This is a genomic window from Streptomyces sp. NPDC058045, from assembly GCF_042885635.1.
Classification (GTDB): Bacteria; Actinomycetota; Actinomycetes; order Streptomycetales; family Streptomycetaceae; genus Streptomyces.
Genome location: NZ_JBHVRR010000034.1, coordinates 1 through 49,791, shown reverse-complemented (window position 1 = coordinate 49,791; position 49,791 = coordinate 1). Strand labels below are relative to the sequence as shown.

Genomic DNA, 49,791 nt, shown 5'->3' with positions numbered 1-49,791 from the left:
GACGTCAGCAGGCGCCGCTAGCTCAGTTGGTTAGAGCAGCTGACTCTTAATCAGCGGGTCCGGGGTTCGAGTCCCTGGCGGCGCACCGGACGGTCGAAGGCCCCTCGCGAAAGCGGGGGGCCTTCGGCCTGTGGCGACGACCCCAGCCCCGGCGGCCCGGCTGGGGGTCCGGGGGTTATCCCCCGGGAGAACGCAGCATCAGCGGGTCCGGGGTTCGAGTCCCTGGCGGCGCACCGGACGGTCAAAGGCCCCTCGCGAAAGCGGGGGGCCTTCGGCGTGTGGCGACATACCCCTCTCGGGGGCCCAGGACGGCCACTCTCGTTGGCTCAGCCCGAGGTGGCGATGTGGACGGTCCAGTCGCCGGCGCGGGTGCGGCCCTCGGCGGTGATGTCGATGCGTACCCGGCCCTCGCGCACCGTGAAGCGCTCGCCCTCGCGGAGTGGGGCGTCGGCCAGTGGCGGATACACCGAGGTCTCCCGGCAGGCCGAGGTCCGCGGGTGGGTGTCGAGTACCTCGACGGGGCCGCCGCCGGAGACGGTGGTGCTGCGTACCCGGTACACCAGCAGGCCCTCGGTGCAGGTGGTGCTGTCGTTGCCGGCGGCGCCGCGGGCTTCGACGGCTACGGCGCCGGAGCGGCCGGTACGGATGACGGCGAGTTTGGTGCCGCGGCCCGTACCGAAGACGCGGTGGGAGACGGCGGCGGTCGCGGCGGGGGCGGCGGAGAGCGGCTCCAGGGTGAGCCGGGTGTGGCCCTCGCCCTCCACGCACACCACCTGCCGCGGATCCAGCCACCCCAGCTTCCACTTGTGCCAGCCGAAGAGGTCCGGCGCCAGCCCGAACTGGCTGCCCATGACGTCCCAGTCCCCGACATAGGTGTCCCAGTCGCCCTTGCCGTCCGCCGGCCGGTGGTAGAGGTCCGGCAGGTCGAAGACATGGCCGGTCTCGTGCGCGAGGACGTTGCGGTCCGGGGGGTGTTGCTCGAAGACGGTGACGATACGGCGCAGCGGTGCGCCGTCGGCCTCCACCGGCTGGTCGAGGTTGACCACCTTGGTGGCGTCGGAGTCCACTCCCGGGGCGTCCGGATCGGCGATGAAGTACACCACGTCGTACTTGGCGAAGTCGGTGCGGGGATCGGCGGCGGTGACCGCGTCCCGCAGATAGGCGGCGCGGCGGCCGGCGTCCCAGTCGCGGCGGATGCCGTAGGCGGTGGACGGCTTGGGCATCCGGACCCACTGCTTCTGGGGGTGCGGGCGCAGGGTGAAGCGGCCGTAGGAGGCGCGCTGGTAGAAGCGGGTGGTGGCGGGGAAGTGGTCGGCGGCCAGCTCGCGGGGCGTGGTCAGGGGGCGGGAGTCCGGGAAGGACAGGAAGACGAGGACCGCGTCGAGGGAGCGGCGGGGCTTGGGGTAGGCCGCGTTCCAGGTGTCCAGGCCCTCGGAGTGGTGGGCCTCGGTGCGTTGCAGGGCGCAGCCTTCGGGTCCGGTGGCGGCTCGGGCGGGGCCCGCGACGAGGGAGGTGGCGGTGAGTGCGGTGAGCGCGGTGAGGGCGGCGCCCGCGTTGCGCAGCCGGAGGCGTCGGCGGTCGTCGGGGCTTCTCGCGCCGCGGCGGCGGTGCGGGCTCGGCCGTCTCGGCACAGGTACCTCCTGCCGACTGCGGAGCGGTAAGGGGGACGTGACCGCACCGGCGGCGGGGCCGCGGCGGTCTCCGTGATCGCGGAGATCGAGGGGATCACCGGGAGCACCGCACCCAGACTGATGGCGTTTGTCATACTTTGCCCTGTTGATCTCCCCCGGCCGAGTGAGCGGTTGCGACAACGGTGCGACACTCCGGCACTCACGGACCGTCACTTCCGGTCGGGGCTCGGCGAGTACGTGTTCAGGAGCGCGCAGAAACGATCCCGCTAGGGGGTCGAGGCGAAAGCTCCGTCAGATGGAGGCTGGCTCGGCTCTCGGGGCGGGCTCTATGATCGGCAGACTTCCTGCGCGGACCTACGGTGACCGGCCCCTGTGGCCTGCGGAACCGCCGGTCGCCATCGGACGGGACCGGCCCGGGCCCGGTACAGGCCCCACGGCCACGAGAGCACGGCGGGAGCGAACGGTGAGCGGAGCTTGTGAGGGACCTGGACCGGGGGTCGGCCCCGGTCGCCAGGCCCCCCTGGCCGAGCCCCCCGTCACCGAGCGTCACGCCGAGCCCACCGCCGCCCGCTCCCCCGTACACGCCGCCTCCGCCGCGCAAGCCGTGGACCCGCGGACGTATCGGGCCGCGTTCGCCGCCGCGCCCGTCGCGCTGGCCGTGGTGGACCGCGAGGGGCTGCTGGTCACCGCCAACGAGGCCTTCGACACGCTCCTCGGCACCCGCCCCGGCGACCGCTCAGGACAGCCCGCCGCCGAACTCGTCGACCTGGGCTCCGACAGCCGCACCTGGCACGCCTACCGCGAGATGCTCCGCGGCCGGCAGGCCCGACTGCGCTGCACCCGCCGCCTCAAGCACCCCGACGGGCACTCCCTCTGGGCTCAGGTCACGGTCACCCCGCTCGGGCCCGGCGGCGGTCCCGGGGTGGTGCTGCTCTCGGTCAGCGACATCAGCCTGCGGCGGGAACTCCAGTCCCGGCTGCGCCACCTCCAGATGCACGACCCGCTCACCGGGCTGCCCAACCGCACCCTCTTCTTCGAGCGCCTCACCGCAGCCCTGGAGACCGCGGCCCACGAGGACGGCGGCACCGGCCGGGTCGGGCTCTGCTATCTGGACGTGGACGGCTTCAAGGCGGTCAACGACAGCCTGGGGCACCGGGTGGGCGACCGGCTGCTGGCCGCCGTCGCCGAGCGGCTCACCCGCTGCGCCGAGAACACCGCGGGCGAGCGCCCCGGACCGCTGGTGGCCCGGCTCGGCGGGGACGAGTTCGCGCTGCTGCTGGAGGACTCCACCGGCACCGAACAGGCCGCGGGCCTCGCCGAATCGGTCCTGCGGGCGCTGCGGGAGCCATTCGAGCTGGGCGGGCGGCGGCTCGCGGTGTCCGCCTCGATCGGGGTGGTGGAGCGGCGGGCGGCGGGCAGTACCGCGACTGGTCTGATGCAGGCCGCGGACACCACGCTGTACTGGGCGAAGGCCGACGGCCGGTCCCGCTGGACGCTCTTCGACCCGGAGCGCAACGCACACCGGATGACCCGCCAGGCCCTCTCCACCACGCTGCGGCCGGCGGTGGAGCGCGATGAGTTCGTGCTGGAGTACCAGCCGCTGGTGGGGCTGGCGGACGGGGTGCTGCACGGGGTGGAGGCGCTGGTGCGGTGGGCGCATCCGCAGTTCGGTCTGCTGGCGCCGAACCGTTTCGTTTCGCTCGCGGAGGAGGACGGCTCCATCGTCCAGTTGGGCCGCTGGGTGCTGCGTACCGCGTGCCGGCAGGCCCGGCGCTGGCAGGTGGACCACCCGGAGGCCGATCCGCCCTATGTCAGTGTGAACGTGGCGGTGCGGCAGGTGTGGGACTCGGATCTGGTGGCGGATGTCGCGGAGATCCTCGCCGAGACGTCGCTGCCGCCGGGGCTGCTCCAGTTGGAGCTGACCGAGTCCGCGGTGATGGGCTCCGCGGGCCGCCCCCTCCAGTCGCTCCAGGCGCTCAGCGCGATGGGGGTGCGGATCGCCATCGACGACTTCGGCACCGGCTACTCCAATCTCGCCTACCTCAGCCGCCTCCCGGTGCACGCCCTCAAGCTGGACGGCTCCTTCGTCCACGGCTTCCGCTACGAGGACGGGGCGCACCCCAATCCGGCGGACGAGACGATCGTGGAGGCCCTGGTGCAGCTCGCCCACAAGCTGGGGCTGACGGTGACCGCGGAGTGTGTGGAGACCGCGGGGCAGGCGGCGCGGCTGCGGCGGATCGGCTGCGACACCGGGCAGGGCTGGCTCTACTCGCGCCCCGTGCCGCCGTCCGGTATCGACGCGCTGCTGAGCCGCCCCGCCCCGTGAGCGGTCAGACGGTGGGCAGCCGGTAGGCGTCGGCGATCAACTCGTAGGAGCGGACGCGGAGTTCGCCGCTGTGGGCGTTGGCGGTGAGCATCAGCTCGTCGGCGCCGGTGCGCTTCTGCAACTCGTCCAGGCCGGTCCGTACCGCGTCCGGGGTGCCGTGGATGACGTTGGCGTTCCAGCTCTCCACGAACTCCCGCTCGGCGGCGCTGAATGGGTGGGCCTCGGCCTCCTCGGGGGTCGGCACCAGGCCGGGGCGGCCGGTGCGCAGCCGGACCATGTTGAGCGCGGCGGCCAGCACCTGCCGCCGGGCCTCCCGCTCCTCGTCGGCGGCGAGCGCGGCCACCCCGATCAGCGCGTACGGGGCGTCCAGTACGGCGGAGGGGCGGAAGGACTCGCGGTAGAGGTCGAGCGCGGGCACCGTGTTGCGGGCGGAGAAGTGGTGTGCGAAGGCGAAGGGCAGCCCGAGGACCCCGGCGAGGCGGGCGCTGAACCCGGAGGAGCCCAGGAGCCACAGCGGGGGCCGGGCCGGTGACTGCACCCCGCCGGGCGCGGAGCCCTGCACCGGCCCGGGCACCGCGTGGATCCGGGCGTAGGGGTGGCCGTCGGGGAAGTCGTCGTCGAGGAAGCGCGTCAGCTCGGCCAGGAGCTGTGGGAACTCGTCGGCGCCCTCGTGCAGATTATCGGTACGGCGCAGGGCGGCGGCGGTGGCGCCGTCGGTGCCGGGGGCGCGGCCGAGGCCCAGGTCGATACGGCCGGGCGCCAGCGCCTCCAGGGTGCCGAACTGCTCGGCGATGACCAGCGGGGCGTGGTTGGGCAGCATGACGCCGCCGGAGCCGAGGCGGATGCGTTCGGTGTGGGCGGTGAGGTGGGCGAGGATCACCGCCGGGGAGGTGGAGGCGACACCGGGCATCGAGTGGTGCTCGGCGACCCAGTAGCGGTGGAAGCCGCGGCTCTCGGCCAGCCGGGCCAGCTCCACCCCGGTACGCAAGGCCCGGCTCGCGGTGCTGCCCGCGCCGACGGTGACCAGGTCCAGCACGGAGAGCGGGACCGGGGCCTCGCCCTGTGCGGTGCCGCGGATCTGTGCGGCGCCCTCGCCGTGCCTGTCGTCGGTCGCGTCCACCGGAATGCCTCCTGCCGGGTGTTCGGATGTACTGCGGGGACGCGTGGGTACGCGGCCCCGGACACCGTAACGGGAGGCTGTCTCCGGTTATTCCGTGGCTATTCCCTGGCCTGGACGATCGGCTCGCGGGTGAAGAGCGCGCCAAGGGAGGGCGCGTTGACGCGGCGGCCGGCCAGCCGCAGGCCCTCCCAAGCGGTGACCTGGTTCGCGGTGAGCACCGTCTTGCCCAACTCCCGTTCCAGCAGGGGCAGATGGGCCACCGTGTGCAGTGCGGTGTCCGGCAGCAGCAGCACCTCCGCCTCCGGTACGTCCGCGGCCCGCGCCAGTTCCAGCACCTCGGTCGCGCCCCAGGTGCCGACCTCCGCGGCGGTACGGGCACCCCCGGCGTGCAGCGACACCACCTCGAAACCGGCCGCCGCGAGGAACTCCCCGAAGAGCGCGGCCACCTCCTCCGGATAGGTCGCCGCCACCGCCACCCGCCGCGCCCCCTCCGCGGCGAGCGCGTGCGCGAAGGCGAAGGACGTACTGGAGGCGGGCATCCCCGCGGTCCTGGCCAGGGCCCGCACCTGCTCATGCGCCCCGTCCCAGCCGTGTACGAAGCCGCCGCTGGTGCAGGCCCAGACCGCGGCCTCGGCGCCGGTGAGCCGCAGTTCCTGCACCCCGGCGGCGAGGCGCTCGGCGGAGCCCATCTCCCGCAGGGTGCCGACCCGCTGGGCGTCCTCCCCGATGTCGGTGTGGACGACGGCGAGCCGCACATCGCTGCCGAGCAACTGCTCCATGCGCGGGTAGTCGTCCTCCGCCGAGTGGCCGGGATAGAGGAATCCCAGTGCGGTCACGTCCAGCCTCCTTCTGCGGGTGGTCCCTCGGGCAGCGGCGGCATGTCCAGTTGCCGGGCACCCGGGCGGGCACCGGGGTCGAGCAGCGCCTGGTACGGCCCCACCGCACGGGTACCCAGGCGACGCAGCGCGGCCCACATCGTCACCTGATTCGCGGACAGCACCGGCATCCGCAGCTCCGCCTCCAACTGCGGGATGGCGTCATAGGTGGCGAGGTTGGTGCAACTGATCACCAGCGCGTCGGCCGCGGTACCGGCGGCCCGCCGCGCCATGTCCACCACATCCCGGTAGGACACCTTCCAGATGTGCCGGGTCAGACCCAGGTCCGCCCCGCCCACGACCTGCACCCCGGCCTCGCCCAGATACTCCTCCAGCGCCCCGGTCACCGAGCGGGTATAGGGGGTGACCAGGGCGATCCGTCGGGCGCCGATCTCCTCCAGCGCCTCGATCATCGCCCCGGAGGTGGTCAGCGAGGGCAGCTCGCCGGCCCGGGTCATCGCCTCGCACATGGCGCGCTCACCGGCGGTACCACCGACGAAACTGCCCGAGGAGCAGGCATAGGCGATGACCTCTGGCTCGGCGGCGCTCAGCGCGCGTACCGCCTCACCGAGGGTCTCGTGCTCGCTGACCACCCGCGCCAGGTCCAGGCTCACCTCGACCGGCACATACGGGGTGCGGGTGAGATAGAGGGAGACCCCCTCGGGCACCCAGCGCCACAGTTCGCGGTCGAGCGCGAAGTCAAAAGGGGCGACGATCCCCACACCTCGCTGCGGCTGGGGACCACCCAGAAAAGAGACGTCCATAGCAAGCCCCGATTTCGGTCAAACAGGAAAGGAGGAGGCTCCGGCCACCGAAGGAATCGGGGAAGGCCGGGGAGTGGGGAGGACTGGATGCCGGCACGCGCCGGGACGTCGGGATGGGAACGCGCGGGCCCAAGGGAGGCACGTCCGCGAAGGCCGACCCGCCCTGGGAAATGGGTCCGTGCTGTCGAAGGTAGATTCCACCGCGACCGTGGTCAATCCATCTCTGGCCACCGCTTTTACCGATATCAGCCCCCAAACAGGAACACCGTGCGGGCACCGCCATCGAACCCCGTCCACCCCACCGCCAACTCCCTTCCGCGGAGGCGCCGTTGGAGCGGATTCCGATCCGGGCGGCACGTACGGGACCCGGACCACCTCACCGGAGATTTCCCGGCGCCCGACCGGGTGCCGCGGGCCTCGTACCGGCGGGCCGGCGCCGCGTACACCCCGCGCCCGCCCCCACCTCCGCGCGATGAGCCGCGCCCGAGCGCCCGGCAGGGACGGGACGCACACCGCAGGACACTCGGCATAAAGCACCAGCAAAGGACGCAACAAAGCACCGCATAACGGGTCACACAACAGGTCGCAGAATGGGCCGCATAACGGGCCATATAAAGGACACACCGCCTGAAAACAGCGGGCGGAACTTCGGCCGGAATTCAGGGGCATGGTTTGCGGTGGCGCGGGTAGCCGCGCCTCCATGGCTCGACGACAGGTGAACAACTCAGACATAGCCAGACGCGCCAGGTTCAGCCGCAGGTCGCTGCTGGGCGGTGTCACCGCGCTGGGCGGGGCCGGACTCATCGGCGCGACCAGCGCCTGCAGTCGGGTATCCGTCGAAGACGGCCACGACGGCGGGCACCTTCTTGAGCGACTGCGTGCCCAGAAGACCGTGCGACTGGGAATCGCCGGCGAACAGCCCTACGGATACATCGGGACGGACGGCAAGATCACCGGGTCCGCACCTGTTATCGCGGAACATATCTTCAAACGGCTCGGGGTGCCGAACGTCCAGCCCGCCCCGACGGAATTCAGCTCACTGATCCTGGGCCTCAACTCCCAGCAGTTCGACATGGTCGCCGCGGGTATGTACATCAATCCGGACCGGTGCGACCAGGTAATTTTCGCGGACCCCGAATACCAGATGCTGGACGCCTTCATCGTCCGCAAAGGGAATCCACTGGGCCTGCACACCTACGCGGACATCGCCAAGAAGAACGCCCGCATGGCCACCGGCACCGGTTACGCGGAGATCGACTACGCGAAGGCGGCAGGCGTCAAGCGGATCACCACGCTGCCCGACCAGTTGGCCGGTCTGCTCGCGGTCGAACAGGGCCGGGTGGACGTCTTCGTCGGCACCGCGGTGACGGTACGCAATGTGATCCGGCAGACCAAAAGCACCAAGGTCGAGGGCACCGCCGAGGTCACCCCCCATGTCCGCAACCAGAAGACCAAGAAGATGGAGCCCGTCATCGACGTCGGCGCCTTCGCATTCCGCAGCTCGGAGACGAATCTGCGCGACGCTTTCAACCGCGAGCTCCACAAGATGAAGAGCAGCGGTGAACTCCTCCGCATCATGCGGCCGTTCGGCTTCACGAAGGAACAGATGACGAACATAACGGCCAAGGAGAAGTGCCAGCCATGAGCGAGATAAATTCGCACCTCTGGGAACTTCTCTTCAGAGGCCTCTGGGTCACCGTCCAGCTCACCATCTACAGCGCGGCCCTGGGAGCCTTCGTCGCCCTCGTCGTGGGCATAGCCCGCTCCCACCGGCTCCGAACCGTCCGCTTCATATCCGGCCTGTATTTCGAGGTGTTCCGCGGAACGTCCGCGCTGATCCTCATGCTGTGGGTGTTCTTCGTCCTGCCCCTGGCGTTCGGCTGGCAGCTGGTCCCCATGTGGGCGGCGGTCCTGACCCTCGGCCTCACCTACGGGGCGTACGGCTCCGAGGTGGTCCGCGGCGCCATGGCCGCGGTCGCCCCCGCCCAGCGCGAGGCCGGTATCGCGCTCAGCTTCTCGCCCGCCCAGCAGCTACGGAAGATCGTGCTGCCGCAGGCCTGGCCCGAGATGGTGCCGCCCTTCAACAACCTGCTGATCGAGCTGCTCAAGGGGACCGCGCTGGTCTCCATCCTCGGTGTCGGCGACACGAGTTTCGCGGCGTCCCTGGTGCGCAATGCCACCGGCCAGAGCGCCCCGGTGTACACGGTGATTCTGGTGATGTATTTCGTCGTCGCCTTCGTCATCACCCGTGTGATGCGACTCGTGGAACGCCGGGCGAAAGCCGGAATCGGCCAGCGCCCCGCGACGGGCGGCAGCTCGTCGGAGAAATCAGGCCTACGTCACAGAAGTGACCCGGCTGTGGAGATCAACAGCACCGGGGGTGCAGCGTGAAGTGGGACTGGTCGGCAGTCGCCGACTTTATGCCGGACTTCTGGAAGGGTGTCCTGGTCACCCTTCAGGCCCTCGTCCTGGGCGCGCTCATAGCCTTCGCGCTCGGACTTGTCTGGGCGCTCGCACAGCGGTCGAAGTTCGCCGCCGTACGGTGGCCGGTGACGGCGATCACCGAATTCATCCGGAACACTCCGCTGCTGGTGCAGTTGTTCTTCCTGTTCTATGTGCTCCCCGAATGGCATGTGACGCTCTCGCCGCTCGCCACGGGCGTGGTGGGGCTCGGACTGCACTACTCCACGTACACGGCCGAGGTCTACCGGGCCGGAATCGACGGAGTTCCCGTCGGGCAGTGGGAGGCCGCCACCGCGCTGAGCCTGCCGAAAACCCGCACCTGGACCGCGGTGATCCTTCCGCAGGCCATCCGCCGCGTGGTGCCCGCCCTCGGCAACTACGTCATCTCGATGCTGAAGGACTCACCGCTGATCGCCACCATCGGCGTCCTGGAAATGCTGGGCCAGGCCCGCCAGTTCGGCTCCCGGACCTTCCAGTTGACCGAGCCGTACACGGTGATCGGTATCGCCTTCATCGTCATCGCCTACATCGCCTCTCTCTCCCTTCGATCCCTGGAGCGCCGCCTTGTCCGCTGAGAAGACACCTGCCGCGGGAGCCACCGCCCGGGAAACGCCCGACGGCGAGATCATCCGCTTCGACAACGTCACCAAGCGCTTCGGCAGCAACACCGTGCTGGACTCCCTGGACTTCTCGGTCGACGCGGGAAAGCATGTGACGCTCATCGGTGCTTCCGGTTCCGGAAAGACCACGATCCTCAGACTTCTGATGACGCTGCTCAAGCCCGACGAGGGCACCATCAAAGTGGGCGGGGACTATCTCACCCACGAGCAGAAGAACGGAAAGCTGGTCCCGGCCGGCGAGAAGCACACCCGGGACGTCCGCAAGAACATCGGCATGGTGTTCCAGCAGTTCAATCTCTTCCCGAACATGAATGTGCTCCGCAACATCACCGAGGCGCCCGTCTCGGTACTCGGCCTGCCCAAGGACGAGGCGGAGCACCGGGCCCGCGAACTGCTGGAGATGGTGGGCCTGGGCGACCGCTGCGACGCCTACCCAACGCAGCTCTCCGGGGGCCAGCAGCAGCGGGTGGCCATCGCCCGCGCCCTGGCCATGCGCCCGCAGGTGCTGCTGCTCGACGAGGTGACCTCCGCCCTCGACCCGGAGCTGGTGGCCGGGGTGCTGGACGTACTGCGGGACATCGCGCACACCACGGACATCACCATGCTCTGCGTCACCCATGAGATGAACTTCGCGCGGGACATCTCCGACCAGGTGCTGATGTTCGACTCCGGCCGGGTCATCGAGTCCGGTACGCCGGAGAAGATATTCACCGAGCCGGAACACGAGCGCACCCGGGAATTCCTCAGCGCGGTGCTCTGACACCGGGACGACCCTGGCGGGGAGGGGGGCCGGATCGCCGGTCCGCCCCTCCCCGGCAGGAGGCCGAGGCCGTGGTGCCGAGCACCGGCTGGAGGCGGGTATGATTTCCGGGTCAGCAGGCGCCGCTAGCTCAGTTGGTTAGAGCAGCTGACTCTTAATCAGCGGGTCCGGGGTTCGAGTCCCTGGCGGCGCACAGACACACAGGAAGGCCCTCGTTTCGGCGAGGGCCTTCCTGCTGTGTGCGTGGTGGTGCGGGTCAGAAGGCGGTGGGGTGTTCCGGTTCGCCGGGCGGCGGGAACTCGCCGAGGGCCGCGAGGTGCCGGCGGCGGAGGAGGGCCGCGGCGTCCGGTTCGTAGTCGATACGGGACGGGTGGACCGAGAAGACCTCCAGGCCCACCGGCCGGACGCCCTCCGCGACGCGGGTGGTGAGCGCCCTCCCCAGCGCCTCCACGTCGGCGGGGAACCGCGATCGCACCCTGGCCGCCGCCACCGCCGCCTCGGCCGTCTCCCGCAGGAAGGCCTGGTGGTCGTCGACCGCGAGCAGCGCCCGCGCGGTGTCCGCCACCCGCCACACCACCAGCAGCACCACCCGCACCGCGAGGCCCTCCGCGTCCACCGCGGGCATCGGTTCGCTGCGCCAGTGCCGCAGCCGTACGTCGGCCCGGCGCCGCAGCAGCAGCGGGTTCACCCAGAGCAGGCCGGTGGCGCGGACGGTGCCGCGGTAGCGGCCGAAGAGGGTCAGCACCCAGGCCCGGCCCGACCGCCCCCGGGCCAGACCGCCGAAGCCCAGCAGCGCCACCGCACCCGCCCCGGCCAGCGTCAACGTCACCGGCAGCCCGAGACCCACCGCCGGACGCGGCACCAGACCCAGCAGCCAGAGCGCCGGAAGCGGCAGCAGCCCGGCCCACCACAGCGCCGCCCCACACCCCGCCACCCCGGCAAGTCCCGCCACCGCACCCACCGCGCCGGGCACCACCCGCGCCGCCCGCTCCTCGATCCCCGGGTCGACCTCGATGCCGAAGCGGGCGGCGGGGTAGGCAGGGGTGCGGGGCAGTTCGCCGGTGCCGCGGCGGCGCCCGACCACGGCGGGGCCGGTCGACGGGTAGCCCACGGGGTCGTCGCGGAAGAGCAGGTGGACCGGGATCTCGGTGGTGGTCTCGCCGTGGATGAGCCGAGTCTGGCGGGGACCGGTGGGCGGTCCTGCGTCCGGTACCGGTTCGGGCCCCGGAGACTGCGGTGTGGTGGTGGTCATCCGTACCTCCCCGTCCTCCGGGCGGCGCGGCGCGGGTGGGGTGCGCACTGCCTGCGGCCCGGGCGGCTGCATGATCGCCAGTTTTGCAACCCGCCACGCTTTCCGCATTCTGACGATCCAAACGAAGGAACCACCGCGGCGGCCGCCCACGGCCCGGGGCCCGCGACCGGGGCACCCTCCGCCATCGGGTACAGTTCTCCAGGTCAGCAGGCGCCGCTAGCTCAGTTGGTTAGAGCAGCTGACTCTTAATCAGCGGGTCCGGGGTTCGAGTCCCTGGCGGCGCACAGACACATCGAAGGCCCCTCGTGAGAACGGGGGGCCTTCGGCGTGTGGCGACATCCCCCAGCCCCGGCGGCCCGGCTGGGGGTCCGGGGGTTATCCCCCGGGGGAACGCAGCATCAGCGGGTCCGGGGTTCGAGTCCCTGGCGGCGCACAGACACAACGAAGGCCCCTCGCGGAAGCGGGGGGCCTTCGGCGTGTGCGGTGCGGGTCACCGTTCAGGTCGGTGGACGCCCGTCAGGTAGGCGGTGGCTACGACGGGGCGGTGGCAGGTGGTGGGGGCGGGGGTGGGGCAGGTGATGAGGTGGAGTTCGGCTCGGCCGGGGTGGCGTGGGTGGGTGGCGGTGGTGGGACCCCGGCGGTCGGCGGCGCGTACCTCTTCGACGGTGTAGGTGGCGACGGCTCCGGCGGTGTCGGTGACTCGTACCGTGCGGCCTGCGCGGAGTTCGGCGAGCCGGGACAGGGCGGGGGTGCCCGGGGAGGTGAGGAGGGTGACTCCGGCGGCGCCCGGTCGGGCACCGGTCCGGTCCCAGCGGACGGCGGCGGTGCCGGTACGGGCGGACGGGCCGGGGGCGGCGTTCGGATCGGGGGCGGCGGCGACCTGGGTGTGGATGCCGAGCGCGTCCACGTCCAGGGCGCGCGGGGCCCCGCCCGCGACCGGCGGATGTGCCGGCGGCAGGGCCGGGCGGGGGCGGCCCGCGGCGGCGATGTCCCCGGTGACCGGCACCGACGTACCGGGCTGCCCGTCCAGGCCCCCGCTCCCCCACGCCCAGGTCCCGATCAGGAGCCCCGCGCCCAGCACGCCCACCAGCAGCCGGCGGCGTACGGCGCCGGGTGCGGCGGCGAGGGTGCCCGGGTCCGAGGCGGGCGGGGCGGGCCGGTGTTCCCGGGGTCCGGCGGTGAGGGTGGGGACGGCCGCGGTGCCGGTCTCGGCGGTGGTCATCGCGCCACCCGGTCCCGGCGGCCGCGCCGTCGTCCCCGTACGCCGCGGATGGTGAACAGGACGCCCACGACGGCGGCCAGCACCAGGCCGGTCACGGCCTGCGGCATTCCGGGGCCGGTGCGCGGGGCGTCCCGGTCGGAGTCGCCGCGGGACTGCCCGATCATCTCGGCGCGTGCGGTGGCGGACGTGCCGTGGCGGGCAGCGGGTGCGGCCACCGTGGTCTGCGGGTGGGCCGGGAGGCCGCCCGCGGCCGCCGCCGCGGAAGGGGCCGCGGCCAGGACGGCGGCCGCCCCTGCTGTACGGAGCGCGAACACTGATCTACGCATGGTGAACCTCCTGCTCCTCGAAGGCTCCGCGCTACCCGGCGGTACCGCATCCGGGCCCGCGCGAGTGCCGTACAAGTGCCGTACGCGTGCCGCACAAGCGCAGTACGAGTGCCGTGTCCCGGGGGGTGCGTTCTGACTGGTGGACGTGGGAATGCCCCGGTTCGGCGTGTGCATAGCATGGGGTCCCATGGCCCACGCACGGCAGGAGTCCGGCCCCATGACAGAGCGCAAGCCCATCGAGTCCTGGCTGACCGACATGGACGGGGTGCTGATGCACGAGGGGATCCCGGTGCCCGGGGCGGACTCGTTCATCAAGAAGCTCCGGGACTCCGGGCGGCCGTTCCTGGTCCTCACCAACAACTCGATCTACACCGCACGCGATCTGCACGCCCGGCTGAACCGGATCGGTCTCGATGTGCCGGTGGCGAACATCTGGACCTCGGCGCTGGCCACCGCGAAGTTCCTGGACACCCAGCACCCCGGCGGCACCGCCTATGTCATCGGCGAGGCCGGTCTGACCACCGCGCTGCACGACGCCGGGTACGTACTGACCGACACCGACCCGGACTTCGTCATCCTCGGTGAGACCAGGACGTACTCCTTCGAGGCGCTGACCAAGGCGATCCGGCTGATCAACGACGGTGCCCGTTTCATCGCCACCAACCCGGACAACACCGGCCCCTCCCCCGAGGGCGCGCTGCCCGCGACCGGTTCGGTGGCCGCGCTGATCACCAAGGCCACCGGGAAGGAGCCGTACTTCGTGGGGAAGCCCAATCCGCTGATGATGCGGACCGGGCTCAATGTGATAGGCGCACACTCCGAGAGCTCCGCGATGATCGGGGACCGGATGGACACCGATGTGCTCGCCGGTCTCGAAGCGGGGATGGAGACCTTCCTGGTACTCACCGGGCTGACCGTCGAGAGCGACATCCACCGCTACCCCTTCCGGCCGACCCGGGTGGTGGACTCCATCGCGGATCTGGTGGACCTCATCTGACGCCCCCTTGTCCCGGCACCGACACGGCGCCAACTGGCCACCGGGGCCAGGTAGTTCAGGGGTACGGGCGGCGCAGGCGGCGGGCGAGGAGGAGCAGGGACGCGCCGGCCGCCACCAGCAGCCCGGCCACTGCGGCGAACCCGGCGAGCCGAGCCCCGGTGAGCCCCCGTCCACCTCCCGTCCCGGCCAGTTCCGCGGGCAACTCCCCACGTGGCAGGGGCTGTTCGGGCCGGGCCGACTCCGGGGGGACGGGGTGGGCCTCGGCGGCGGGCGGTGCGGCCCCGTCGGCGTCGGGTGCGACTTCGAAGGTGTAGGGCGCGGATTCGCCGACCCACTCGCCGTCGCGGCCGCCGCCGGTGCGCCGTACCACTGCGACGGTGGCGCGGACGTGGTCGGGACCGGCGCCGGGCGTCAGGGTGAGCCGGACCCGCACCCGTACCGTGCGGCCCGGTGCCACGGTGAAGCCGGGGAAGTCCGGGGTCTCGCCGAGGACAGCCACAGTCTCGTGCCGGTCGGTGCCGTGCGGGTGGACCGGGTGCCAGCGGCTGCCGCGGTCGAACTCCAGCCGCACCTGGGCGGGTTGGACCTTCCGGTCCGCGTCGACGAGGACCAGGACCGGATACAGGGCGCGACAGGTGCCGCGGGCCCGGCCGGACAGTTCCACGGTCCACTCCTGCGGGGCGCCGCCGGGCCGGTATGCGGCGGGCCCGCCGAGGATCCGTGCCGCCACCGGGAACTCCCGCCCCTCGCCCCGGACGCACCCCGCGGCGCCCGGCGGGTGGCCCGGGGGTGCCGCGGCGGCGAGGCAGCAGAGGGCGGCGGCCACGGCTGCGGCCGGTACCGCGGGGTGCGGCGGGAGGTGGCCGGTGCCTCGGGTCCGTGGTTGTCGCATGGCGGGCGCCTCCGTCGCTCCCGGTACCGCGTCCCGGTCCTGGTACCTGTGCCGATACCTGCCGTTACCTGTCCTGGTACCTGTTCTGAACCGCGGTCCCTGCCTGCCCCGCCTCTGCGAGCACACCGCACCACCGCCCCCGGCACGACCGCCGGCCGCCGATCGGCCGCTGTCCTTCCCTCTCCGGTGGGCGCCGCGGGTGCCGTTCAGTGGCCGAAGAGGGGGGCGAGGGGGAGGTGGGCGGCGCCTTCGGCGACGGTTTGCGGGCCGCCGGGGGCCAGGGTGGTGGGGACCGGGGTGCGGCGGCCGGTGCGGGCGGCGTGGGCGGCGAGCACTTCGGCAACGCCGTGGAGGAAGGGTGCGGGGTGGGCGGTGATGGTGCGGCCGCCGAGGAGGACACGGTCGACACCGAGGAGGGCGACCAGGTTGGCGGCGCCCTCACCGAGGACGCGGGCCGCCTCGGGCAGGGCGCCGCGGGCGACGGCGGCCCGGCAGAGGGCCTCGATACAGCCGCGGTTGCCGCAGTCGCAGTCCGGGCCGTCGAGTTGGATGACCTGGTGGCCGAACTCGCCCGCGCCGGTGCGCGGTCCGCGGTACACACGGCCGTCCAGGACGAGTCCGGCGCCGAGTCCGGTACCGAGGTGGAGATAGGCGAAGGAGGGGTGCGGGTCCTGGTCGGGGCGGAGGGCCTGTCCGAGGGCGGCCGCGTCGGTGTCCTTGTCGACGGCGACGGGCAGGCCGAGCCGCCGCCGCAGGGCCGCCCGCAGCGGGAAGCCGTCCCACTGCGGGTGGCCGGTGACCCGGTACAGTACGCCGCGCCGGTGGTCGAGCGGCCCGGGCACGGCCACCCCCACCCCGAGCAGCGCCGTCTCCCCCTCCACCCGCAGCGCGTCGACCGCCGCGCAGGCCCCGGTGAGTACGTCCTCCGCGGCGGCCCCGAGATCCAGCGGGGCCTGGTGGACGGCGACCGCGGTGCCGGTCAAGTCGGTGCGGACGGCGGTGAGTTGGTCGCGGTCGAGGTGGAGGCCGATGGCGTGGGCGGCGTGCGGGACGAGGCGGAGGGCGGTGGCGGGCTTGCCGCCGGTGGAGGCCCGGCGGCCGGCGTCGGCGGCGAACCCCTCGGCCCGCAACCGGGCGGCGATCTTGCTGACGGCCTGCGGGGTGAGCCCGGTGCGCTCCGCCAGCTCGGGCCGGCTGAGACCGGAAGGGCCCGCGGTCCGCAGCAGGTCGAGCACCAGGGCCGCGTTGTGCCCGCGCAGGGCGGAGATATTGCCACCGCGGCCGGTCAGGAGGGCGGTACTCCTGGCGGTCGCGGGGTTCTCGACGGCCCCGGCGGTCCCCGTGCTCCCGATGGGGGCGGCTCCGGGCGGGCCGCCGCCGGTTGTCGTGCCTCGTCCGCTGTCCTCGTCCACGGGTCCATTGTCCGGCTCCCGCTTGCACTTCGGCAACAGCGTTGTTTAAGTGGCCGTATGACCTCTGGTACCAGCTCCCCGCTCCGCGTCGGCCTGATCGGCTACGGCCTGGCGGGTTCCGTTTTCCATGGCCCGCTGATCACCGCCACCGAGGGGCTGGTCCTGGACACCGTGGTCACCTCCGATCCGGAGCGGCAGGCGCAGGCCCGCGCCGAGTTCCCCGGGGTGCGCTGCGCGGCCGGGGCCGGGGAGCTGTGGGCGCGGGCCGGGGAACTCGACCTGGTGGTGATCGCCTCCCCGAACCGCACCCATGTGGCGCTGGCCGAGACCGCGCTGCGGGCCGGGCTGCCGGTGGTGGTGGACAAGCCGCTCGCGGGCACCGCGGCCGAGGCACGGCACCTGGCGGCGCTGGCCGAGCAGCAGGGCGTACTGCTCTCCGTCTTCCAGAACCGCCGCTGGGACAACGACTTCCGTACCCTCCAACACCTCGTCGCACAGGGCGAGTTGGGCGAGGTGCAGCGCTTCGAGTCGCGTTTCGAGCGGTGGCGGCCGCAACTCAAGGGCGGCTGGCGGGAGTCGGGCGACCCGGCGGAGATCGGCGGTCTCCTCTACGACCTGGGCAGCCATCTGGTGGACCAGGCACTGGTCCTCTTCGGCCCGGTGCAGCGGGTGTACGCGGAGAGCGACGTACGCCGTCCCGGGGCGCGGGCCGACGACGACACCTTCCTCGCCCTCACCCACACCGGCGGCGTCCGCTCCCACCTCTATATGTCCGCGACGGCAGCCCAACTCGGGCCGCGCTTCCGGGTGTTGGGCTCCACCGCGGGCTGGGTGAAGTACGGGCTCGATCCGCAGGAGGCGGCGCTGCGGGAGGGCCGCCGCCCGGCCACCGAGGCCGAATGGGGCGTGGAACCACGGGAGTTGTGGGGCACGCTGGGCGCCGGCGAGTCCCCGCTGACGGGCGGCGGGCACCCGGTGGAGACCCTGCCCGGTGACTATCCGGCGTACTACGCGGCGGTGGCGGCGGCGCTGCGCGAGGGCGGGCCGAACCCGGTGACCGCGGCGGAGGCGGCCGCCGCCCTGGACGTACTGGAGGCGGCGCGCCGCTCGGCCCGCGAGGGCGTGACCGTCAGCCTCTGAGCCGCGCCCCCGCGCCGCCGCCCCCGCGCGCCGTCTCAGGCCTGCTTCAACTCCTGCCGCTGGCGCCCGAGTCCGGCGATCTCCAGCTCCATCACATCACCGGCCCGCAGATACGGTTTCGGGTCCGGCTGCCCCATGGCGACGCCCGCCGGGGTGCCGGTGTTGATCACATCGCCGGGGTAGAGGGTCATGAACCGGCTTGCGTAGCACACCACTTCGGCCACCGGGAAGATCTGGTCGGCGGTGCTGCCGTCCTGCCGCAGCTCGCCGTTGACCCAGGTGCGCAGGGTGAGCGCCTGCGGGTCGGGGATCTCGTCGGCGGTGACCAGCCAGGGGCCCAGCGGGTTGAACGTCTCGCAGTTCTTGCCCTTGTCCCAGGTGCCGCCGCGCTCGATCTGCCACTCCCGCTCCGACACGTCGTTGGACACCGCGTACCCGGCGATATGCGCACCGGCCTCCTCCGCGGACTCCAGATAGCGGGCGGTGCGGCCGATCACGATGGCCAACTCGACCTCCCAGTCCGTCTTCACGGAACCCCGCGGCACCAGCACCGGGTCCTCGGGGCCGACGACGGTGTCCGCGGCCTTGAGGAAGACCACGGGCTCGGCCGGTGCCGCGGCGCCCGTCTCGGCCGCGTGGCCGTGGTAGTTCAGCCCGATGCACACCACCTTGCCGATCCCGGCCACCGGCGGGCCGGTGCGCAGGCCCGCCGGGTCCAGGGCGGGCAGCTCGCCGCCCGCCGCCGCGGCCCGGATCCGCTCCAGGGCCGTACCGTCGGCGAGGACGCTCCCGTCGAGGTCAGGCACGATGCCGGAGAGGTCGCGCAGGGTGCCGGCGGTGTCGAGCAGTGCGGGACGCTCGGCCCCGGCCGTACCGACTCGCAGCAGCTTCATGGTTCGTCTCCCTTGTGAGCGCGCCCAGCCGATGGGTGCGGCCATCGGAGCATCGGCCGATCGTCCAAGAAGCCCGTCCACTCTGCAAGACCCCGTTCACGTACTGGACCGCCGGGCGCCTGCCGGGGCCATCCGGGCGCGGTTCAGCAGGGCGCGTTCCGCGGTGCTCCAGGCGGTGCTGGTGACCACAGAGAGCGCGGCGGCCAGTGGCAGTACGGCCACGGTGGCGAGCGTCGCGTAGGAGAGGAAGGGCAGCAGGCGGGCGATGGCGCCCGCGCCCGCTATCTCCTCCGCCCCGGTGACGGGGGTGGCGGCGGTGTGCCGGGTGAGTACCAGGTTGGCCGTGGCGACGGCGGCGGCCAGGGCGAACAGCACCAGATAGACCAGGCCCGGCCCGCCCAGCAGTCCGCCGTGGGCGAGGGCGCCGGTCCAGCGGTCGCCGAGCGGGGCGGCGAACAGGGCATGTGCCAGCGGGGAGTTGGCGCGGCCGCCGATCTCGGTACCGGAGAAGAGACGGTAGAGCAGGAAGAACGCGGGCAGTTGCAGCAGCCCCGGCAGGCAGCCGGTGAGCGGCAACACCCCTTCCCTGGTGTGCAGTTCGAGGACGACCCGCTGGAGGCGCTCGGGGTCGCGGCGGTGCCGGGCCCGGGGTTCGGCCAACTCCGGTGCGAGGCGGGCGCGTTCGCGCTGCCCGCGGGCGGCGGCCCGGGCCAGCGGATGCAGCAGCAGCCGGACCAGCGCGGTACCCAGCACGATCGCCGCGGCGGTGGCGTTGGCGTCGAACAACGGCCCCAGCAGGTCGGCCAGTTGCCCGACCAGGGCGGCGGCTCCGCTGAGCACGGGGTCGAGGACAGAGGTGAAGACAGGGGTGAAGACAGACGCGAGAGAAGGCAAGGCAACCCCTCCGGGGTCTCATCGCGCCGCACTGGCCGGACGCCGTCAGGGCACCGGAGGACGCGGTACGCGGGAAGCGGCCACCACCCGGCACCGGCACCAGACCGGCCCGGCGGCGACACCGCGGGAGACGAGGACGGAGCGACGACACACGGGGCTTACGGCACCGACGTCACCGGTACAACTGCGCTCGGACAGCGACCAGTTGACGGATCCCGGGGAGGGTGGTGCGTTACGCGGTCGTCGGGAGGGGGCGGCCCGGGGCTCGGGGGCGGGGTCGGCCCGCGGCATCCGGGTCCCGCTGTGGCAGGAAGGCGGTACGCCGGGCACGGTCGCGCAGCGCGGTACGGACCCGGTGGGTCGGCACGGCCGGGGCACGACCCGCGGCAAGCAGCGCACAGGCGGCGAGCAGCGTGGCGGCCACGGCGGTCGCCGTCAACGCGACGGCGGTCGGAAGACTCCCGGAATCCACCAGCAGCAACTGCCCGAGAACCAGAAGCAACAAGGCCAGCGACCGCAACGGCAACCGACTCCTCACCATGCGCTTCCCCTCCCCTCAGCCCCTCCGTGCGGCCGTCACAAGCTCCGGCCAACTCCCGCCCACCACCGGACGATTGCCTTCGACCTTGCCGGTCGCCTGCGGGAAGTCATCCCCTTGGGCTGAGGCGATGCGTCATACCCCGGGGGTGCGGAGCCGTATGCGCTGGGTGGGTGCGGAGTTGTTGCGGCCTACGCTGCGGGGGTCTCCGGGCCGCCTCCGCAGGCTCAGCGGCGCCTTCACTCACGTGATCGTGCGCAGGAAGTCCCTTCCTGTCGCGGTCGTTCGTCACCGGCCAAACCCTGAGTGACCGCGCGATCACCGTGCCACGATGAGCCCCAACGCCCCCCCCCGGAGAAAGGGGTTTTGGGAAGGCTGCCGCATCGAAGGTCGCCGTTCGGAGACGCCGTTTGGCAGAGCGAGGAGAGCGATGTCCATGCCGCAGCACAGTCCCGCCGCCTACCACGATGTTCCGACCGCCATGGTCTTCGAGTCTTCGCCGAAGCGGCGACCCGGCTGACCGGTCTCTACGTCCACCTGTCCAGGACAGCCAGCACCAAGGAAGAGTGGGGCGCCTGGTGGGAGAAGGTCATGCGGCTGCGCGACGCCGAGCGCGCCGTTTCGGCGGACGACCGCGAGCAACTCATCGCCCGCATTCAGGAGTGGACCGAAGAGTGTGCGCGTATGGAGTCGGCTGGCCGTGACTGACGCGAGCAACTACGCCCTTTCGTAAAGCGAGTTGGACGAAATCTTCGAGCACGAGGTACGCGGTTCGGAGGCACGTTCAAGGACCCCGTGGCCACGTTCGGCGACGCGGAGCGGTTCGCGGCGGCGGGTTTCCAGGTCGAGATGGTGGCCCTGGCGGTACGGGCCGAGCGGAGCCGCCTGGACGCGCTGTACCCGGTTCTCACCAACTGCCGCCTCGGAACCGGGTGTTGGGTGTGGCCGGAGGATCATCAGGAGGCCTATGACGCGATACCGGGACCGTGGCGGCGGGTGGGTCCAGTGGCTGGGTGCACACCGTTTCCGGGTGACCAACCGGCTCGCCCAGGATCTGTACGTCAACGGGCGGGGTGCGGACGGGGCGCTTCTGCGGGCAGGCGGCGGTGCCGAGGCCGTGGGTACGGAGCGGGCCCGGTCGTTCTCCGGTGAGGAGGCGGAGGCCTGGTTGTCGCGGTGCCGTTCGGTGCTGGTGGACTTCGCGGTCGGCGGCCGGGGCGACGTGACCACCCGGCCCGCGCTGGGACAGGTCCTCGCCGACAGCCGCACGGTGTCCGCCCTGGCCGGGGACGACGCGCGCACCGCACACACGGCCGTGCTGCCGTTGCTAAAGACCTTGGTACGGGAATCGCTGCCCGATGCCGACAGCGCACTCCCGCACACGCTGCCGACCTCGCACGACCTGTCGCAAGGCCGGGGGCCGCCGCCGAACTCGCACGCCGTGAGGCACTCGGCCCCCGGGCAGCGTCAGGCGGAGGACACCTTGCGCCAGGGTGTCGCAGGCGCCCGAGGAGAGGTGGCTGCCTCCGCTCAGGAGATGGCGCGGGAGCGGGCCGGTCGGACGGGCCTGCCGCCGGTTGGGGCTCGCCGGTGTCCGCGGCCAAGGCGCGGACGCGGTCGACCACCGCGTCGGGCAGACCGGGCAGGGAATCCGTCGGGCCCTGGGGAGCGGTCTTCGACTCCCTCCTCGCGGGCCGCCGGCCAGGAACAGCGGTCTCGGCGCGGACGGGGCCGCTGACCGTACGACCTCCCGAGCGGGCCAAGTCCCTTGTCGTGGGGGCCAGTTCAGATGCGGGCCGACGCCGTGAGCCGGCCAGGCGGTTCGCTCACCGGCGTCTCCGGCTCAGTACGGCGGTCGCCTTGCGGTCCGTGGCGTCCGTGGCGTCCGGGGCGTCCGGTGCGTAGTGGACGCGCAGCTTTTCGCCGGTGTGTACGGTGCCGGCGATGGTGTCGGTCGCCCAGCGGTCTCTGCCTCGGGTGTCGGTGAACTTCACCGTCACGCGGGTGGCGGGGCGGTGGTTCAGCAAGGAGCCGCGGGCGCGGGTGACGACCCCGGTGGTGACGACGCCCGAGCGCCCGACGAGTTCCCGCAGGCTCGCCCTGGCGCGGGAGTGGCGGCGCAGTAGCCCGGAGACGGCGATCGCGGCGATCCCGCCGGCGAGGAACACCGCGAAGACCGCGTGCCCGCCCTCAAGGCCGTGCTCGGACTGGTAGCCGCCGAGGAGCGCGCCGGTGCCGTTGGCGATGAAGTACGAGGCCAGCGGGACGACCAGGTACCGCGGGTCGAGGCCGTCGCGGTGCGCGGAGGCGAACCCGATGAGGAACATGCCGCCGAGCAGCAGCGGGATCGGGAGGACTGCGGAGGCGACCCCGAACCACATCGGCAGCGGGCTGACCCCGGCGGCCATGGTGCTCCACATGCCCACCAGGGCGAGGAGGACGGCGACGGTCCAGCAGGTGTAGGCGGCGCCGCGGCGGTTGGCGTCCCGGTTCCACCAGCGGGAGGCCGGATCGACGAGGCTCATGGCTGCGGCTCCTCTCTGCGGGAGGCGCGGGAGGCGCGGGAGGTGTGCGTCGCCCCCGGCATCCGATCCGGGAATGCCGAGAACCCCGGTGACCGCTCCCCCGCACGCATACGCCACAGCGTGCCACCTCCACCGCCAGCGTCCGACCCCCGTGCCAGCCCCCGCGTTCCGCATCCGCGGCCCCCGCCCGGCCTCCCTTTCCGCCCGCACCCGGCAGTACCGTTTGCGTATGCGTCCCGACACCTCCGCCGCCAGTCCAACCGGCCCCGCCGGATCCGCCGAGACCGCCGCCGAGGCGGACCGGGTCGACCACATCGCCGAAGCAGAACGCCTGGAGCGCACCGCCGGGCTGTACCCCGAGGACACCGAGGAGTTGCTGCTCCAGGCCGCCGCCCATCTGGAACTCGCCGGTGCCCGCGACCGCGCCAGTTCCCTCTACGACCGGATGCTCGCCACCACGGACCCGGGCACCGCACCGCCCCTCGACCGCCCCCACCTGGTGAAGGCCCTGAAGGCGGCCAACCTGTGGGAGTACGGGCACGAGGCGGAGGCCCGTGCCGTCATGGCCGGGGTGCGCGCCGCGGCCCCGGGCGACCCGGCGCCCTGGGTGGTCGTCGCCGAGGCGCTGGAGGCGCATGACGAACTCGACGCCGCGCACGAGGTGTTCAGCGAGGCCGCGGCCCGCATCCTGGCCGAGGACGGCGCCCCGCCGCCCGCCACCGCGACGGTGCTCGCCGACCCCGCCGCGCAGTCCGTGGTCGTCGGGCGGCACCGGGTGCGCCGGATGCTGGGCACGGGGCACGACGGGTGGGACGCCCTCGCCGACGCCCTGCACACCTCCTCCGTCCCGCTGGACGAGCTGCACGACCCGAACCGGGTGTGGGCCCTGGGCTCGGACAACCCGGCCGAGTTGCGCGCCGAGATCGCCCGCCTCCGGGCCGAACTCGGCGCCTACCGCGCCGCCCTGTCCCGTCCCTTCCCGGTGGCCGTACTGCACTGGCCGGCCGGTGAGTTGACCGAACTGCTCGCCGGATACCCGGAGTTGGCCGAGGAGTATCCCTCGCACGCAGCGCATCTGGCGGGTGTGGAGACCGCGTTGCGGGAGCTGGCCGCCTCCGGCACCCGCAATCTCGGCATCGTCTCCGCCACCGTCCCCTCCTACGAGGCCTTCGCCGCCTCCGAGGCCGCCGACCCGGCCGACGCCACCCTCCTCCCCCTGTACGCCACCATCCTCGCCGCCCGCGGCCTCGCCACCGCCTGGCCGCCCGCCGCGACGGCGCCCTGCTGGTGCGGTTCCCCCAGGCCGTACGGGGAGTGCCACGGGGCGTAGCCTCGGGCGGGCAGGGCGCTCCGCCCTGCCCGCCCGGACCGGCCGGGTGCCCGGAGTCCTCTGAAGGTCCTCGTCATGGCCCGTGTCAGTGCCACCCCCATCGCCGCCGCCGGGCTCGTCGGCGGTTACGCCGTTGCCCGCTGGACCAGGAAGCGGCCGCTGGGCGGGGCCGTGCTGGCGGTGGCCGGGGCGGCGGCGGCCGAACAGTGGCGGCGGCAGGCCGGGGGCGTGGCGGCGGGCGCGCTGACCGCGGCCTATGTGGCGGCGTTCGCGGGCTCCCACCCGCTGGCGAAGAAGGTCGGCGCCTGGCCGGCGGTGTTCTCGGTGGCCGGGGCGGTCGCCGTGGCGTCCTGGGCGGTCGCGGACCGCCGGGCGTCCTGACCTCCGGCGCCGCCCGCCCCGGGCGGCTGCTGTGGATCAACGGGCCGTTCGGCGGCGGCAAGACGCACACCGCGTACGAGTTGCGGCGGCGACTGCCGGGGAGTGTGGTGTGCGATCCGGAGGAGGCCGGTTTCGGGCTGCACCGGACGCTGCCACCCGCGCTGCGCGGCGACTTCCAGGACCTGCCGGTGTGGCGGCAGGCCGTCTTCGAGTTGCTGGACCTGGCGCTCTCGCGGCACCCCGGCACGGTGATCGCCCCGATGACGGTGGTGGAACCGGCCTACTTCGCCGAGACCGTCGGCCGCCTCCGCCAATCCGGCCACGACGTACGGCACTTCGCGCTGCTCGCGGATCGGGAGACGGTGCTGCGGCGGCTGCGGGAGCGGGTCCTGGGGCGCGCGGTGCGGGTGCTGGGCGGGGAGCGGGCGGCGTTGCGGCGGGAGAGCTTCGCGGTGCGGAAGGTGGACGTCTGCCTGACGCGGCTGGGTGAGCCGGAGTTCGCCGAGCACCTGTGGACGGACGAGCTGACCGTGCCGCAGGTCGCCGACCGGATCGCCGCCTCGGCCGGCCTCACCCTGCTCCCCGACCGGGACGGCCCGCTCACCGCCTGGACCCGCCGCAAGGCCACCGGCCTGCGCCACATCCGCCTCGGCTGAGGCACCCGCCCCGTCAGCCGCCCAGTGCGCGGGAGAGGGCGTAGATGGCGAGGCCCGCGAGGGAACCGACGACGGTGCCGTTGATGCGGATGAACTGCAGGTCGCGGCCGATGTGCGCCTCGATCTTGCGGGAGGTGTGCTCGGCGTCCCACCCGGCCACCGTCTCCGTGATCAGCGAGGTGATCTCGGCCCGGTACGTCGACACCACGTACACCGCGGCGCCCTCCACCCAGCCGTCGACCTTGGCGCGGAGGCGGGCGTCGGCCGACATCCGGGCGCCCAGCGACAGCAGCGACGCCCGTACCCGCAGCCGCAGTTGGCTGCGCTCGTCCTCGGCGGCGGCCACGATCGTGGAGCGCGCCGCGGACCAGGCCGAGGCGATCAGGTCCTGCACCTCGCCGCGGGCCAGCACCTCCCGCTTGAGGCGCTCCACCCGGGCCCGGGTCTCGGTGTCGGACTTGAGGTCGCCGGCGAAGTCGGCGAGGAAGCGGTCCACCGCGCCGCGCGCCGGATGCTCCGGCATGTCCCGCATCTCGGTGACGAACCGCAGCAGCTCCCGGTAGACCCGCTCGCCGACCTTGCGGTCCACGAAGCGCGGCGTCCAGCCCGGCGCCCCGCCCTGCACCGCGTCCATCACGGAGTCACCGTGCAGCACCAGCCAGTCATGGGCGCGGCCGCAGACCAGGTCGACCAGGCGCCGGTGCCCGCCGTCCGCGACCACCTTCTCCAGCAGGGTGCCGAGGCCGGGCGCGATCTCCTGGGCGTCGGCCCGCCGGGTGATCGCCTCGCCCACCACGGCCTGCACATCGGAGTCCCGCAGCACGGTGAGCGCGCCGCGCAGGGCGGTGGCCAACTCGGCGGTGACCCGGTCCGCGTGGGCGGGCTCGGCCAGCCAGGCACCGAGCCGGGCGCCGATCCCGACGGAACGCAGCCGGGCCCGCACCACCTCCTCGGAGAGGAAGTTCTCCCCCACGAACTCCCCGAGCGAGACGCCCAACTGGTCCTTCTTGGTGGGGATGATCGCGGTGTGCGGGATGGGCAGGCCGAGGGGGCGGCGGAAGAGCGCGGTCACCGCGAACCAGTCGGCGAGCGCACCGACCATGCCCGCCTCGCAGGCCGCCGCCAGATACCCGGCCCAGACTCCGGCGCCCGAGCTCTGCGCCCACTTGGCGAGTACGTACACCGCGGCCACGAAGAGCAGCAGTCCGGTCGCGGTGAGTTTCATCCGCCGTACCCCGCGCCGCCGTTCGGCGTCCGCGGCGGCCGAACCGGGGGGCTCGGCGGGGGTGTTCGGCGGGACCGGAGCGGGGGCGGGAGCCGGGGCGCCGCCGTTCATGACGCGATCCGATGTGAATCGCGACATGCGGGTACCCGGGCCCTCCGGCCGGGAATGCTCCACTCCGGCCGGTCCGTCCGGAACATCCGCCGACTCACCTGGAAAACCAGCCGGTTCATCCGGTTGTGCACCCTTCATCCGCTCCCCCCGTCCGCAGCTTCCCTTCACATTCTCCCTTGCCGACGGACTCATGGAACGCGCCACGGGTTCCCGGCGTCTGGAGGGATGGGGGGCCTGTCCGGTTCCCTCGGCCCATGCATCATCATGGGTTCATCACAACGGAGCCTCGGGCTCCCCCTGTCCGAGGAGAAAAACACCGCATGACCGAGCGTCACGACGGGGACACGGGGGTGTCCACCGCACGGTACGGCGCCCTGCTGGCCGCGGTCGTCGCCGCGGTCGTGGCCGTGTCCACCGGGATATACCTGGTCGCCGCCGGCTCACCGGACCGTACGCAGGACAACGCCCTGGCCGGTCCCCGCAATCCGCACAACTCGGCCGCACCCGCCTCCGCCGGCACCTGGGTCGGCTCCTGGTCCGCGTCCCCCACGGGCGCCGAACCGGGCACCGAACCCCGCGGCTACGCCGGCAGCACCGTCCGCAACGTGGTGCACTCCAGCGTCGGCGGCACCGGCGCACGCATCACGCTGTCGAACCTCTACGGACAGTCACCGCTGACCATCTCGCACGCCTCCGTCGCCGTCGCCACCGGCCACAACAACCCCTCGGCGCAGCCCGGTACGCTCCGCAGCCTCACCTTCGACGGCGCCACCAGCGTCGTCATCGCCGCCGGCCAGCAGGTGATGAGCGACGCGGTACGGCTCCGCGTCCCGCACGACGCGGACCTCCTCGTCAGCAGCTACTCCCCCACCCCGTCCGGGCCGGTCACCTACCATCTGCACGCCCGTCAGATCAGCTATCTCGCCCAGGGCGACCGCACCACCGACACCACCGGCGGCGCCTACAGCGAGCGCAGCTCCTACTGGCGCTATGTGACCGCGCTCGACGTACTGAGCAACGAGTCCGAAGGCACCGTGGTCGTCATCGGGGACTCCCTCACCGACGGCATCACCTCCACCATGGGCGCCGACCGCCGCTGGACCGACCTGCTCGCCCAGCGGATGCGCGAGGAGTCCGGCGCCCCCCGCTACGGCGTCGTCAACCAGGGCATCAGCGGCAACCAGATCCTCACCGACGGCCCCGGCCGCCCCCCGGGCAACCCGAGCGGCCTCTCCCGCTTCCGGCGCGACGTACTGGACCGCACGGGCGTGCGCACCGTGGTCGTGGTCCTCGGCATCAACGACATCCTGCGCAACCCGCAGGCCGACGCGGGCAAGATCACCGGCGGGCTGCGGGAGATGACCCGGCAGGCACACGCACGCGGACTGCGGGTGGTGGGCGCGACCCTGATGCCCTTCGCGGGGCACCCCGGGTACTCGCGGTACCTGGAGGGCGTACGGCAGTCCGTGAACGGCCAGCTCCGCGGCGGAAAGGTCTTCGACGCGGTCATCGACTTCGACCGCTCCCTGCGCGACCCGTACAACCCGCGCAAACTGCGGCCCGACTTCGACTCCGGCGACCATCTGCACCCCAGCGACCGCGGCTTCCGCAGGATGGCCGACGCCGTCGACCTGACCTCCCTGAAGGGGGCGACTTCGGCGGAGCTGTGAGGCGGGCCGGGCGCGGGGGCCTGGGGCGCCGTTCCCGCCGTGCGGGTCAGTCGCCGCGGTCGCCGTGTCCGTAGCGTCCGTCGTGCGGGCCGCGGCCGTGGCCGTAGCGGTCGCCACGGCGGGCGCCGCGGTCCTCGCGGCGGTCCCCGCGGCGCTCCTCCAGGGCCGCGCGGCGATCCGCGCGGCGGTCCTCGATCGCCTCCCGGCGGGCCCGGCGGCGCTCCATCCGCTCCTGGTGGCGCGTCTCCTCCAGCCGCCGCTTCTCCTCCCGCGGCAGCTTCCGCTCCACCCCGACCCCGCCCCAGAAGGCGAAGCCGGTGATCACCACCCGCGGGGCGCCCGGATCCGGCCGCGAGCCGTCCTCGCGGTGGTCGAAGCCGCCCATGACGCCGATCCCGCGGACCACGACCTCCACCCCGGGCGGCACCTGCACATTGAGCCCGCCCATCACCGCGACGCAGTTGATCACGACCTCGCGGGTGGCGAAGTGGGCGTCGCGCAGATCGATCTCGCCGCCGCCGAAGACCGCGACCGCGTTGAACCGCGCGGGCACCGTCCAGGTCCCCCTGCGTTCGAACCCGGCCATCACGGCGACGCCCCACTCGGAGGTGGCGGTCCCGCCGATCCGCGCGGCCCAGTCGGCACCCGCGGCGGGCGCGGTGTCCGGCCGCTTCACCATCGACACCGGCGCCGGCCCCCCGGCCCCGGGCAGATCGCGGGTGAGCGGCGCCAACTCGCCGTAGGTGCGGGCCCGGTAGGCCTGGTCCAGGCGCTCGCCGAACTCCTCCAGGTCGAGCCGGCCCTCCGCCATCGCCTCCCGCAACTGCTCGGCGACCCGCTCGCGGTCGGCGTCGGAGGCCCTCAGATCCGAGGTGTCCGGGACGTCCGCTGCGTGGTCCGGAGAGCGGTCCGGAGAGCGGTCCGGGGATTCGTCGGTCATACCCGCCAGCCTACGAGTTCCCCACCGCGGATGGGGAGTTGACGGTCGGCCCCCTCTGCGGAGCCCCCGGACCGGGCCGGTGCGCACGGCGGACGCGACCGGCCCCACGAGCGGCGACCGGTACGGCCCGGAGCACCGGTACCGGCCGCGGGATTTCCACCCGGACGCACGCTCCACGCACCCCGTACCGCGTTTTGGTGCGAAAGTGTGCAAACAGGGCGCACTCCGGGAGGCGCCCGCCGCGTTACGGCGTGAACGGGTACGGCGTGAACCGGGAGCCGCGAGAGATGAGCGACGAGCCGCAGCAGCACGAGCAGCGCGCCCGCAGGTCCGGCGCCCAGGACCAGGAACGGGGCCGGGACCGGGGCCGGAAGCGGAACCGTGCGCGCCGTTCCAAGGCCGCCAAGGACCGGCCCGCGGGCGGCGGCAGCACAGCGCACCCGGCGAAGAAGTCCGGCCGGCGCCCCGCCCCCGAAGGCCCGCACCCCGCCACCGACCACGACGCCCAGGACACCCCCCGCGAGACGCGGCAGGAGGCCGGCCAGGAATCCCGTCAGGAAGCGGACGCCCGCCCCGACGCCCGCCCCCCGACCCGCCGGCAGCGGCGCCGGGCCAAGGCCGCCGCCCGCCGGGCGAAACGCCACGGCTGGCGGCGCCTCGTCCCCACCTGGCGCATGGTGGCCGGCACCTTCCTCGGCCTGGTCGTCCTCCTCGTCGGCGCCTTCTTCCTCGGCTACTTCCTCGTCGGCATCCCCGCCGCGAAGGAGTCCGCGACAGCCCAGTCCAACGTCTTCCTCTACGCGGACGGCAGCCAGCTCGCCCGCGACGGCGACATCGACCGGGAGAACATCCCGCTGCGCCGCGTCCCCCGCCCCGTGCAGCACGCCGTACTGGCCGCCGAGGACCGGGACTTCTACTCGGAGTCCGCCGTCGACCCGCAGGCCATGATCCGCGGGGCGTGGATGACGGCCACCGGCAAGGGCCGCCAGTCCGGTTCGACGATCACCCAGCAGTATGTGAAGAACTACTACCTGGAGCAGGAACAGACCCTCAAACGGAAGGTCAAGGAGTTCTTCATCGCCATCAAGGTCGACCGGGAGCAGAGCAAGGACGAGATCCTCCAGGGCTATCTCAACACCAGCTACTTCGGCCGCAACGCCTACGGCATCCAGGCCGCCGCCCAGGCCTACTACGGCGTCGACGCCAAGGACCTCGACCCCTACCAGGGCGCCTATCTCGCCGCCCTCCTCAACGCCCCCAGCTCCTACGACGTGGTCGCCCACCCGGAGAACAAGCCGCGCGCCCTGGCCCGCTGGCGCTATGTGCTGAACGGCATGGTGAAGGAAGGGTGGCTGACCCAGGCCGCCCGAGCACGCGCCGCCTTCCCCACCCCCGTCGACCCCAAGGGCCGCTCGGGCCTCTCCGGGCAGCGCGGCTACCTCGTGGAAGCCGTCCGGGAGTATCTGACCCGCAACCACATCATCGGCCGCGACCAGCACGGCTACCGCATCACCACCACCCTGCAGAAACCCCGCCAGCGGGCCCTGAAGGCCGCCGTGGACGAGCAGTTGCTGGCCAAGCTGAACAAGAAGGCCCGGCCGGTGGACCGCGCCGTGCGGGCGGGCGGCGCCGCCGTCGACCCGGCCACCGGCAAGGTCGTCGCGCTGTACGGCGGCGTCGACTACACCCGCCAGTTCGTCAACAACGCCACCCGCCGCGACTACCAGGTCGGCTCCTCCTTCAAGCCCTTCGTGCTCGCCGCCGCACTGCAGAACGGCGCCCGGGACAGCAAGGGCCACACCATCACCCCCAACACCGTCTACAACGGCGACGACCGCCGCCCCGTCCAGGGCTGGACCGGCCCCCGCTACGCCCCCGGGAACGAGGACCACCACGACTACGGCGACATCCCCCTCCGCAAGGCCACCGACCGCTCCGTCAACGCGGTCTACGCCCAACTCGCCGTGGACGTCGGCCCGGACAAGGTGAAGCAGACCGCGATCGGCCTCGGACTGCCCGCCGGCACCCCCGATCTGCGGCCGTACCCGTCGATCGCGCTGGGCACCGCCACCGCCAGCGTCCTCGACATGGCGCAGGCCTACGCCACCCTCGCCAACCACGGGCGGCACGGCACCTACACCGTCGTCGAGAAGGTCACCAAGGACGGCAAGGAGATCAAGCTGCCGGACCGGCCGGTCACCCAGGTGGTGAGCAGGGAGGCCGCCGACACCACCACCGATGTGCTGCGCGGCGTGGTCGAGGGCGGCACCGGCACCGCCGCCCAGGCCGCCGGCGTCCCCGCGGCCGGCAAGACGGGCACCGCCGAGGACGACATGGCCGCCTGGTTCGCCGGCTACACCCCCGACCTCGCCACCGTCATCGCCGTCATGGGCCAGAACCCGAAGACCGGCACCCACACCCCGCTGTACGGGGCGCTGGGGCAGGGGCGGATGAACGGCGGCGCGTATCCGGCGCAGATCTGGGCCCAGTTCACCCGCACCGCACTCCACGGCCGGCCGGTGCACGACTTCGACCTGTCGCTGCTGCCGGACTCCGAGGAGAAACCCCAGGACGAATCCTCCGGCGAGCCCTCGGGCGAACCGTCCGGCGAGCCCTCCGGCGGCACCGACCAGACGCCCGCCCCTCAGTGACCCGAGGTCGCCTTCAGACCCACCACCGCCACCAGCAGCAGGCAGACGAAGAAGATCCGGGCGGCCGTCGCCGGCTCCCCCAGCACCACCATCCCCAGCACCGCGGCCCCCGCCGCACCGATCCCGACCCACACCCCGTACGCCGTCCCGATCGGCAGCGTCCGCGCCGCGTACGACAGCAGCACCATGCTGACCACGATGCCCGCACCGGTCAGCACACTCGGCACCAGCCGGGTGAAACCGTCCGTGTACTTCATCCCGATCGACCAGCCCACCTCCAGCAGACCGGCCACCACCAGCAGAACCCACGCCACGACAGGCACCTCCGTGCACTCCGGAACGAATGACAGCGGTGCGTCGTCTTTTCCCTACATCCCGGTACGGCGCGTCTCGTCGGGCTCCCCCAACGGTAGCAACGCCCGGCCCCCAGAACACCGGGAAGGGCTGGTGATCAAGGTCACCAGCCCTTCCGCGGATACGAACTCCCCTACAGATACAGCCCCGTCGAGTCCTCCGACCCCTCGAAGCGGTCCGCGGCCACCGCGTGCAGATCACGCTCCCGCATCAGCACATACGGCACCCCGCGCACCTCCACCTGAGCCAGGTCCTCCGGGTCGAACAGCACCCGGTCCCCCGGCTCCACGGTCCGCACGTTCTGCCCCACCGCCACCACCTCGGCCCACGCCAGCCGCTTGCCGACGGCCGCCGTCGCCGGAATCAGAATGCCGCCGCCGGAGCGCCGCTCGCCCTCCGCGGAGTCCTGCCGCACCAGCACCCGGTCATGCAGCATCCGGATGGGCAGCTTGTCCTGCTGACCGCTGAGGTCACGGCTGTGGTTATCGCTGTTGGCGCTCACGCCCCAGAACCTACCTGCCCGGTACGGAGCCCATGACCACCGGCCGCTACTCGCCGTCCCGGCGGGACCGCGCCACCACCAGCCCCACCACTCCGGCCACCAGCAGCGCCGCGGGCACGATCCGCTCCAGCCGCGGCTCCCCCTCCTCCGTCACAAACTGCGAACGCACCTGCGACACCGCACGGTTCACCGCCACGTAGGCGCGCCCCAGCGTGTGGTCCACCGTCGAGACCGCCTTGGCCTTGGCGTCCCCCACGATCGTCTTCGGGTGCACCCGCACCCCGATCTCGTCCAAGGTCTGAGCCAACCGCTCACGCCGACCGACGATGTCCGCCTCGATCTGCGCAGGGGTCCTGGCATCCGCTTCCGCCACCGCGCCGCCTCCGTGGGTCTGGGTCGTGTCCGACATCCGATTGCTGCTACCGGTCGACAGTCTGTCAGCTCATCCCGCCCCGCACCCCACGAGGCCCCCCGTAGCGCTGGTTACGCTCGAACCCACCGAACCACGCGCCAGCCCCCGGCACCGCGCCGAAGACACCACGGAGAGCCACCATGAGCGAGCGACTGCAGCCCGGCGACACCGCCCCCGCCTTCACCCTCCCCGACGCCGACGGCACCCCGGTCTCCCTCGCCGACCACAAGGGCCGCAAGGTCATCGTCTACTTCTACCCGGCCGCTCTCACCCCCGGCTGCACCAAGCAGGCCTGCGACTTCACCGACAACCTGGAGGTCCTGACCGGCGCCGGCTACGACGTCATCGGCATCTCCCCCGACAAGCCGGAGAAGCTCGCCCGCTTCCGCGACAAGGAGAACCTCAAGGTCACCCTGCTCGCCGACCCCGACAAGACCGTCCTCACCGAGTACGGCGCCTTCGGCGAGAAGAAGCTCTACGGCAAGACCGTCACCGGCGTCATCCGCTCCACCGTCGTCGTCGACGAGGACGGCAAGGTCGAGCGCGCCCTCTACAACGTCAAGGCCACCGGCCATGTGGCGAAGATCATCCGGGACCTCGGCATCTGACCCCGCCGGGGGGGGGGGGGGGGGGGCCCCCCCCCCCCCCCCCCCCCCCCCCCCCCCCCCCCCCGGGCCCCCCCCCCCCCCCCCCCCCCCCACCTACCGCCCCCCCGCCCTTGGGCCTAAGACCCCCCGGCCCCGCGCAAACGCCCCCCCCCGGGGGGCCGGCGCCCCCCCCGCCCCCCCCCCCGCCTCACCCGCCGCGATCACCCTGGATGCGCCCCGAGCCCCGCCGCTCGAAACTGTGAGGAACCTCCCCCTGGACGGGACCCCGGTCTGCTCCCCGCACCACAGAGCAACCGCAGCCCGGCAGAACGTCCAGAGAAAGGATCCGCTCCATGGCGGCGAACGGCGACGAACCCGAAGCGGCCGACCCCTGGGCGCTCAAACGCCACCGGGCCCTCTTCCGCGCCGTGCAGCGACGCAAGAACCCCCCGCTGCGCCGGACCGACATCACCATCACCGACGACGCCGCCGTCCGCCGCGCGGTGAAGGCCGCCGCCCTCGGCAACGCCATGGAGTGGTTCGACTTCGGCATCTACAGCTATCTCGCCGTCACCATCGGCCATGTCTTCTTCCCATCCGGGAACGGCACCATCCAGTTGCTGTCCTCGTTCGCCACCTTCGCGGTGTCCTTCCTGGTCCGCCCGATCGGCGGCATGGTCTTCGGACCCATGGGCGACAAGATCGGCCGCAAGAAGGTCCTCGCCCTCACCATGATCCTGATGGCGATCGGCACCTTCGCCATCGGCCTCATCCCGTCCTACGCCACCATCGGCTTCTGGGCCCCCGCCCTGCTCATCTTCTTCCGCCTCGTCCAGGGCTTCTCCACCGGCGGCGAGTACGGCGGCGCCTCCACCTTCATCGCCGAGTACGCGCCCGACAAACGCCGCGGCTTCTTCGGCAGCTTCCTCGAATTCGGCACCCTCGCCGGCTACACCGGCGCCGCCGGCATGGTCCTCGTCCTCACCCTGCTCCTCGACACCCACGCCATGGAGTCCTGGGCCTGGCGGCTGCCCTTCCTCGTCGCCGGCCCCCTCGGCCTCGTCGGCCTCTACCTGCGGCTCCGCCTGGACGAGACCCCCGCCTTCCAGAACCTGGAGAACCAGGCCACCCACCCCGCCTCCGAAGGCGCCAGCGCCGTCGAGACCACCGCCAAGGGCGACCTCGCGCACATCTTCCGCAGCTACTGGCCGAGCCTCATCCTCTGCGTCTGCCTCGTCGGCGCGTACAACATCACCGACTACATGCTGCTGTCGTACATGCCGACGTACCTCACCGACGAGCTGGGTTACGACGACGCGCACGGGCTGCTGATCCTGGTGTGCACCATGGTGGTGCTGATGCTGGTGGTCAACCAGGTCGGCCGGCTCTCCGACCGCTTCGGCCGCAAGCCGCTGCTGATGACCGGGATGCTCGGCTTCTTCTTCCTCTCCATCCCGGCCTTCATGCTGCTGCACCTCGGCAGCGTGCCGGCCGTCGCCGGGGGCTGCCTGCTGCTCGGCTTCTCCCTGGTCTGCCTCCTCGGCACCATGTCCGCCGCCCTCCCCGCCCTCTTCCCCACCCAGGTCCGCTACGGCTCCCTCTCCGTCGGCTACAACCTCTCCGCGTCCCTCTTCGGCGGCACCACCCCCCTGGTCGTCACCGCCCTCATCAGCGTCACCGGGACCGACATGATGCCCGCCTACTACGCCATGGCCGCGGCCCTCGTCGGCGTCGTCTCCGTCGCCTGCATGAAGGAAACCGCCCGCCAGCCCCTCGACGGCTCCCCACCCTCCGTCGAAACCAAGGAGGAAGCCGCCCAACTGGTCGAAGCCCAGGCCCCGGAGCCCCGCTTCTGACCCGCCCTGACTCCCTGGTCTGACCTGCCCTGGCTCCCTGGCCTGGCTCCCTGGCTCCCTGTGACAGGGGTCACTTGAGAGGGGCGTGCCCTGGGGGGCGGGTGGTCGTTTACCAGTTCGAGCGTCGAACGGTGAACGAGAGGGGCGGGCCGGTGGCTGAGCGCATCGACAGGGAGACACTGGCTGACGCGGTGGCCGGGGTGGACACCTGGGCCGCGCTGCTCCGGCGGCTCGGCCTGAAGGCGAACGGTGCGTCCAGGAGACGGGTGCAGCGGGAGGTGGCCGCCCTTGGGCTGGACACCGGGCACTTCACCCGGGTCAGCCCCTGGCGGAAGTTCTCGGACGCGGACATAGCGGCGGCCGCCGCCTCCGCGTCCTCGCTGCGCGAGGTGGCGCTCGCACTCGGCGCCACCCCGGCCTCCGGCACCATGTCGCATCTGTCCCAGCGGATGGCGAAAGCCGGTCTGGACACCCGGCACTTCTCCGGAATGCAGCGCCAGGCACCCGAACTTCCGTTCACCCAGGAGGAGTTGGCCACCGCGGCGGCCGGGGCGACCAGTGTCAGATGTATGGCGCGGCGGCTCGGCATACCCGACGACGGCCGGTCCCGCGCCGCACTGCTGCGGATGGTGCGCGCACAGGGCATCGACACCTCACACTTCCGCCACCACCGCGTGCAACTGGACGAGGAAGCCCTGCGCCGAGCCGTCCCGGAGGCGGCGGGGTACGCGGAGGTGATGCGCGCGCTGGGCCTCGACGTCACCTATGCCAACCACCGCCGGGTGCAGCGGGCGGTGATACGGCTCGGGCTGGACACCGGCCACTTCACCCGCCGGTCCTGGCGACGGGCCACCGCACCGACGCCCCGCCCACCGGTCGCGGACACGGTGCTCGTGGTGCTGCCACCCGGGGCGGCCCGGCGAAACCGCGACCGACTACATCACGCACTCCAGGAACGCGGTGTGCCGTACCGGTGTGCGGAGTGCGGGAACACCGGGTCGTGGCGAGGGCGGCCGATCACCCTCCAGATCGACCACATCAGCGGCGACTGGCACGACAACCGACAGCGGAACCTCCGCTATCTCTGCCCCAACTGCCATGCGCTGACGGCGACTTGGTGCCGCCGGAAGCCTTCTCGCCAGAGCGCTTCCGCCGCCTGATCCACCGCGACGTTTTCCCTTACGAGCGCGCAGCCCGATACCATGCGAGGCACAGGCGGCCGTGGTGGAACTGGCAAGACACGTCAGGTTTAGGTCCTGGTGGGGTAACACCCGTGAGGGTTCGAGTCCCTCCGGCCGCACGGTACGAGTCGAGGGCACCCGCGCAGCAGCCGGGTGCCCTCGCCGCCTTCACCCCAGCAGTTCCCGTACCGCCGGGACCAGTGCGCGGAAGGCCTTGCCTCGGTGGCTGATGGTGTTCTTCTCGGCGGGGGTGAGTTCGGCGCAGGTGCGGGTGTCGCCGTCGGGCTGGAGGATCGGGTCGTAGCCGAAGCCGCCGGTGCCTGCGGGCATGTGGCGGAGGGTGCCGGGGAGTCGGCCCTCCACGACGTGTTCGGTGCCGTCGGGGAGGGCGAGGGCGGCGGCGCAGGCGAAGTGGGCGGTGCGGTGGCCGTCGGCGATGTCGGCGAGCTGGGCCAGGAGGAGTTCGAGGTTGGCCCGGTCGTCGCCGTGGCGGCCGGCCCAGCGGGCGGAGAAGATGCCGGGGGCGCCGCCGAGTACGTCGACGCAGAGGCCGGAGTCGTCGGCGACGGCGGGGTGGCCGGTGGCGCGGGCGAGGGCGTGGGCCTTGAGCAGGGCGTTCTCGGCGAAGGTGACGCCGGTCTCCTTGACGTCGGGGACGTCGGGGTAGGCGTCGGCGCCGACGAGTTCATGGGTGAGGCCGGCGTCGGCGAGGATGGCGCGGAGTTCGGTGATCTTTCCGGCGTTGCGGGTGGCGAGGATCAGGCGGGTCATGGGCCCAGTATCGCCAGTGCGCCGGCCGCCCCGTGGTGCGGGTGCACCGCGGGCGGCGCGGCGGTGGCGGTCGTACTCCGTCCCGGGCCAACTCCCCTTTCGGGCAAGTCTGTTCAGGACTGCTGGTCGAGGGCGGTTCGCTGGGCCGCGGCGAGTTCGGCGCAGCCGGTGGTGGCGAGGTCGAGGAGGGTGCCGAGTTCGGTGCGGTCGAAGGGTTCGGCTTCGGCGGTGCCCTGGATCTCCACGAAGCGGCCGTCGCCGGTGCAGACGACGTTCATGTCGGTGTCGGCGCGTACGTCCTCCTCGTAGCAGAGGTCGAGGAGGGGGGTGCCGGCGACGATGCCGACGGAGACGGCGGCGACGGTGTCGGTGAGGGGGGTGCGGCCGGCCTTGATGAGTTTGCGGCCGCGGGCCCAGGTGACGGCGTCGGCGAGGGCTACATAGGCGCCGGTGATGGCGGCGGTGCGGGTGCCGCCGTCGGCTTGGAGGACGTCGCAGTCGAGGACGACGGTGTTCTCGCCGAGGGCCTTGTAGTCGACGACGGCGCGCAGGGAGCGGCCGATGAGGCGGGAGATCTCGTGGGTGCGGCCGCCGATCTTGCCGCGGACGGATTCGCGGTCGCCGCGGGTGTTGGTGGCGCGGGGCAGCATGGCGTATTCGGCGGTGACCCAGCCTTCGCCGCTGCCCTTGCGCCAGCGGGGGACGCCTTCGGTGACGGAGGCGGTGCAGAGGACGCGGGTGTCGCCGAAGGAGACGAGGACGGAGCCCTCGGCGTGCTTGCTCCAGCCGCGTTCGATGGTGACGGGGCGGAGTCGGTCGGGGGTTCGGCCGTCGGTACGAGACATGGGGGCGAGCCTATCGGCCGGTGCTGCTCGGGCTCGCCCCGGTGGGTCGCGCGGGTGGTGCCGGTGCTGGTGCCGGCGCCGGTGCCGGTGCCGGTGCTGCCGGGTCTCAAGTGGCTTGCGCCGGGCGGCGGTTGTCAGCGGGTGCGGCTCACATCATGTCTTCGATGTCGGCGGCGATGGGGTCGGCGTCGGTGCCGATGACGACCTGGATCGCGGTGCCCATCTTGACGACGCCGTGGGCGCCGGCGGCCTTGAGGGCTGCTTCGTCGACGAGGGCCGGGTCGGCGACCTCGGTGCGGAGGCGGGTGATGCAGCCCTCGACCTCTTCGATGTTGTCGATGCCGCCGAGCCCGGCAACGATCTTCTCAGCCTTGGTGGCCATGTGTTTCTCCCTGTCGGTTCCGGCCGGGGCCGGGGTGTTCCGGTGTCGGCGGGTTCTCTGGGCGGGCGGCGTCATGGGGCCGCTTTGCCACGGTAACCCACGGTTGGCCCCTCTTCGCGGGCGGTCATGGGGGCCGCCGCCGAGGATGCGGTCTAGGTCGTGTGGTGCGGATCTGCCGGTGCCGTCCCCTGTCCGGGCGGCACCGGCAGGTCATGCCGCAACTGGTCTACACCACTTTGGGCCAACCGCCAAGCCCGGGTCGCCGAGCCCAGGTCGCGGGCCCGGGTCGCTCGGGAGGGATGCCGATGAGTACCGAGAGCGCAGCCGCGCCGGGTCGCCCGTGGTGGAGCGGCTTGTTCCAGGGGTTGCAGAAGATGGGCCGCAGTCTGCAACTGCCGATCGCGGTGCTGCCGGCGGCGGGCATCCTGAACCGGCTGGGGCAGCCCGATGTGTTCGGCGCGGACGGGCTGGGCTGGGACAACGTGGCGAAGGTGTTCGCGGCGGCGGGCGGTGCGCTGCTGGATTCCTCGCTGGGGCTGCCGCTGCTGTTCTGCGTCGGTGTGGCGATCGGTATGGCGAAGAAGGCGGACGGTTCCACGGCGCTGGCGGCGGTGGCCGGTTTCCTTGTGTACTTCGCGGTGCTGCACGCCTTTCCCAACGGCTGCCCGCCGGGGACGACCTTCGCCACGGCCGGTGCGTGGAGCGGGGTGTGCGTACCGAGGCACGGGGAGGTGACGCCGGCGGAGTACCAGAATCCGGGGGTGTTCGGGGGGGATCGTGCTGGGCTATGCGACGGCGCGGGTGTGGATGCGTTTCCACCGGACGAAGCTGGTGGACTGGCTGGGGTTCTTCAACGGCCGCCGTCTGGTGCCGATCATCATGGCCTTCATCGGGCTGGCGCTCGGCGCGTTCTGCGCGTGGATCTGGCCGCCGATCGGTGACGGGCTGACGAGTTTCTCGAAGTGGCTGGTGGCTCTGGACGCCTGGGGTTCGGGCATCTTCGGGGTGGCGAACCGGGCGCTGCTGACGGTGGGGCTGCACCAGTTCCTCAACACGTTCGTCTGGTTCCAGTTCGGGGACTACACCAAGCCGGACGGCACGGTGGTGCACGGTGACATCAACCGGTTCCTGGCGGGCGATCCCCATGCCGGGCTGTTCACCACGGGTTTCTTCCCGATCATGATGTTCGCGCTGCCGGCGGCGGCGCTGGCGATCACGCACTGCGCGCGTCCGGAGCGGCGCAAGGTGGTGGGCGGTCTGATGCTGTCGGTGGCACTGACCTCGTTCGTCACCGGGATCACCGAGCCGATCGAGTACTCGTTCCTGTTCATCGCGCCGGGGCTGTACGCGGTCCACGCGGTGCTGACGGGTGTGTCGATGGCGGTGACCTGGGCGCTGGGGGTGAAGGACGGCTTCAGCTTCTCGGCGGGGCTGATCGACTACGTGATCAACTGGAGCCTGGCGACGAGGCCTTGGCTGATCCTGCCCATCGGGCTGTGTTTCGCGGCGGTGTACTACGTGATCTTCCGGTACGCGATCATCCGGTTCAATCTGCGGACGCCGGGGCGGGAGCCGGAGGAGGAGTCGGAGCGGCAGGACCGGGAGAACGTCGCGTAGACGTCGCGCGGCGACCGTCCCAGCCGCTCCCCGCCACCGCCCCCGCTATGGTTCAGACCACAGAAAACGCGGGTTCCTTATCCCACCTTCACCGTGCTACAACAGGTCTACACCAGTAGTGGTGTAGACCACATGGCGCTGCCCGGCGCTCCTCTGCCGCGGCGGCGAACCGGCACCTGGAGGAAGTTGATGAGCACCGCCACCGCCCCGGCGGCTCCCGCGAAGAAGCGGGGATCCGGTCTGTTCCAGGGCTTGCAGAAGGTGGGCCGCAGTCTGCAGCTCCCGATCGCCGTACTGCCGGCCGCCGGGATCATGGTCCGCCTCGGCCAGGACGACCTCTTCGGCAAGGACGGACTCGGCTGGGACAGGATCGCCGCCGTCTTCAACAACGCGGGCGGCGCCCTCACCGGCTCGCTGCCCATCCTGTTCTGCATCGGTGTGGCCATCGGCTTCGCCAAGAAGTCCGACGGCTCCACGGCGCTCGCCGCGGTGGTCGGATTCCTCGTCTACAGCAAGGTACTTGAGGCCTTCCCGGTCACCGAGGCGGTGGTGAAGAAGGGCGAGGACGTCGCCGCCACCTACAACGACCCCGGGGTCCTCGGCGGCATCATCATGGGTCTGCTGGCCGCGGTGCTCTGGCAGCGGTTCCACCGCACCAAGCTGGTCGACTGGCTCGGCTTCTTCAACGGCCGCCGCCTCGTCCCGATCATCATGGCCTTCGTCGGCATCGTGGTCGGCGTCTTCTTCGGCCTGGTGTGGGAGCCCATCGGCAGTGGGATATCCAGCTTCGGCGAGTGGATGACGGGGCTCGGCTCGGGCGGTGCGGCCCTCTTCGGCGCGGTGAACCGGGCGCTGATCCCGATCGGGATGCACCAGTTCGTCAACACGGTGGCCTGGTTCCAGCTCGGCGACTTCACCACCTCCGCGGGCGATGTCGTACACGGTGACATCACCCGCTTCCTGGCCGGGGACCCGTCCGCCGGTATCTTCCAGTCCGGCTTCTTCCCGATCATGATGTTCGGTCTGCCGGCCGCCGCGATCGCCATCGCGCACACCGCACGCCCCGAGCGCCGCAAGGCCGTACTCGGCATGATGATCTCGCTGGCCCTGACCTCGTTCGTCACCGGTGTGACCGAGCCGATCGAGTTCTCCTTCATGTTCATCGCGCCGATCCTGTACGTGCTGCACGCGGTGCTCACCGCCGCCTCGATGGCGATCACCTGGGGCCTCGGGGTGCACACCGGGTTCAACTTCTCGGCCGGTGCCATCGACTACGCGCTCAACTGGCATCTGGCGACGAAGCCTTGGCTGATCATTCCGATCGGGCTGGTCTTCGCGGTGATCTACTACGTCACCTTCCGGTTCGCCATCGTCAGGTTCAATCTGACCACCCCGGGCCGCGAGCCCGAGGACGAGGTCGAGGACCTCACCAAGGCGTAGGCCGCCGGCGGCCACCGCCCCGACCACTCGGTGGCCGCCGGATCGGTTCTGCGGGAGCGGGCGCGGGCGGCGGGGTCAGATCTGGTGGACGGCGCCGGCCGCGGCGAGGTCCACCGGGCCGTCGTACACGGCGCGGGCGTCGGAGAGGTTGACCTGCGGGTCGGTCCACGGCGGGATGTGGGTGAGGACCAGGCGCCCGGCGCCGGCGGCCTGGGCGGTCTGGCCGGCCTGGCGGCCGTTGAGGTGGAGGTCGGGGATGTCCTCCTTGCCGTGGGTGAAGGCCGCCTCGCAGAGGAAGAGGTCGGTACCGGCCGCGAGCCGCGTCAACTCCTCGGCGGGCCCGGTGTCCCCGGAGTACGTGAGCGAGCGGCCGCCGTGCTCGACGCGGATGCCGTACGCCTCGACGGGGTGCCGCACCCGCTCGGTGCGCACCGTGAACGGGCCGATGGTGAAGGTGCCGGGCCGCACGGTGCGGAAGTCGAAGACCTCGCTCATCGACTTGGTGGAGGGGGTGTCCGCGTACGCCGTGGTGAGGCGCTGCTCGGTGCCCTCCGGGCCGTACACCGGGAGGGCGGGGCAACGGCCGCCGTTGTGGCGGTAGTAGCGGGCCACGAAGTAGGCGCACATGTCGATGCAGTGGTCGGCGTGCAGGTGGCTGAGGAAGATGGCGTCGAGGTCGTAGAGCCCGATGTGGCGCTGCAGTTCGCCGAGGGCGCCGTTGCCCAGGTCGAGGAGCAGCCGGAAGCCGTCGGCCTCTACGAGGTAGCTGGAGCAGGCCGATTCCGGGGAGGGAAAGGAGCCCGAGCAGCCGACGACGGTGAGCTTCATGGGAGCTGGAACCTCCGTGCTGGCGGGAAGGACGGGGGTCGTGCGCAGGGTGATCCGTCGAGCGTAAGGCGCCAAAGCGCCGGTCGCTCCTTCGTCCCGGGCCGTTGTGGGCGAACTCACCTGCCCTGTCACCGGTTCGGAGGGAACGCGGCCGAACACCCGGCCGGGCGTGCGGCGGTACGGTCGCGGGCATGGACGCCGGGATGGACGGGATGTGGTGGCCCGCGGTGCTGCTGGTGCTGGTGCTGGGCCTGGCGGTGGCCCTGGCCGACGGGCTGGGGCGCGGCCTGCGGGGGCGCCGGGGGCGGGGGCCGCGGCCGGGCGAGGTGTGGTGGCTGGACGGGGAGCCGTGGCTGGTGGTGGAGGTGCCGGGCCGCCGGGTGCGGGTGGCGCCGGTACTGGCCGCGGAGGGGGCGGCGCCACCGGGGGCGGTGTGGCTGCCGGCGGGCAGTACCGGCGAGGGGCGGGGCGGCCCGGCGCCGGCGGATCCGGACCGGGTGCGCGCGGTGGCGGCGCGGCGTCTGCGGGGCCTGGTCGGCGTGGTGGAACCGGAGGCGTGGGAGCGGATCCGGGAGCGGTTCTGAACGCCGGCAACTGGGCTTGTGCGCAGGGCTGTTGGGGCCGGGCTTCCGCCAACCGGGCTGTGCCGGGGGCCGGTTGAGGGATCGTCAACTGGCCTGTGTGGGCGGCCGGTTGAGAGTGATGGCCGGGGAGGTGGGGCCTCCCCGGCCAGGGTCGGGCTGACGTACGCGGACCGGCGGGTGACGGGTCAGGCCCAGAGCTGGCCGTGCAGGGTTTCGATGGCGGCCTCGGTGGTGGGCGCCGTGTAGACCCCGGTGGACAGGTACTTCCAGCCGCCGTCGGCCACCACGAAGACGATGTCGGCGCTCTCCCCCGCCTTGACGGCCTTGCGCCCGACGCCGATCGCGGCGTGCAGGGCGGCGCCGGTGGAGACCCCGGCGAAGATGCCTTCCTGCTGGAGGAGTTCGCGGGTGCGGGTGACCGCGTCGGCGCTGCCCACCGAGTAGCGGGTGGTGAGCACGGAGGCGTCGTACAGCTCGGGGACGAAGCCCTCGTCGAGGTTGCGCAGCCCGTAGACGAGGTCGTCGTAGCGGGGTTCGGCGGCCACGATCCGGACGTCGGGGCGGTGTTCGCGCAGATAGCGGCCGACGCCCATCAGGGTGCCGGTGGTGCCGAGGCCGGCCACGAAGTGGGTGACGGACGGCAGGTCGGCGAGGATCTCGGGGCCGGTGGTGGCGTAGTGGGCGCCCGCGTTGTCCGGGTTGCCGTACTGGTAGAGCATGACCCAGTCGGGGTGTTCGGCGGACAGTTCCTTGGCCACCCGTACCGCGGTGTTGGAGCCGCCGGCGGCCGGGCTGGAGATGATCTCGGCGCCCCACATGGCGAGGAGTTCGCGGCGCTCCTGGGAGGTGTTCTCCGGCATCACGCACACGATGCGGTAGCCCTTGAGCCGGGCCGCCATGGCGAGGGAGATGCCGGTGTTCCCGGAGGTCGGTTCGAGGATGGTGCAGCCGGGGGTGAGCCGGCCGTCCTTCTCGGCCTGCTCGATCATGTGCAGCGCGGGCCGGTCCTTGATCGAGCCGGTCGGGTTGCGGTCCTCCAGCTTGGCCCAGATGCGTACGTCCTCGGACGGCGACAGCCGCGGCAGGCGCACCAGAGGGGTGTTGCCCACCGCGGCGAGCGGGGAGTCGTAGCGCATCCGGGATCAGGCCCTGCCGCCGGCCACCGCGGGCAGGATGGTGATGCTGTCGCCGTCGGTGACCTTGGTGTCGATGCCGTCGAGGAAGCGGACGTCCTCGTCGTTGAGGTAGACGTTGACGAAGCGGCGGAGCTGGTCGCCCTTGGCGTCGTCGATGAGGCGCGCCTTGATGCCCGCGTGGCGGGATTCGAGGTCGGCGATCAGCTCGGCGACGGTACCGCCGCTGCCCTGGACGGCCTTCGCACCGTCGGTGTACTGGCGGAGGATGGTCGGGATGCGGACCTCGATGGCCATGGCTGTGGGCTCCTGTCGGAAGGAAGTCGGGTCGGTGCGCGGTGCGTCCCGCCGCGGTCCGGGCGGGAGGGGCTGCCCCGGCGTGGTGCGGGGGCGGGCGTGGAGCGCTGGGCGCCGCGGCTCACTGCCGGACGGCGGCAGGGGTCAGCGCGAACAGATGGCGCTGGCCAGCCTGCACAGGTCGACGTGCAGCCGTGCGACGAGCAGCGGGGCGCCCGGGCGATGGATGCTCACGTCTAGGGGAACCATGCGGTCATCGTATCGATTCCCGGGGGGTGTCAGGAGATGTGATCCCGCATTACGGACGTTATCCGTCCGGGATGTGAACTGCCTTGCGGAACACGCCTGTTGGGCGGTCAGTACTCCTCGACCACCCGCACCTCCTCCTCCGTGATCGCACCGTCCACGATGCGGAACGAGCGGAACTGGAACTCGCCCAGGCCCTCGCTGTCGGCGGTGGAGACCAGGACGTAGTGGGCGCCCGGCTCACTGGCGTAGGCGACGTCGGTGCGGGAGGGGTAGGCCTCGGTGGCGGTGTGCGAGTGGTAGACGATCACCGGCTCCTCGTCCCGGTCGTCCAGGTCCCGGTAGAGCTTGAGCAGGTCGCCGGAGTCGAACTCGTAGAAGGTGGGCGAGCGGGCCGCGTTGACCATCGGGACGAACCGCTCGGGCCGGTCGGAGCCCTCCGGTCCGGCGACGATCCCACATGCCTCGTCGGGGTGGTCCTCGCGGGCGTGCGCCACGATCTGGTCGTGCAGGGCCTGGGTAAGGGTCAACATGCGGCCCAGCATAAGCATGAGGGCGGGGCCGTATCGGTGGGTGATACGGCCCCGCCCGCATTCCGGGACGGGGTGGGACTTAGGCCTGGTCGGTGGCCCCGGGGCGGTCAGTCCCGGTCGTCGCCGCCCGGCCGCCGTCCGGACTGCTGCGCGGAGTGGCCGGCGGTCTCGACCGGGCGCCGGTTGAACGCCTCCGGGTTGCGGCTCTTCAGCACGTAGTAGGAGAGGAGCAGGGCTGCCGCCCAGAGCGGGGCGCAGTAGAGCGAGATCCGGGCGTCCTTGTCCACGCCCATCATCACGATGACCATGCCGATGAAGGCGAGCGCGAACCAGCTCGTGAACGGGGCGCCGGGGGCGCGGAAGGCGGAGACCGGGAGTTCACCGCGGTCGGCCTTGGCGCGGTAGCGGATCTGGCAGACGAGGATCATGATCCAGGCCCACATACCGGAGATGGTGGCGAAGGACACCACGTAGTTGAACGCCTCGCCGGGCCACTGGTAGTTGATCCAGACGCCGACGAGCATCAGCGCCGCGGAGAAGGTGGTGCCGACGAGCGGGGTGCCGCTGCGGGTGAGCCGGGTGAAGAACTTCGGGCCCTGCCCGTTGAGGGCGAGGTCGCGCAGCATCCGGCCGGTGGAGTACATACCGGAGTTGCAGGACGACAGGGCAGCGGTGAGCACCACGAAGTTGACGATGCCGGCGCCGGCCGCGAGTCCCATCTGCTGGAAGGCCTTGACGAACGGCGAGACGCCGGCGGAGAAGCTGGTCCACGGCACCACGGAGAGGATCATGATCAGGGCGCCGATGTAGAAGACGGCGATCCGCCAGGGCACCGTGTTGATCGCCTTGGGCAGCGTCTTCTCCGGGTCCTTGGACTCGCCCGCGGTGACACCGACCAGCTCCACGGCGAGGAAGGCGAACATCACGATCTGGAGCGTCATCAGGGTGCCGCCGACGCCCTTGGGGAAGAAGCCGCCGTGGTCGTAGAGCTGGCTGAAGGAGGCGGTGTCACCGGCGTCGGAGAAGCCGAGGGTGAGCACGCCGAGGCAGATCAGGATCATGCCGACGATGGCGGTGACCTTGACCATGGAGAACCAGAACTCCAGCTCCCCGAAGAGCTTCACGGAGATCAGGTTCACCCCGTAGAGGATGACCGTGAAGACCAGCGCCGAGGCCCACTGCGGGATGTTCCACCAGTACGTCATATAGGTGGCGGCGGCGGTGACCTCGGTGATGCCGGTGACCACCCAGAACAGCCAGTAGGTCCAGCCGGTGACGAAGCCGGCGAGGGGGCCGATGAACTCGCGGGCGTACTCCGAGAAGGAGCCGGAGACCGGCCGGTACATCAGGAGTTCGCCCAGCGCCCGCATGATGAAGAAGATCACCAGGCCGGCGATCGCATACGCGAGGATGAGGCTGGGGCCCGCCTTGGCGATGGCCTTCCCCGCGCCGAGGAAGAGGCCGGTGCCGATGGCTCCGCCGATGGCGATCATCTGGATCTGCCGGGCGCCGAGCCCGCGCTGGTACCCCTCGCCTTGTGCGGTGTCCGCCGTGGCCTGCGAGCTGCCGCGGCCTTCGGGGCCGTGTGGTTCGACCTGCACGGAGGTCATTGATGGTGCGCCTTTCTCCATGCCCGATCCGGACCTCGCCGGCCTCGGATCGGGTCCCGATCCCCCCGGATGTGCTGGAGCTGCCGCCTGCCGACGGTCCGCCGGCCGGGGCACCCCCGGCGGTCATGGGTGGCGTCCGCCGGGTGGTCGTGAAGATCTATCACGGCAGATGTACGGCTTTGGGCGAACGAATGTGGCGGACTCCACTGGAAAAAGTGGACAAACGCGGCGCGAGCCGGACGGAAAACCACGCCCGATTGACGCGATCGTTATTCGGATTTGAGCAACCGCTGAGCGAACGCGGGCTCATGACGACGTGACGCCCACCCCGGACCCCGGTCAGAGCCGGGCAGGCGGGCACCCACAACCGGGCGCGCTCCGGCAAGACGGACAGACGGGACGGCAGACGGGACGGAACCGGCGAAGACCCGCGGCCCGCCCCGCGCCTACAGCAGTGTGCCGACCAGCGTCTCCTGGAGGCCGCCCAGCCACAGGTACGCCATCACCATCGGCTTGCGCGGATCGGTGTCGGGCAAGCGGTACAGCTCGTCGGTGTCGTCCTCGGCGGCGATCTCCAGCCGGGCGCCGATCGCCAGCCGCAGGTCGTTGAGGGCGCCGAGCCAGCGGCGGGACTCCTCGGGCTCCAGTCGCAGCACCGCGCCGTCCTCGCCGGGGGTGAGGGCGTCCAGCGAGCGGATCACCGCCAGCGCGTCGTCCCGTTTGCGGGCCCGCAGGTCGTTCTCGGTGAAGCGGCGGAACTCGGCGGACCTGGCCCGTTCCTCCGCCGCCTCGGCCGACTCCGCCGCACGGTCGCGCTCGGGTCCGGGTCCGCCGTAGGCGTCGGGGAAGAGGCGCTTGAGCACCGGGTCGGCGGGCGGCTCGGTGGGGCCGTCGGCGAACAGCTCGGCCAGCGGGTCCTCGGGCGCGTCCTCGCCGGGGCCCGGTCCGACCAGCTCCAGAAGCTGCACCGCAAGCGAGCGGATGATGGAGATCTCGACCTCGTCGAGGGCGACGGCGGCGCCGCCCGAGGGGGTCGGTTCGAAGTGTCCTGGCATGGAGGTCAGTCGCTACTTCCGGTCATGCTGGAGGGTGGCCCACAGACCGTAGCCGTGCATCGCCTGCACATCGCGCTCCATCTCCTCGCGGGAGCCGGTGGAGACGACGGCGCGCCCCTTGTGGTGGACGTCCTTCATGAGCTTGGTCGCCTTGTCCTTGGAGTAGCCGAAGTAGCTCTGGAAGACGTAGGTCACATAACTCATCAGGTTCACCGGGTCGTTGTGCACGATGGTGACCCAGGGGAGGTCCGGCTCGGGCACGGCGGAGGCCTGCTCGGCCGACTCGGGCTGCTCGATCTCTAGTGGTGCGGGGGCCGTCACAGGCCCCATGCTGCCACCCCGGGCCGGACGCCGCACACATGGCCCCGGGCCCGGGCCGCGTCAGCGGGGGCCGGGCGGCACAGAGCACCTGGGGCGTCCCGCACCTGCCAGAACTAAAATCGTCAGAGTGACGATTTTGGGGGTAGCATCCTCGTCATGAACACTGCGGACCTTGGGCTGCCGGTGGAGATTCCCTCGACGGCGCTCTTCACCGATCACTACGAGCTCACCATGCTGCAGGCCGCGCTGCGCGCCGGCACCGCCGACCGCCGCTCGGTCTTCGAAGCCTTCACCCGCCGCCTGCCGGAGGGCCGCCGCTACGGCGTCGTCGGCGGCACCGGGCGGGTACTGGACGCCGTGGCCAACTTCCACTTCGACCAGGACCAGCTCCGCTTCCTGCGTGAGCGCCGGATCGTGGACGAGCAGACCCTGGACTGGCTGGCGCAGTACCGTTTCAGCGGCGACATCCTCGGCTACCCCGAGGGCGAGGTGTACTTCTCCGGCTCGCCCGTGCTGCGCGTCGAGGGCACCTTCGCCGAGTGCGTACTGCTGGAGACGGTGATCCTCTCCATCCTCAACCACGACTCGGCGATCGCCGCCGCCGCCTCCCGGATGGCCTCCGCCGCGGGTGACCGGCCGCTGATCGAGATGGGCGCCCGCCGCACCCATGAACTGGCCGCCGTCGCCGCCGCCCGCGCCGCATACGTCGGCGGCTTCGCCCTCACCTCCGACCTGGCCGCCGGCTTCCGCTACGACATCCCCACCACCGGCACCTCCGCCCACGCCTTCACCCTGCTCCACGACAGCGAGACCGACGCCTTCCGCGCCCAGGTCGACTCCCTGGGCCGGGACACCACACTGCTGGTCGACACCTACGACGTGGCCGAGGCGGTCCGCGCCGCCGTGGACATCGCCGGGCCCGAGCTGGGCGCCGTCCGCATCGACTCCGGGGACCTGCTGCTCGTCGCCCACCGCGTCCGCCAGCAACTGGACGAGCTGGGCGCCACCAAGACCAAGATCGTCGTCACCTCGGACCTGGACGAGTACGCCATCGCCTCACTCGCCGCCGCCCCCGTGGACGCCTACGGGGTGGGCACCCAACTGGTCACCGGCTCCGGGCACCCGACCTGCTCGATGGTGTACAAGCTGGTGGCGCGGGCCGAGTCCGGGGCGCCGGACGCCGCGCTGACGCCGGTGGCGAAGCGGTCCACCGGCGGGAAGACCTCCATCGGCGGCCGCAAGTGGGCGGCCCGGCGGCTGGACGAGCACGGGGTGGCCGAGGCGGAGGTCATCGGCACCGGGCCGGTACCGGAGGCGCTCGCGGACCGGCAGTTGCTGGTGGAGCTGGTGCGCGGCGGGGAGGTCGTCGGGCGCGAACCCCTCGAAGCGGCCCGCAGCCGCCATGCCGCCGCCCGCGCCCATCTGCCCCTCTCGGCCACCCAGCTCTCCCGCGGCGAGGCCGTCCTCCCCACCGAGTACCTGACGGGGAGCTGAGACGCCGCCTAGGCCGTGTCGTTTGGATCTCCGTGGCGTCGCGTGCCCTGGCACGCACTCTCGCCGCACCGGCCAAACGCCCAAGTACGTCCAGTACGAGGGCGCTTGGCCGGCGCACCGAGAGCACGC

At 72.1% G+C, this 49,791-nt stretch carries 47 protein-coding genes, 4 tRNA genes, 1 pseudogene and 1 riboswitch; of the genes and pseudogenes, 23 read left to right on the top strand and 29 right to left on the bottom strand.

Annotated elements, in window-relative coordinates; all coding sequences use genetic code 11:
• The first annotated feature begins 11 nt into the window (after positions 1–11).
• Positions 12–85: transfer RNA gene (locus tag ACFVST_RS20700), tRNA-Lys, on the top strand.
• Between the two features lie 241 nt (positions 86–326).
• On the opposite strand, the gene ACFVST_RS20695 is transcribed toward ACFVST_RS20700, so the two are convergent.
• Positions 327–1,631: a M6 family metalloprotease domain-containing protein gene (locus tag ACFVST_RS20695; protein WP_390153868.1), complete on the bottom strand. Its 1,305-nt coding sequence runs from the start codon at positions 1,629–1,631 to the stop codon at positions 327–329.
• A gap of 463 nt (positions 1,632–2,094) precedes the next feature.
• Between ACFVST_RS20695 and ACFVST_RS20690 the strand changes: the two genes are divergently transcribed.
• Positions 2,095–3,957 carry a putative bifunctional diguanylate cyclase/phosphodiesterase gene (locus ACFVST_RS20690; RefSeq protein WP_390153865.1) on the top strand — a complete coding sequence of 621 codons (1,863 nt, stop codon included), beginning with the start codon at positions 2,095–2,097 and terminating at the stop codon, positions 3,955–3,957.
• A 4-nt stretch (positions 3,958–3,961) separates the two neighbouring features.
• Here the strand turns inward: ACFVST_RS20690 and ACFVST_RS20685 are convergent, their stop codons facing one another.
• The 3 genes from ACFVST_RS20685 to ACFVST_RS20675 form a co-directional block, all read right to left on the bottom strand.
• Positions 3,962–5,077, bottom strand: a complete 1,116-nt coding sequence (locus tag ACFVST_RS20685) for an LLM class flavin-dependent oxidoreductase (protein ID WP_390153862.1) — start codon at positions 5,075–5,077, stop codon at positions 3,962–3,964.
• Between the two features lie 98 nt (positions 5,078–5,175).
• Positions 5,176–5,913 (bottom strand): decarboxylase, encoded by a 738-nt coding sequence (locus ACFVST_RS20680; protein WP_390153859.1) that lies wholly within the window; start codon positions 5,911–5,913, stop codon positions 5,176–5,178.
• A complete protein-coding gene (locus tag ACFVST_RS20675; protein WP_390153856.1) occupies positions 5,910–6,716 on the bottom strand; it encodes an aspartate/glutamate racemase family protein in 807 nt (268 codons plus the stop codon). Before ACFVST_RS20675 ends, ACFVST_RS20680 begins: the two co-directional genes overlap by 4 nt.
• 700 nt (positions 6,717–7,416) lie before the next feature.
• On the opposite strand from ACFVST_RS20675, the gene ehuB reads away from it, so the two are divergent.
• The 5 genes from ehuB to ACFVST_RS20650 all read left to right on the top strand — a co-directional run bounded on the left by ehuB (position 7,417) and on the right by ACFVST_RS20650 (position 10,752).
• A complete protein-coding gene (gene ehuB, locus ACFVST_RS20670) occupies positions 7,417–8,361 on the top strand; it encodes an ectoine/hydroxyectoine ABC transporter substrate-binding protein EhuB (protein WP_390153854.1) in 945 nt (314 codons plus the stop codon).
• Entirely contained in the window at positions 8,358–9,107 is a 750-nt protein-coding gene (gene ehuC, locus ACFVST_RS20665; RefSeq protein WP_390153851.1) for an ectoine/hydroxyectoine ABC transporter permease subunit EhuC, read from the top strand. Before ehuB ends, ehuC begins: the two co-directional genes overlap by 4 nt.
• Positions 9,104–9,754, top strand: a complete 651-nt coding sequence (ehuD, locus tag ACFVST_RS20660; RefSeq protein WP_390153848.1) for an ectoine/hydroxyectoine ABC transporter permease subunit EhuD — start codon at positions 9,104–9,106, stop codon at positions 9,752–9,754. Before ehuC ends, ehuD begins: the two co-directional genes overlap by 4 nt.
• Entirely contained in the window at positions 9,744–10,559 is an 816-nt protein-coding gene (gene ehuA / locus ACFVST_RS20655) for an ectoine/hydroxyectoine ABC transporter ATP-binding protein EhuA (protein ID WP_390153845.1), read from the top strand. Before ehuD ends, ehuA begins: the two co-directional genes overlap by 11 nt.
• Before the next feature lie 119 nt (positions 10,560–10,678).
• Positions 10,679–10,752 (top strand) — tRNA-Lys (locus ACFVST_RS20650).
• A gap of 63 nt (positions 10,753–10,815) precedes the next feature.
• Here the strand turns inward: ACFVST_RS20650 and ACFVST_RS20645 are convergent.
• Entirely contained in the window at positions 10,816–11,811 is a 996-nt protein-coding gene (locus ACFVST_RS20645) for an SPFH domain-containing protein (protein WP_390153842.1), read from the bottom strand.
• A 210-nt stretch (positions 11,812–12,021) separates the two neighbouring features.
• Here ACFVST_RS20645 and ACFVST_RS20640 point away from each other — a divergent pair.
• Positions 12,022–12,095 (top strand) — tRNA-Lys (locus tag ACFVST_RS20640).
• 206 nt (positions 12,096–12,301) lie between these two features.
• Here ACFVST_RS20640 and ACFVST_RS20635 read toward each other — a convergent pair.
• Positions 12,302–13,033 (bottom strand): class F sortase, encoded by a 732-nt coding sequence (locus ACFVST_RS20635; RefSeq protein ID WP_390153839.1) that lies wholly within the window; start codon positions 13,031–13,033, stop codon positions 12,302–12,304.
• Positions 13,030–13,359: a hypothetical protein gene (locus ACFVST_RS20630; protein WP_390153836.1), complete on the bottom strand. Its 330-nt coding sequence runs from the start codon at positions 13,357–13,359 to the stop codon at positions 13,030–13,032. The genes ACFVST_RS20635 and ACFVST_RS20630 overlap by 4 nt, the downstream gene beginning before the upstream one ends.
• A gap of 217 nt (positions 13,360–13,576) precedes the next feature.
• Here ACFVST_RS20630 and ACFVST_RS20625 point away from each other — a divergent pair, with 217 nt between their 5' ends.
• Positions 13,577–14,356 carry an HAD-IIA family hydrolase gene (locus ACFVST_RS20625; protein WP_390153833.1) on the top strand — a complete coding sequence of 260 codons (780 nt, stop codon included), beginning with the start codon at positions 13,577–13,579 and terminating at the stop codon, positions 14,354–14,356.
• A 55-nt stretch (positions 14,357–14,411) separates the two neighbouring features.
• Here ACFVST_RS20625 and ACFVST_RS20620 read toward each other — a convergent pair whose 3' ends face one another.
• Both ACFVST_RS20620 and ACFVST_RS20615 read right to left on the bottom strand, forming a co-directional pair.
• Positions 14,412–15,248 (bottom strand): hypothetical protein, encoded by an 837-nt coding sequence (locus tag ACFVST_RS20620; RefSeq protein WP_390153831.1) that lies wholly within the window; start codon positions 15,246–15,248, stop codon positions 14,412–14,414.
• A gap of 206 nt (positions 15,249–15,454) precedes the next feature.
• Positions 15,455–16,660 (bottom strand): ROK family protein, encoded by a 1,206-nt coding sequence (locus tag ACFVST_RS20615; protein ID WP_390153828.1) that lies wholly within the window; start codon positions 16,658–16,660, stop codon positions 15,455–15,457.
• A 57-nt stretch (positions 16,661–16,717) separates the two neighbouring features.
• On the opposite strand from ACFVST_RS20615, the gene ACFVST_RS20610 reads away from it, so the two are divergent.
• Positions 16,718–17,800 carry a Gfo/Idh/MocA family oxidoreductase gene (locus tag ACFVST_RS20610; RefSeq protein ID WP_390153825.1) on the top strand — a complete coding sequence of 361 codons (1,083 nt, stop codon included), beginning with the start codon at positions 16,718–16,720 and terminating at the stop codon, positions 17,798–17,800.
• Between the two features lie 35 nt (positions 17,801–17,835).
• On the opposite strand, the gene ACFVST_RS20605 is transcribed toward ACFVST_RS20610, so the two are convergent.
• From ACFVST_RS20605 to ACFVST_RS20590, 4 genes are all read right to left on the bottom strand, one after another.
• A complete protein-coding gene (locus ACFVST_RS20605) occupies positions 17,836–18,693 on the bottom strand; it encodes a fumarylacetoacetate hydrolase family protein (protein WP_390153822.1) in 858 nt (285 codons plus the stop codon).
• Positions 18,694–18,789: 96 nt separating this feature from the next.
• The gene (locus ACFVST_RS20600) at positions 18,790–19,533 is read right to left on the bottom strand and encodes a YidC/Oxa1 family membrane protein insertase (protein ID WP_390153819.1); all 744 of its coding nucleotides are present in this window, start codon (positions 19,531–19,533) and stop codon (positions 18,790–18,792) included.
• 286 nt (positions 19,534–19,819) lie between these two features.
• Entirely contained in the window at positions 19,820–20,128 is a 309-nt protein-coding gene (locus tag ACFVST_RS20595; RefSeq protein WP_390153817.1) for a DUF6412 domain-containing protein, read from the bottom strand.
• A 1,823-nt stretch (positions 20,129–21,951) separates the two neighbouring features.
• Complete coding sequence (locus ACFVST_RS20590; RefSeq protein WP_390153814.1) at positions 21,952–22,650, bottom strand: hypothetical protein; 699 nt, start codon at positions 22,648–22,650, stop codon at positions 21,952–21,954.
• Positions 22,651–22,879: 229 nt separating this feature from the next.
• Between ACFVST_RS20590 and ACFVST_RS20585 the strand changes: the two genes are divergently transcribed.
• The 3 genes from ACFVST_RS20585 (at position 22,880) to ACFVST_RS20575 (ending at position 25,017) form a co-directional block, all read left to right on the top strand.
• On the top strand, positions 22,880–23,980 hold the full coding sequence (locus tag ACFVST_RS20585) for an SEC-C domain-containing protein (RefSeq protein ID WP_390153811.1): 1,101 nt from the start codon (positions 22,880–22,882) through the stop codon (positions 23,978–23,980).
• Between the two features lie 75 nt (positions 23,981–24,055).
• Entirely contained in the window at positions 24,056–24,361 is a 306-nt protein-coding gene (locus ACFVST_RS20580; protein ID WP_390153808.1) for a hypothetical protein, read from the top strand.
• 26 nt (positions 24,362–24,387) lie between these two features.
• Positions 24,388–25,017, top strand: coding sequence for an AAA family ATPase (locus ACFVST_RS20575; protein WP_390153922.1), 630 nt, complete (start codon positions 24,388–24,390; stop codon positions 25,015–25,017).
• Positions 25,018–25,030: 13 nt separating this feature from the next.
• On the opposite strand, the gene ACFVST_RS20570 is transcribed toward ACFVST_RS20575, so the two are convergent.
• Positions 25,031–26,242 carry a DUF445 domain-containing protein gene (locus tag ACFVST_RS20570; protein ID WP_390153919.1) on the bottom strand — a complete coding sequence of 404 codons (1,212 nt, stop codon included), beginning with the start codon at positions 26,240–26,242 and terminating at the stop codon, positions 25,031–25,033.
• A gap of 431 nt (positions 26,243–26,673) precedes the next feature.
• Between ACFVST_RS20570 and ACFVST_RS20565 the strand changes: the two genes are divergently transcribed.
• Positions 26,674–28,023: an SGNH/GDSL hydrolase family protein gene (locus ACFVST_RS20565; RefSeq protein ID WP_390153805.1), complete on the top strand. Its 1,350-nt coding sequence runs from the start codon at positions 26,674–26,676 to the stop codon at positions 28,021–28,023.
• Positions 28,024–28,069: 46 nt separating this feature from the next.
• On the opposite strand, the gene ACFVST_RS20560 is transcribed toward ACFVST_RS20565, so the two are convergent.
• A complete protein-coding gene (locus ACFVST_RS20560; RefSeq protein WP_390153802.1) occupies positions 28,070–28,963 on the bottom strand; it encodes a DUF1707 domain-containing protein in 894 nt (297 codons plus the stop codon).
• A gap of 287 nt (positions 28,964–29,250) precedes the next feature.
• Here ACFVST_RS20560 and ACFVST_RS20555 point away from each other — a divergent pair, with 287 nt between their 5' ends.
• Positions 29,251–31,614, top strand: coding sequence for a transglycosylase domain-containing protein (locus tag ACFVST_RS20555; RefSeq protein WP_390153799.1), 2,364 nt, complete (start codon positions 29,251–29,253; stop codon positions 31,612–31,614).
• Here ACFVST_RS20555 and sugE read toward each other — a convergent pair.
• From sugE to ACFVST_RS20540, 3 genes are all read right to left on the bottom strand, one after another.
• A complete protein-coding gene (gene sugE, locus ACFVST_RS20550; RefSeq protein WP_390153796.1) occupies positions 31,608–31,928 on the bottom strand; it encodes a quaternary ammonium compound efflux SMR transporter SugE in 321 nt (106 codons plus the stop codon). The two genes, ACFVST_RS20555 and sugE, sit on opposite strands and share 7 nt — an antisense overlap.
• A 37-nt stretch (positions 31,929–31,965) precedes the next feature.
• A riboswitch (guanidine-III (ykkC-III) riboswitch) is annotated at positions 31,966–32,032 on the bottom strand.
• A gap of 69 nt (positions 32,033–32,101) precedes the next feature.
• Positions 32,102–32,404 (bottom strand): GroES family chaperonin, encoded by a 303-nt coding sequence (locus ACFVST_RS20545; RefSeq protein WP_390153916.1) that lies wholly within the window; start codon positions 32,402–32,404, stop codon positions 32,102–32,104.
• A gap of 112 nt (positions 32,405–32,516) precedes the next feature.
• Positions 32,517–32,879 carry a DUF3618 domain-containing protein gene (locus ACFVST_RS20540; protein WP_390153793.1) on the bottom strand — a complete coding sequence of 121 codons (363 nt, stop codon included), beginning with the start codon at positions 32,877–32,879 and terminating at the stop codon, positions 32,517–32,519.
• Positions 32,880–33,022: 143 nt separating this feature from the next.
• Between ACFVST_RS20540 and bcp the strand changes: the two genes are divergently transcribed.
• The 4 genes from bcp to ACFVST_RS20520 all read left to right on the top strand — a co-directional run bounded on the left by bcp (position 33,023) and on the right by ACFVST_RS20520 (position 36,625).
• Positions 33,023–33,490: a thioredoxin-dependent thiol peroxidase gene (gene bcp, locus ACFVST_RS20535; RefSeq protein ID WP_390153790.1), complete on the top strand. Its 468-nt coding sequence runs from the start codon at positions 33,023–33,025 to the stop codon at positions 33,488–33,490.
• Positions 33,491–33,822: 332 nt separating this feature from the next.
• Positions 33,823–35,325 (top strand): glycine betaine/L-proline transporter ProP, encoded by a 1,503-nt coding sequence (gene proP, locus ACFVST_RS20530; RefSeq protein WP_390153787.1) that lies wholly within the window; start codon positions 33,823–33,825, stop codon positions 35,323–35,325.
• A 152-nt stretch (positions 35,326–35,477) separates the two neighbouring features.
• Positions 35,478–36,485 (top strand): HNH endonuclease, encoded by a 1,008-nt coding sequence (locus ACFVST_RS20525; protein WP_390153784.1) that lies wholly within the window; start codon positions 35,478–35,480, stop codon positions 36,483–36,485.
• Positions 36,486–36,540: 55 nt separating this feature from the next.
• Positions 36,541–36,625, top strand: a tRNA-Leu gene (locus ACFVST_RS20520).
• A gap of 49 nt (positions 36,626–36,674) precedes the next feature.
• On the opposite strand, the gene rdgB is transcribed toward ACFVST_RS20520, so the two are convergent.
• From rdgB to ACFVST_RS20505, 3 genes are all read right to left on the bottom strand, one after another.
• Positions 36,675–37,277: an RdgB/HAM1 family non-canonical purine NTP pyrophosphatase gene (gene rdgB / locus ACFVST_RS20515; protein ID WP_390153781.1), complete on the bottom strand. Its 603-nt coding sequence runs from the start codon at positions 37,275–37,277 to the stop codon at positions 36,675–36,677.
• A gap of 113 nt (positions 37,278–37,390) precedes the next feature.
• Positions 37,391–38,122 carry a ribonuclease PH gene (rph, locus tag ACFVST_RS20510; protein ID WP_390153778.1) on the bottom strand — a complete coding sequence of 244 codons (732 nt, stop codon included), beginning with the start codon at positions 38,120–38,122 and terminating at the stop codon, positions 37,391–37,393.
• Positions 38,123–38,270: 148 nt separating this feature from the next.
• The gene (locus ACFVST_RS20505) at positions 38,271–38,504 is read right to left on the bottom strand and encodes a glucose PTS transporter subunit EIIB (protein WP_390153775.1); all 234 of its coding nucleotides are present in this window, start codon (positions 38,502–38,504) and stop codon (positions 38,271–38,273) included.
• 305 nt (positions 38,505–38,809) lie between these two features.
• On the opposite strand from ACFVST_RS20505, the pseudogene ACFVST_RS20500 reads away from it, so the two are divergent.
• A pseudogene (locus ACFVST_RS20500) lies at positions 38,810–40,121 on the top strand (PTS transporter subunit EIIC).
• Between the two features lie 189 nt (positions 40,122–40,310).
• Positions 40,311–41,561: a PTS transporter subunit EIIC gene (locus ACFVST_RS20495; protein WP_390153773.1), complete on the top strand. Its 1,251-nt coding sequence runs from the start codon at positions 40,311–40,313 to the stop codon at positions 41,559–41,561.
• Between the two features lie 75 nt (positions 41,562–41,636).
• On the opposite strand, the gene ACFVST_RS20490 is transcribed toward ACFVST_RS20495, so the two are convergent.
• A complete protein-coding gene (locus ACFVST_RS20490; RefSeq protein WP_390153770.1) occupies positions 41,637–42,389 on the bottom strand; it encodes an MBL fold metallo-hydrolase in 753 nt (250 codons plus the stop codon).
• A 191-nt stretch (positions 42,390–42,580) separates the two neighbouring features.
• Between ACFVST_RS20490 and ACFVST_RS20485 the strand changes: the two genes are divergently transcribed.
• Entirely contained in the window at positions 42,581–42,973 is a 393-nt protein-coding gene (locus tag ACFVST_RS20485) for a hypothetical protein (RefSeq protein ID WP_390153768.1), read from the top strand.
• A gap of 185 nt (positions 42,974–43,158) precedes the next feature.
• On the opposite strand, the gene ACFVST_RS20480 is transcribed toward ACFVST_RS20485, so the two are convergent.
• The 7 genes from ACFVST_RS20480 to clpS form a co-directional block, all read right to left on the bottom strand.
• Positions 43,159–44,109 (bottom strand): PLP-dependent cysteine synthase family protein, encoded by a 951-nt coding sequence (locus ACFVST_RS20480; RefSeq protein WP_390153766.1) that lies wholly within the window; start codon positions 44,107–44,109, stop codon positions 43,159–43,161.
• Positions 44,110–44,115: 6 nt separating this feature from the next.
• Entirely contained in the window at positions 44,116–44,403 is a 288-nt protein-coding gene (locus ACFVST_RS20475) for a MoaD/ThiS family protein (RefSeq protein ID WP_390153764.1), read from the bottom strand.
• A 144-nt stretch (positions 44,404–44,547) separates the two neighbouring features.
• Positions 44,548–44,652, bottom strand: coding sequence for a putative leader peptide (locus tag ACFVST_RS20470; protein WP_390153761.1), 105 nt, complete (start codon positions 44,650–44,652; stop codon positions 44,548–44,550).
• 107 nt (positions 44,653–44,759) lie between these two features.
• Positions 44,760–45,182 carry a Mov34/MPN/PAD-1 family protein gene (locus ACFVST_RS20465; protein WP_390153758.1) on the bottom strand — a complete coding sequence of 141 codons (423 nt, stop codon included), beginning with the start codon at positions 45,180–45,182 and terminating at the stop codon, positions 44,760–44,762.
• Positions 45,183–45,289: 107 nt separating this feature from the next.
• Positions 45,290–46,792, bottom strand: coding sequence for an amino acid permease (locus ACFVST_RS20460; protein WP_390153755.1), 1,503 nt, complete (start codon positions 46,790–46,792; stop codon positions 45,290–45,292).
• 446 nt (positions 46,793–47,238) lie between these two features.
• Positions 47,239–47,847, bottom strand: a complete 609-nt coding sequence (locus ACFVST_RS20455) for a DUF2017 domain-containing protein (RefSeq protein WP_390153753.1) — start codon at positions 47,845–47,847, stop codon at positions 47,239–47,241.
• Positions 47,848–47,859: 12 nt separating this feature from the next.
• Complete coding sequence (gene clpS / locus ACFVST_RS20450; protein WP_390153751.1) at positions 47,860–48,177, bottom strand: ATP-dependent Clp protease adapter ClpS; 318 nt, start codon at positions 48,175–48,177, stop codon at positions 47,860–47,862.
• 147 nt (positions 48,178–48,324) lie between these two features.
• On the opposite strand from clpS, the gene ACFVST_RS20445 reads away from it, so the two are divergent.
• Positions 48,325–49,662 carry a nicotinate phosphoribosyltransferase gene (locus ACFVST_RS20445; protein WP_390153749.1) on the top strand — a complete coding sequence of 446 codons (1,338 nt, stop codon included), beginning with the start codon at positions 48,325–48,327 and terminating at the stop codon, positions 49,660–49,662.
• Positions 49,663–49,791 lie beyond the last annotated feature (129 nt).

What these genes read in the sequence shown, in the direction of transcription:
- ACFVST_RS20610 (WP_390153825.1), top strand. Translation starts at nt 16,718, where the DNA reads ATGACCTCTGGTACCAGCTCCCCGCTCCGCGTCGGCCTGATCGGCTAC.
- ACFVST_RS20445 (WP_390153749.1), top strand. Translation starts at nt 48,325, where the DNA reads ATGAACACTGCGGACCTTGGGCTGCCGGTGGAGATTCCCTCGACGGCG.
- ACFVST_RS20590 (WP_390153814.1), bottom strand. Translation starts at nt 22,650, where the DNA reads ATGAGCCTCGTCGATCCGGCCTCCCGCTGGTGGAACCGGGACGCCAAC.
- ACFVST_RS20625 (WP_390153833.1), top strand. Translation starts at nt 13,577, where the DNA reads ATGACAGAGCGCAAGCCCATCGAGTCCTGGCTGACCGACATGGACGGG.
- ACFVST_RS20465 (WP_390153758.1), bottom strand. Translation starts at nt 45,182, where the DNA reads ATGTTGACCCTTACCCAGGCCCTGCACGACCAGATCGTGGCGCACGCC.
- ACFVST_RS20630 (WP_390153836.1), bottom strand. Translation starts at nt 13,359, where the DNA reads ATGCGTAGATCAGTGTTCGCGCTCCGTACAGCAGGGGCGGCCGCCGTC.
- ACFVST_RS20560 (WP_390153802.1), bottom strand. Translation starts at nt 28,963, where the DNA reads ATGACCGACGAATCCCCGGACCGCTCTCCGGACCGCTCTCCGGACCAC.
- ACFVST_RS20475 (WP_390153764.1), bottom strand. Translation starts at nt 44,403, where the DNA reads ATGGCCATCGAGGTCCGCATCCCGACCATCCTCCGCCAGTACACCGAC.
- ACFVST_RS20645 (WP_390153842.1), bottom strand. Translation starts at nt 11,811, where the DNA reads ATGACCACCACCACACCGCAGTCTCCGGGGCCCGAACCGGTACCGGAC.
- ACFVST_RS20495 (WP_390153773.1), top strand. Translation starts at nt 40,311, where the DNA reads ATGAGCACCGCCACCGCCCCGGCGGCTCCCGCGAAGAAGCGGGGATCC.
- ACFVST_RS20605 (WP_390153822.1), bottom strand. Translation starts at nt 18,693, where the DNA reads ATGAAGCTGCTGCGAGTCGGTACGGCCGGGGCCGAGCGTCCCGCACTG.
- ACFVST_RS20635 (WP_390153839.1), bottom strand. Translation starts at nt 13,033, where the DNA reads ATGACCACCGCCGAGACCGGCACCGCGGCCGTCCCCACCCTCACCGCC.
- ACFVST_RS20585 (WP_390153811.1), top strand. Translation starts at nt 22,880, where the DNA reads ATGCGTCCCGACACCTCCGCCGCCAGTCCAACCGGCCCCGCCGGATCC.
- ehuB (WP_390153854.1), top strand. Translation starts at nt 7,417, where the DNA reads ATGGCTCGACGACAGGTGAACAACTCAGACATAGCCAGACGCGCCAGG.
- ACFVST_RS20565 (WP_390153805.1), top strand. Translation starts at nt 26,674, where the DNA reads ATGACCGAGCGTCACGACGGGGACACGGGGGTGTCCACCGCACGGTAC.
- ACFVST_RS20555 (WP_390153799.1), top strand. Translation starts at nt 29,251, where the DNA reads ATGAGCGACGAGCCGCAGCAGCACGAGCAGCGCGCCCGCAGGTCCGGC.
- ACFVST_RS20580 (WP_390153808.1), top strand. Translation starts at nt 24,056, where the DNA reads ATGGCCCGTGTCAGTGCCACCCCCATCGCCGCCGCCGGGCTCGTCGGC.
- ACFVST_RS20545 (WP_390153916.1), bottom strand. Translation starts at nt 32,404, where the DNA reads ATGCTGCATGACCGGGTGCTGGTGCGGCAGGACTCCGCGGAGGGCGAG.
- ACFVST_RS20485 (WP_390153768.1), top strand. Translation starts at nt 42,581, where the DNA reads ATGGACGCCGGGATGGACGGGATGTGGTGGCCCGCGGTGCTGCTGGTG.
- ACFVST_RS20540 (WP_390153793.1), bottom strand. Translation starts at nt 32,879, where the DNA reads ATGTCGGACACGACCCAGACCCACGGAGGCGGCGCGGTGGCGGAAGCG.
- ACFVST_RS20460 (WP_390153755.1), bottom strand. Translation starts at nt 46,792, where the DNA reads ATGACCTCCGTGCAGGTCGAACCACACGGCCCCGAAGGCCGCGGCAGC.
- rdgB (WP_390153781.1), bottom strand. Translation starts at nt 37,277, where the DNA reads ATGACCCGCCTGATCCTCGCCACCCGCAACGCCGGAAAGATCACCGAA.
- clpS (WP_390153751.1), bottom strand. Translation starts at nt 48,177, where the DNA reads ATGGGGCCTGTGACGGCCCCCGCACCACTAGAGATCGAGCAGCCCGAG.
- ACFVST_RS20490 (WP_390153770.1), bottom strand. Translation starts at nt 42,389, where the DNA reads ATGAAGCTCACCGTCGTCGGCTGCTCGGGCTCCTTTCCCTCCCCGGAA.
- ehuC (WP_390153851.1), top strand. Translation starts at nt 8,358, where the DNA reads ATGAGCGAGATAAATTCGCACCTCTGGGAACTTCTCTTCAGAGGCCTC.
- rph (WP_390153778.1), bottom strand. Translation starts at nt 38,122, where the DNA reads ATGTCTCGTACCGACGGCCGAACCCCCGACCGACTCCGCCCCGTCACC.
- proP (WP_390153787.1), top strand. Translation starts at nt 33,823, where the DNA reads ATGGCGGCGAACGGCGACGAACCCGAAGCGGCCGACCCCTGGGCGCTC.
- ACFVST_RS20455 (WP_390153753.1), bottom strand. Translation starts at nt 47,847, where the DNA reads ATGCCAGGACACTTCGAACCGACCCCCTCGGGCGGCGCCGCCGTCGCC.
- ACFVST_RS20595 (WP_390153817.1), bottom strand. Translation starts at nt 20,128, where the DNA reads ATGGTGAGGAGTCGGTTGCCGTTGCGGTCGCTGGCCTTGTTGCTTCTG.
- ACFVST_RS20470 (WP_390153761.1), bottom strand. Translation starts at nt 44,652, where the DNA reads ATGGTTCCCCTAGACGTGAGCATCCATCGCCCGGGCGCCCCGCTGCTC.
- bcp (WP_390153790.1), top strand. Translation starts at nt 33,023, where the DNA reads ATGAGCGAGCGACTGCAGCCCGGCGACACCGCCCCCGCCTTCACCCTC.
- ACFVST_RS20505 (WP_390153775.1), bottom strand. Translation starts at nt 38,504, where the DNA reads ATGGCCACCAAGGCTGAGAAGATCGTTGCCGGGCTCGGCGGCATCGAC.
- ACFVST_RS20620 (WP_390153831.1), bottom strand. Translation starts at nt 15,248, where the DNA reads ATGCGACAACCACGGACCCGAGGCACCGGCCACCTCCCGCCGCACCCC.
- ACFVST_RS20480 (WP_390153766.1), bottom strand. Translation starts at nt 44,109, where the DNA reads ATGCGCTACGACTCCCCGCTCGCCGCGGTGGGCAACACCCCTCTGGTG.
- ACFVST_RS20570 (WP_390153919.1), bottom strand. Translation starts at nt 26,242, where the DNA reads ATGAAACTCACCGCGACCGGACTGCTGCTCTTCGTGGCCGCGGTGTAC.
- ACFVST_RS20675 (WP_390153856.1), bottom strand. Translation starts at nt 6,716, where the DNA reads ATGGACGTCTCTTTTCTGGGTGGTCCCCAGCCGCAGCGAGGTGTGGGG.